Origin of the sequence: Hydrogenophaga palleronii (assembly GCF_031457455.1) — a bacterium.
Taxonomy (GTDB): Bacteria; Pseudomonadota; Gammaproteobacteria; order Burkholderiales; family Burkholderiaceae_C; genus Hydrogenophaga; species Hydrogenophaga palleronii_A.
In genome coordinates, this window is the sequence record NZ_JAVDWU010000007.1 from 227,867 (window position 1) to 282,904 (window position 55,038).

General features: G+C 60.8%; 59 protein-coding genes and 2 pseudogenes (2 of these 61 only partly in view). 25 read left to right on the forward strand and 36 right to left on the reverse strand.

Annotated elements, in window-relative coordinates:
• Positions 1-1,373, forward strand: partial view of a mercuric reductase gene (locus J2W49_RS17180; RefSeq protein WP_310318947.1) — the 3' portion only. The gene continues 28 nt to the left of window position 1, outside the view; 1,373 of the gene's 1,401 nt are visible here — the last part of the coding sequence; its start codon lies beyond the left edge, outside the window; the stop codon is at positions 1,371-1,373.
• 114 nt (positions 1,374-1,487) lie between these two features.
• Here the strand turns inward: J2W49_RS17180 and J2W49_RS17185 are convergent, their stop codons facing one another.
• Positions 1,488-1,679, reverse strand: a complete 192-nt coding sequence (locus J2W49_RS17185) for a hypothetical protein (RefSeq protein WP_310318950.1) — start codon at positions 1,677-1,679, stop codon at positions 1,488-1,490.
• 825 nt (positions 1,680-2,504) lie between these two features.
• Complete coding sequence (locus tag J2W49_RS17190) at positions 2,505-2,981, reverse strand: helix-turn-helix domain-containing protein (RefSeq protein ID WP_310318953.1); 477 nt, start codon at positions 2,979-2,981, stop codon at positions 2,505-2,507.
• 481 nt (positions 2,982-3,462) lie between these two features.
• On the opposite strand from J2W49_RS17190, the gene J2W49_RS17195 reads away from it, so the two are divergent.
• The 15 genes from J2W49_RS17195 to J2W49_RS17265 all read left to right on the forward strand — a co-directional run bounded on the left by J2W49_RS17195 (position 3,463) and on the right by J2W49_RS17265 (position 17,101).
• Positions 3,463-3,657: a Flp family type IVb pilin gene (locus J2W49_RS17195; RefSeq protein WP_310318956.1), complete on the forward strand. Its 195-nt coding sequence runs from the start codon at positions 3,463-3,465 to the stop codon at positions 3,655-3,657.
• Between the two features lie 89 nt (positions 3,658-3,746).
• The gene (locus J2W49_RS17200; RefSeq protein ID WP_310318959.1) at positions 3,747-3,917 is read left to right on the forward strand and encodes a Flp family type IVb pilin; all 171 of its coding nucleotides are present in this window, start codon (positions 3,747-3,749) and stop codon (positions 3,915-3,917) included.
• Positions 3,918-4,039: 122 nt separating this feature from the next.
• On the forward strand, positions 4,040-4,648 hold the full coding sequence (locus tag J2W49_RS17205; RefSeq protein ID WP_310318961.1) for an A24 family peptidase: 609 nt from the start codon (positions 4,040-4,042) through the stop codon (positions 4,646-4,648).
• An 11-nt stretch (positions 4,649-4,659) separates the two neighbouring features.
• The gene (locus J2W49_RS17210) at positions 4,660-6,006 is read left to right on the forward strand and encodes an ATP-binding protein (protein WP_310318964.1); all 1,347 of its coding nucleotides are present in this window, start codon (positions 4,660-4,662) and stop codon (positions 6,004-6,006) included.
• Positions 6,007-6,017: 11 nt separating this feature from the next.
• Positions 6,018-6,872, forward strand: coding sequence for a Flp pilus assembly protein CpaB (gene cpaB, locus J2W49_RS17215; RefSeq protein ID WP_310318966.1), 855 nt, complete (start codon positions 6,018-6,020; stop codon positions 6,870-6,872).
• Positions 6,873-6,885: 13 nt separating this feature from the next.
• Positions 6,886-8,442 carry a type II and III secretion system protein family protein gene (locus J2W49_RS17220; RefSeq protein WP_310318969.1) on the forward strand — a complete coding sequence of 519 codons (1,557 nt, stop codon included), beginning with the start codon at positions 6,886-6,888 and terminating at the stop codon, positions 8,440-8,442.
• 12 nt (positions 8,443-8,454) lie between these two features.
• Positions 8,455-8,757, forward strand: a complete 303-nt coding sequence (locus tag J2W49_RS17225) for a hypothetical protein (RefSeq protein ID WP_310318971.1) — start codon at positions 8,455-8,457, stop codon at positions 8,755-8,757.
• 36 nt (positions 8,758-8,793) lie between these two features.
• Positions 8,794-10,083, forward strand: a complete 1,290-nt coding sequence (locus J2W49_RS17230; RefSeq protein WP_310318974.1) for a TadE/TadG family type IV pilus assembly protein — start codon at positions 8,794-8,796, stop codon at positions 10,081-10,083.
• A 2-nt stretch (positions 10,084-10,085) separates the two neighbouring features.
• Positions 10,086-10,592, forward strand: coding sequence for a TadE/TadG family type IV pilus assembly protein (locus J2W49_RS17235; RefSeq protein ID WP_310318977.1), 507 nt, complete (start codon positions 10,086-10,088; stop codon positions 10,590-10,592).
• Positions 10,593-10,601: 9 nt separating this feature from the next.
• Positions 10,602-11,060 (forward strand): TadE family protein, encoded by a 459-nt coding sequence (locus J2W49_RS17240; protein WP_310318980.1) that lies wholly within the window; start codon positions 10,602-10,604, stop codon positions 11,058-11,060.
• A gap of 34 nt (positions 11,061-11,094) precedes the next feature.
• Positions 11,095-12,267, forward strand: coding sequence for a CpaE/TadZ family protein (locus J2W49_RS17245; RefSeq protein ID WP_310318983.1), 1,173 nt, complete (start codon positions 11,095-11,097; stop codon positions 12,265-12,267).
• Between the two features lie 73 nt (positions 12,268-12,340).
• The gene (locus J2W49_RS17250) at positions 12,341-13,702 is read left to right on the forward strand and encodes a TadA family conjugal transfer-associated ATPase (RefSeq protein WP_310318985.1); all 1,362 of its coding nucleotides are present in this window, start codon (positions 12,341-12,343) and stop codon (positions 13,700-13,702) included.
• Positions 13,703-13,722: 20 nt separating this feature from the next.
• Entirely contained in the window at positions 13,723-14,700 is a 978-nt protein-coding gene (locus J2W49_RS17255) for a type II secretion system F family protein (protein ID WP_310318987.1), read from the forward strand.
• Between the two features lie 3 nt (positions 14,701-14,703).
• The gene (locus J2W49_RS17260; RefSeq protein WP_310318991.1) at positions 14,704-15,666 is read left to right on the forward strand and encodes a type II secretion system F family protein; all 963 of its coding nucleotides are present in this window, start codon (positions 14,704-14,706) and stop codon (positions 15,664-15,666) included.
• Between the two features lie 85 nt (positions 15,667-15,751).
• The gene (locus J2W49_RS17265) at positions 15,752-17,101 is read left to right on the forward strand and encodes a LytR C-terminal domain-containing protein (protein WP_310318994.1); all 1,350 of its coding nucleotides are present in this window, start codon (positions 15,752-15,754) and stop codon (positions 17,099-17,101) included.
• 237 nt (positions 17,102-17,338) lie between these two features.
• Here J2W49_RS17265 and J2W49_RS17270 read toward each other — a convergent pair whose 3' ends face one another.
• The 3 genes from J2W49_RS17270 to J2W49_RS17280 all read right to left on the reverse strand — a co-directional run bounded on the left by J2W49_RS17270 (position 17,339) and on the right by J2W49_RS17280 (position 18,560).
• Positions 17,339-17,689: a thioredoxin family protein gene (locus J2W49_RS17270; protein WP_310318997.1), complete on the reverse strand. Its 351-nt coding sequence runs from the start codon at positions 17,687-17,689 to the stop codon at positions 17,339-17,341.
• On the reverse strand, positions 17,686-17,829 hold the full coding sequence (locus J2W49_RS17275) for a hypothetical protein (protein WP_310319000.1): 144 nt from the start codon (positions 17,827-17,829) through the stop codon (positions 17,686-17,688). The genes J2W49_RS17270 and J2W49_RS17275 overlap by 4 nt, the downstream gene beginning before the upstream one ends.
• A gap of 65 nt (positions 17,830-17,894) precedes the next feature.
• The gene (locus J2W49_RS17280; RefSeq protein WP_310319003.1) at positions 17,895-18,560 is read right to left on the reverse strand and encodes a hypothetical protein; all 666 of its coding nucleotides are present in this window, start codon (positions 18,558-18,560) and stop codon (positions 17,895-17,897) included.
• 141 nt (positions 18,561-18,701) lie between these two features.
• On the opposite strand from J2W49_RS17280, the gene J2W49_RS17285 reads away from it, so the two are divergent.
• Positions 18,702-20,561: a 3'-5' exonuclease gene (locus J2W49_RS17285; RefSeq protein WP_310319006.1), complete on the forward strand. Its 1,860-nt coding sequence runs from the start codon at positions 18,702-18,704 to the stop codon at positions 20,559-20,561.
• Here the strand turns inward: J2W49_RS17285 and J2W49_RS17290 are convergent, their stop codons facing one another.
• Positions 20,562-20,870 (reverse strand): hypothetical protein, encoded by a 309-nt coding sequence (locus J2W49_RS17290; RefSeq protein WP_310319008.1) that lies wholly within the window; start codon positions 20,868-20,870, stop codon positions 20,562-20,564.
• A gap of 269 nt (positions 20,871-21,139) precedes the next feature.
• Here J2W49_RS17290 and J2W49_RS17295 point away from each other — a divergent pair, with 269 nt between their 5' ends.
• Positions 21,140-21,568, forward strand: coding sequence for a hypothetical protein (locus J2W49_RS17295; RefSeq protein WP_310319011.1), 429 nt, complete (start codon positions 21,140-21,142; stop codon positions 21,566-21,568).
• Positions 21,569-21,575: 7 nt separating this feature from the next.
• Here J2W49_RS17295 and J2W49_RS17300 read toward each other — a convergent pair whose 3' ends face one another.
• From J2W49_RS17300 to J2W49_RS17380, 17 genes and pseudogenes are all read right to left on the reverse strand, one after another.
• Positions 21,576-22,307: an oxygen-binding di-iron domain-containing protein gene (locus J2W49_RS17300; RefSeq protein WP_310319014.1), complete on the reverse strand. Its 732-nt coding sequence runs from the start codon at positions 22,305-22,307 to the stop codon at positions 21,576-21,578.
• A 179-nt stretch (positions 22,308-22,486) separates the two neighbouring features.
• On the reverse strand, positions 22,487-23,749 hold the full coding sequence (locus tag J2W49_RS17305) for a 50S ribosomal protein L11 methyltransferase (RefSeq protein ID WP_310319017.1): 1,263 nt from the start codon (positions 23,747-23,749) through the stop codon (positions 22,487-22,489).
• A 113-nt stretch (positions 23,750-23,862) separates the two neighbouring features.
• The gene (locus J2W49_RS17310) at positions 23,863-24,279 is read right to left on the reverse strand and encodes a hypothetical protein (protein ID WP_310319020.1); all 417 of its coding nucleotides are present in this window, start codon (positions 24,277-24,279) and stop codon (positions 23,863-23,865) included.
• A complete protein-coding gene (locus J2W49_RS17315; RefSeq protein ID WP_310319023.1) occupies positions 24,257-24,880 on the reverse strand; it encodes a nucleotidyltransferase domain-containing protein in 624 nt (207 codons plus the stop codon). Before J2W49_RS17315 ends, J2W49_RS17310 begins: the two co-directional genes overlap by 23 nt.
• A 239-nt stretch (positions 24,881-25,119) precedes the next feature.
• Complete coding sequence (locus J2W49_RS17320; RefSeq protein ID WP_310319026.1) at positions 25,120-25,758, reverse strand: plasmid pRiA4b ORF-3 family protein; 639 nt, start codon at positions 25,756-25,758, stop codon at positions 25,120-25,122.
• 154 nt (positions 25,759-25,912) lie between these two features.
• On the reverse strand, positions 25,913-26,776 hold the full coding sequence (locus tag J2W49_RS17325; RefSeq protein ID WP_310319027.1) for a hypothetical protein: 864 nt from the start codon (positions 26,774-26,776) through the stop codon (positions 25,913-25,915).
• A 158-nt stretch (positions 26,777-26,934) separates the two neighbouring features.
• Positions 26,935-27,615, reverse strand: coding sequence for an MAE_28990/MAE_18760 family HEPN-like nuclease (locus J2W49_RS17330; RefSeq protein WP_310319030.1), 681 nt, complete (start codon positions 27,613-27,615; stop codon positions 26,935-26,937).
• Entirely contained in the window at positions 27,612-28,751 is a 1,140-nt protein-coding gene (locus J2W49_RS17335) for a DUF262 domain-containing protein (RefSeq protein ID WP_310319033.1), read from the reverse strand. The genes J2W49_RS17330 and J2W49_RS17335 overlap by 4 nt, the downstream gene beginning before the upstream one ends.
• Positions 28,752-28,771: 20 nt before the next feature.
• Positions 28,772-30,067: a DNA methyltransferase gene (locus J2W49_RS17340; RefSeq protein ID WP_310319036.1), complete on the reverse strand. Its 1,296-nt coding sequence runs from the start codon at positions 30,065-30,067 to the stop codon at positions 28,772-28,774.
• 25 nt (positions 30,068-30,092) lie between these two features.
• Positions 30,093-30,407, reverse strand: a pseudogene (locus J2W49_RS17345) (glutamine--tRNA ligase); the annotation flags it as partial.
• Between the two features lie 191 nt (positions 30,408-30,598).
• Entirely contained in the window at positions 30,599-31,870 is a 1,272-nt protein-coding gene (locus J2W49_RS17350) for a glycosyltransferase (RefSeq protein WP_310319042.1), read from the reverse strand.
• Positions 31,863-33,143 carry a nitric oxide synthase oxygenase gene (locus J2W49_RS17355; protein ID WP_310319183.1) on the reverse strand — a complete coding sequence of 427 codons (1,281 nt, stop codon included), beginning with the start codon at positions 33,141-33,143 and terminating at the stop codon, positions 31,863-31,865. The genes J2W49_RS17350 and J2W49_RS17355 overlap by 8 nt, the downstream gene beginning before the upstream one ends.
• The gene (locus J2W49_RS17360) at positions 33,143-34,696 is read right to left on the reverse strand and encodes a B12-binding domain-containing radical SAM protein (RefSeq protein WP_310319045.1); all 1,554 of its coding nucleotides are present in this window, start codon (positions 34,694-34,696) and stop codon (positions 33,143-33,145) included. Before J2W49_RS17360 ends, J2W49_RS17355 begins: the two co-directional genes overlap by 1 nt.
• A gap of 362 nt (positions 34,697-35,058) precedes the next feature.
• Positions 35,059-35,193 (reverse strand): hypothetical protein, encoded by a 135-nt coding sequence (locus J2W49_RS17365; protein WP_310319048.1) that lies wholly within the window; start codon positions 35,191-35,193, stop codon positions 35,059-35,061.
• 23 nt (positions 35,194-35,216) lie between these two features.
• A complete protein-coding gene (locus J2W49_RS17370; protein ID WP_310319051.1) occupies positions 35,217-35,804 on the reverse strand; it encodes an ATPase in 588 nt (195 codons plus the stop codon).
• Positions 35,805-35,893: 89 nt separating this feature from the next.
• Positions 35,894-36,025 carry a sigma factor-like helix-turn-helix DNA-binding protein gene (locus J2W49_RS17375; protein ID WP_310319054.1) on the reverse strand — a complete coding sequence of 44 codons (132 nt, stop codon included), beginning with the start codon at positions 36,023-36,025 and terminating at the stop codon, positions 35,894-35,896.
• Between the two features lie 239 nt (positions 36,026-36,264).
• Entirely contained in the window at positions 36,265-36,657 is a 393-nt protein-coding gene (locus J2W49_RS17380; protein WP_310319059.1) for a hypothetical protein, read from the reverse strand.
• 206 nt (positions 36,658-36,863) lie between these two features.
• Here J2W49_RS17380 and J2W49_RS17385 point away from each other — a divergent pair.
• From J2W49_RS17385 to J2W49_RS17405, 5 genes and pseudogenes are all read left to right on the forward strand, one after another.
• Positions 36,864-36,959, forward strand: a pseudogene (locus tag J2W49_RS17385) (IS5/IS1182 family transposase); the annotation flags it as partial.
• Positions 36,960-37,163: 204 nt separating this feature from the next.
• Complete coding sequence (locus tag J2W49_RS17390) at positions 37,164-38,993, forward strand: 3'-5' exonuclease (RefSeq protein WP_310319060.1); 1,830 nt, start codon at positions 37,164-37,166, stop codon at positions 38,991-38,993.
• Between the two features lie 39 nt (positions 38,994-39,032).
• Entirely contained in the window at positions 39,033-39,215 is a 183-nt protein-coding gene (locus J2W49_RS17395; RefSeq protein ID WP_310319063.1) for a hypothetical protein, read from the forward strand.
• A complete protein-coding gene (locus J2W49_RS25795) occupies positions 39,212-40,579 on the forward strand; it encodes a phospholipase (protein WP_310319067.1) in 1,368 nt (455 codons plus the stop codon). The genes J2W49_RS17395 and J2W49_RS25795 overlap by 4 nt, the downstream gene beginning before the upstream one ends.
• Before the next feature lie 25 nt (positions 40,580-40,604).
• Entirely contained in the window at positions 40,605-40,889 is a 285-nt protein-coding gene (locus J2W49_RS17405; protein ID WP_310319070.1) for a 3'-5' exonuclease, read from the forward strand.
• Positions 40,890-40,923: 34 nt separating this feature from the next.
• On the opposite strand, the gene J2W49_RS17410 is transcribed toward J2W49_RS17405, so the two are convergent.
• From J2W49_RS17410 to J2W49_RS17435, 6 genes are all read right to left on the reverse strand, one after another.
• Positions 40,924-41,736, reverse strand: a complete 813-nt coding sequence (locus J2W49_RS17410) for a hypothetical protein (RefSeq protein WP_310319072.1) — start codon at positions 41,734-41,736, stop codon at positions 40,924-40,926.
• Positions 41,736-42,383, reverse strand: coding sequence for a hypothetical protein (locus tag J2W49_RS17415; RefSeq protein WP_310319074.1), 648 nt, complete (start codon positions 42,381-42,383; stop codon positions 41,736-41,738). Before J2W49_RS17415 ends, J2W49_RS17410 begins: the two co-directional genes overlap by 1 nt.
• Positions 42,380-43,084 (reverse strand): hypothetical protein, encoded by a 705-nt coding sequence (locus tag J2W49_RS17420; RefSeq protein ID WP_310319078.1) that lies wholly within the window; start codon positions 43,082-43,084, stop codon positions 42,380-42,382. Before J2W49_RS17420 ends, J2W49_RS17415 begins: the two co-directional genes overlap by 4 nt.
• Positions 43,085-43,178: 94 nt before the next feature.
• Positions 43,179-45,047 (reverse strand): glutamine--tRNA ligase/YqeY domain fusion protein, encoded by a 1,869-nt coding sequence (locus J2W49_RS17425; RefSeq protein WP_310319081.1) that lies wholly within the window; start codon positions 45,045-45,047, stop codon positions 43,179-43,181.
• 88 nt (positions 45,048-45,135) lie between these two features.
• Entirely contained in the window at positions 45,136-46,245 is a 1,110-nt protein-coding gene (locus tag J2W49_RS17430) for a glycoside hydrolase family 19 protein (protein ID WP_310319084.1), read from the reverse strand.
• Between the two features lie 18 nt (positions 46,246-46,263).
• Positions 46,264-46,854: a hypothetical protein gene (locus tag J2W49_RS17435; protein ID WP_310319088.1), complete on the reverse strand. Its 591-nt coding sequence runs from the start codon at positions 46,852-46,854 to the stop codon at positions 46,264-46,266.
• A 238-nt stretch (positions 46,855-47,092) separates the two neighbouring features.
• Here J2W49_RS17435 and J2W49_RS17440 point away from each other — a divergent pair, with 238 nt between their 5' ends.
• Positions 47,093-47,482: a hypothetical protein gene (locus J2W49_RS17440; protein ID WP_310319091.1), complete on the forward strand. Its 390-nt coding sequence runs from the start codon at positions 47,093-47,095 to the stop codon at positions 47,480-47,482.
• A 100-nt stretch (positions 47,483-47,582) separates the two neighbouring features.
• Here the strand turns inward: J2W49_RS17440 and J2W49_RS17445 are convergent, their stop codons facing one another.
• The 4 genes from J2W49_RS17445 to J2W49_RS17460 all read right to left on the reverse strand — a co-directional run bounded on the left by J2W49_RS17445 (position 47,583) and on the right by J2W49_RS17460 (position 52,766).
• Positions 47,583-49,397 carry a monovalent cation:proton antiporter-2 (CPA2) family protein gene (locus J2W49_RS17445; protein ID WP_310319094.1) on the reverse strand — a complete coding sequence of 605 codons (1,815 nt, stop codon included), beginning with the start codon at positions 49,395-49,397 and terminating at the stop codon, positions 47,583-47,585.
• A complete protein-coding gene (gene kefF, locus J2W49_RS17450; RefSeq protein ID WP_310319097.1) occupies positions 49,394-49,960 on the reverse strand; it encodes a glutathione-regulated potassium-efflux system oxidoreductase KefF in 567 nt (188 codons plus the stop codon). The genes J2W49_RS17445 and kefF overlap by 4 nt, the downstream gene beginning before the upstream one ends.
• 226 nt (positions 49,961-50,186) lie before the next feature.
• Positions 50,187-52,052: a choice-of-anchor I family protein gene (locus J2W49_RS17455; protein ID WP_310319099.1), complete on the reverse strand. Its 1,866-nt coding sequence runs from the start codon at positions 52,050-52,052 to the stop codon at positions 50,187-50,189.
• Positions 52,053-52,136: 84 nt separating this feature from the next.
• Positions 52,137-52,766, reverse strand: coding sequence for a DUF924 family protein (locus J2W49_RS17460; protein ID WP_310319103.1), 630 nt, complete (start codon positions 52,764-52,766; stop codon positions 52,137-52,139).
• Between the two features lie 143 nt (positions 52,767-52,909).
• Here J2W49_RS17460 and J2W49_RS17465 point away from each other — a divergent pair, with 143 nt between their 5' ends.
• A complete protein-coding gene (locus tag J2W49_RS17465; protein ID WP_310319105.1) occupies positions 52,910-53,338 on the forward strand; it encodes a hypothetical protein in 429 nt (142 codons plus the stop codon).
• A gap of 6 nt (positions 53,339-53,344) precedes the next feature.
• Here J2W49_RS17465 and J2W49_RS17470 read toward each other — a convergent pair whose 3' ends face one another.
• The 3 genes in view from J2W49_RS17470 to J2W49_RS17480 are tightly spaced (each overlapping or abutting the next) and all read right to left on the reverse strand, a layout consistent with a single transcriptional unit that may run on beyond the window.
• Complete coding sequence (locus tag J2W49_RS17470; RefSeq protein WP_310319108.1) at positions 53,345-54,175, reverse strand: LytR/AlgR family response regulator transcription factor; 831 nt, start codon at positions 54,173-54,175, stop codon at positions 53,345-53,347.
• Positions 54,172-54,972 (reverse strand): PIG-L deacetylase family protein, encoded by an 801-nt coding sequence (locus J2W49_RS17475; RefSeq protein WP_310319110.1) that lies wholly within the window; start codon positions 54,970-54,972, stop codon positions 54,172-54,174. The genes J2W49_RS17470 and J2W49_RS17475 overlap by 4 nt, the downstream gene beginning before the upstream one ends.
• Positions 54,962-55,038: the 3' portion of a glycosyltransferase gene (locus J2W49_RS17480; protein ID WP_310319113.1), read on the reverse strand. 1,186 nt of this gene lie beyond the right edge of the window; only the last 77 of its 1,263 coding nucleotides appear in the window; its start codon lies off the right edge, out of view; it ends in the stop codon at positions 54,962-54,964. Before J2W49_RS17480 ends, J2W49_RS17475 begins: the two co-directional genes overlap by 11 nt.

The following is a 55,038-nucleotide window of genomic DNA, read 5'->3' on the forward strand; positions in this document are numbered from 1 at the left end:
TCATCGGCGCCGGCCAGGCCGGCCCCGCTCTGGCCGCCAAGTTGGTCACCAAGGGCAGCAAGGTGGCGCTGGTGGAGGCGCACGAGCTGGGCGGCACCTGTGTCAACCGGGGCTGCACACCCACCAAGACCTTGCGCAAATCGGCCCGGGTGGCTCAGCTTGTGCGCCGCGCGGCCGAGTTTGGCGTGGAGGTGGGGCCGGTTCAGGTCAACTTCGAAGCGGCCATGCAACGCATGCACAAGCGCGTGGACGAATCGCGGGCGGGGCTCGAATCGTGGCTGGGTGGTCTGGATGGTCTCACCATCGTCAAGGCACATGGCAGGCTGGCCGGGCGCGCGGGCAAAGATTTCATCGTGGAAGCCGGCGCGCGCACCCTGCAAGCCCCCAAGCTGGTGCTGAACACCGGCACGCGAGCGTTCATCCCGCCTATTCACGGCTTGAAAGAAACCACCCACCTCGACAACGACAGCCTGCTGAAACTGCGTGAATTGCCGCGCAAGCTGGTGATCATTGGCGGCGGTTACATCAGCCTGGAAATGGGGCAGATCTTTCGGCGCCTGGGCAGCAAGGTGAGCATCATCGAGATCGGGCCGCGGCTCACTTCGCGCGAAGACGAAGATGTGTCTGAGGCCATTGCCGACATGCTGCGGACCGAAGGCATTGAGCTGCACCTGGGCGTGGAGATCAAGCGCGTGCTGCCCGCCTTAGACGGAGCCGGCGCGCGTGTAGAAATGGCCGACGGCCGCACCGTGGAAGGCAGCCATTTGCTGGTGGCCGTGGGGCGCACGCCGAACACCGACGACCTGGGCTTGCAGAGTGTGGGCCTGAAGACCAACAAACGCGGCTACCTGGAGACCAACGACCGGCTGGAGACGGATGTGCCAGGCATCTGGGCGCTGGGCGATATAAACCAGCGCGGTGCCTTCACCCACACCAGCTACCACGACCACGACATCGTGGCCGAGAACCTGGCAGGCGGGCAGCGCAGTGCCGACGCGCGCAACACCATCTACGCCATGTTCACCGACCCACCACTGGCTCATGTGGGGCTGTACGAAGCCGATGCCAAGCGCCTGGTGGCCGAAGGCAGGCGCATCAGCCAGGCCGTGCATGCCATGAAGGATGTGAGCCGCGCCAAGGAAGAAAGCGAAACCACCGGCCTCATCAAGCTGTTGGTCGACGAGGACAGCGGGCATTTCCTCGGTGCCACCATGCTGGGCATGGCGGCCGACGAGGTGATCCAGGCCATTGGCCTGGTCATGGCCAGCCAGGGGAGCTGGCGCCAGGTGCGCGAGGCGCTGCCGGTGCATCCCACCGTGACGGAGTTCCTGCCCACCATCATTGATGGCCGCAAGCCCTTTGCCGCTGCGTGACGCAGGTTGCTCAGGGACTTTGTGAAAGCTGCGGACCAGCATCAGGGCAATTTGTTCAGGTGAACAGCGCTCGCCAAAAAAGGAACGCATCACGCCGAACAAGATGCGGACCGGTCAGATTTTTGGGTTCTTCGGTGTGTCCGTGGAGGGCTTGCCGTCGTCATCCAGATTCGTGTTCGGCTTGATGCTCGGCGAACCAGCGCCTGGAGCGTCATCGACGTTGTCCTCCACCAGATTCAGAAACTCATCAACTTCGTCGGTTGAGTGCCTGGATGGCTCGATGTGGGCCGTTTTCTCTTTAGTCATGGGGTTTCCCTTCGGTTGGTGGACAGGACCTTCGGCTGCAATCAATTTCGCTTCCGTTGACCAGGGTCTTCAAGAGGCGCGACGAGACAGCACATCGCCAATCACAGACTTCTGATTGGGGCAGGCTTGAGGCTGTCTGTCTGTTCGCCATCGAACGATCTGGATGCATGCCACAGCATGAGGGCCCGTCACGGGCACAGCTCCTACGCCTTTTTGAAGCTCCATGCAACTGTCAATATTGAGGGCCCCCGACTGACGATGTTGAGGAAATCTGGTAGGCGATCCTTGGATTTGTTCCTGAATAAATAGGGACGAAACAACTATTGAGAGCGCCTTTGCAATTGAGCGCTGTGACGAGACGGTCATTCGGGTGTGTTGCAAGCGTCTCGCCGTCTTGCCTGCCGATAGATGCCTCTCCTGCTGAATGCCGAGCTGTGCCCGTTTGGTCAGGCAGCCGCATATGACGCGAGTGGAGCGCCTGCGCTGCAAAGGCGCCAGCATTTCAAGACACTCAAAGTCCTGGGAGGCCTTGAGGCAGACCCGTCTCATGCGGGGTCCAACGCGTCGTCTCAGCATTCATATTTGCGTTCAAAAATATAAAAGTATCAGACTGAACCTGTGATTGATCCAGTGCTTTTGTGGTTTGATTCGAGTGCCGCAAGCCGCGAGGACGGTGCAGCTTCGACCGCGTCAAGGTGTGCGGAGACAGGGATGGCGAAGCCCCCTTCGCGCACCGCTTCCAGCGGGGGTCGGTGGGGTTGAGTACCGGGCAGTAGCGCTTAAACCGCTGAGGTGAACCGCTTCGTCCACAGGATCAGTGTTGCTTTACGCGGCTTCTGCCGCTGCCTTGGACTTGGCATGCCTCGGCCGGGGTGCGAGCTTGCGCCAGCCATGGCGATCAAGGAGGCGGTAGATCGTGGAGGGCGCCACCGTCTTGCCGACCTGTTCCTGGTAGGCCTGCTGAATTTCGGCCACCTTGAACATGTCGCCGGCCTGCGCGCGCTCGAAGAATGGTGCAAGCAGCGCTTGTTCCTGCTCTGTGCTGAGGTGCTGATGGTGTCGCCCACCTCGAGCTTGAACGGCAAAAATGGCGTCACCCTCCTTGGCCCATCGGGAATGCAGCACGTGCACGGTGGTCGTCGACCAGCCAAGCAACTGCGCAATCTGCGCGGCCGAACTGCCCAGCGCTGCCCTGATCAGCACACATTGGATGCGCTGGTACTCCGAATGGTTGCTGGCTCGCTTGAGCCGTTCCGCCAAGCGAGTGACGGTCGCCTCATCTCCAACGATCAGCTGTTTCATCCACGACGCCTCGTAGTTCGAAGGTGCCCATCATATCTAAGCGATTGAATGCAAGTGCTATGAGTCTTAAAAGGCAAAGAGGGGCCCCCTGATGCATGAAACGGTGCAGCCCACCGCCACGCCTCGCCGCAACCACGAGCCTGGGCGTGGCATCCGCTGGTACTTTGTCTCAGAAACAAAATTAACAGATAGTTACAAGAAATGTCAGATGAGTGGTCTTTTTGTCGTCTCGGACGGACCGGTTTGTGAAATCCATCACATAAATCCATCCGTTCTGTACAAGCGGTGGCTAAAAAAGTAACAAATTCCTTTTTGGTGTATTGCATTTCGCCAAACGAGGAACAGAATGTAAACGTGAGTTACAGAAAGTGCTCTGAAAAGACTGCTTAAGTAGCAATGGGAGGGGATCACAAATGCGACTCATTAGTCATTAGTCGCTCATGGGGGGTGGCTGATGTTTCAACCTACCTGGAGTTGAGTCATGCAAAAGTTTGTGAATGCAACCCGCCGTTTCCTTCGCGATGAAGAAGGGGTGACCGCCATCGAATATGGCCTGATCGCGGCGCTGATCGCGGTGGTGATCATTGCTTCGGTGCAGATAGTCGGCACCGGTTTGACTAACGTGTTCACCGCGATCTCCGATGCACTTGCCGCCGCTCTCGGCGGTGGCGGCTGATCCATGCGCGGTTGCGATGGATTGAACCTGTGAGCCCGGGTACAGGGCTCCAGGTTCAATCCCCCACCTTTCTGAACAAGGGGCACGTCATGCGATCACGACAGCGACAACAGGGCGTCACCGCCATTGAATACGCCTTGCTGGTGGCCCTGATTGCCTTGGCCGTCCTGGGCGCTCTGTCGGCGACCGGACTGGACAACGGGCGAATCTGGTCCATCTGGACGGGAACGTTTCTCCAGGCCATCGGAGCCGGCGGCTGAGCCGCTCCACACATCAAGGCATGAAGGTCGATCATGCCAAGCGCACACGCAGTCGACCCGCTGAACCGGCGACATGGGTTTGAAGAACGAACACACACCACGCTGAGTCGAGGGAGTTGCTCATGACCTGGATCTTGTCGCCCGCTGGCTGGCAGTCAACCGCCCTGATGATGCTGGGCGTGTTGCTGGTACTGGCGATCTGGTCCGATGCCCTGCAGCGGCGCATTCCCAACACCCTGGTTCTGGTCGCGCTGATCGCTGGTGTGCTTCTGAACCTGGCCGACACGGCTTTTGACACCCGCACCGGTCTGTTCACCACCCAGCCTGGCGCCCTGGGCCTCTGGCTTTCGCTGGCCGGCGCCTTGACCGGTCTGCTGATCTTCCTGCCCATGTGGCTGCTGCGCGCCCTGGGTGCGGGCGACGTCAAGTTGCTGGCCGCCGTGGGGGCCTTCGCCGGCCCGGCCGCCACCGTCAATCTCGCCTTGTGTGTGCTGCTGGCCGGTGGTGTGCTGGCCATGGCCCGGCTGCTGCTGTTTCCGGGCAGGCAACTGGTGCGCCACAACATGGGGCCCATGCTGAGCCAGCTGCGCCCGGGTGCCACCGGCCCCGGTTTTGATGCCCGCTGCCAGACCGCCTGGCGCATGCCCTACGCATTGGCCATTGCCGGCGGTGTGGCCGGCTACGCCGCCTGGACCCTCACGGGCCGGGCACCCTTCATCCAGTTCTGGTGAGCGAGGCTGTCATGTCCGAACTGTCCCAGCCTTCGCCCTTGTCGCTGCTCAAGATCGTGCCAAGCGACCCATTTGGCGACGGGCCCGACCTCGCGGGTCTGCCCGCCGCCTTCCTCACCGACCTGGCGCTGCGCCACCTTTCACGCAAGGGCGAGCTCAAGCTCTTTGCCCTGGCCCAGCAGCTCGGGCTGGGTGCGCAGGTGGTTGACGGCCTGCTCATTCACATGCGCACGCAGGCCCTGGTCGAGGTGCCGCGCCGCGGCACGCTGGAGGGCGACATCAGCTATGTGCTGACCGACGCCGGTCAGCGCCGCGCGCGCATGGCCTTCGACAAATGCCATTACATGGGCCCGGCCCCGGTGCCAGTGGCCGATTACGTGGCCCAGGTGCATGAGCAGAACAGCCAGTTGCAGCCGGTGCGCGCCCAGCGCCTGCGCGAAGTGCTGGCCGACATGGTGCTGCCGGCCCCGTTGTTGCCCAGTCTGGGCAGTGCAATGAACTCGGGCAAGGCCATTTATCTGCACGGCGCCAGTGGCACCGGCAAAACCTTTCTGGCCGAGCACCTGGTCCGCACGATCGAAGGACATGTCTGGGTGCCTCACGCCATCTATGTTGATGGTGAGGTCATTCAGGTGTTCGACCCCATCGTGCACCGGGCTGCCCGGGCCAGCAACACGGGCGTGGGCCGTGGCCTGCTGCGCGACCTCTCGACCGACGGCCGCTGGGTGCGCTGCGAACGCCCGGTGGTGATTGCCGGCGGCGAGCTGACGCTGGACACACTGGACCTGGCCTACGACGCGCACACCCGCATGCACATCGCGCCGCCCCAGCTCAAGGCCAACAACGGCATCTTTGTGGTCGACGATCTGGGGCGCCAGCGCATCAGCCCGACCGAACTCATGAACCGCTGGATCGTGCCGCTGGACCGGCACGTCGACTACCTCACGCTCAACACCGGCACCAAGTTTTCCGTGCCCTTCGATGTGCGGGTGATCTTCTCCAGCAACCTGCCACCCGAGAGCCTGGTTGATCCGGCCTTTGCGCGGCGCCTGGGCTACAAGATCGAGATCGAGCCGCTGGATGCCGCCGCCTACCGCGAAGTGGTGTCTCAGGCCTGCCAGCGCACAGGGGTGCCTGAAGAGTTGCCCGGTGTGCAGCACCTGATCCACACCCTGCATCCGCACCACGGCCAGCCTTACCTGCCGTGCATTCCCTACGACGTGATCAGCAAGATCGCCGACCTCGCCCGTTACCGCCAGAGCGCCCCGCGGCTGACACCTCAGGCGCTTGAATGGGCCTGGGCCAATTATTTCGGTTTGCCCGGATGCGCCGAGCCGGCCACTGACCAGCACCTTTGAGGAGATTGATCATGCAAAGCAAACGGGCCCTTTTCATGTTGCTCTTGTCGCTGCTGGCTGGCGCGGCAGCGGTCGTGTTGGCGGCGCGCTGGCTGGGCCAACAATCCAATGGAGACCGCACCCAGGTGCTGGTGGCCACGCGCGATCTAGATCTGGGCCAGGCCATCACGCCGGTCATGTTGCAGGGCATTGCCTGGCCGGCGGGCAACGTGCCGGCCGGCGCCTTCACCGACGCCAAGCAGCTGGAGGGCCGGGTGGTGCGCAGCGGCATCTTCCAGGGGGAGCCGGTGCTGGAGCCCAAGCTGGCGCCCGAGGGCACCAAGGCCGGGCTGGACTCCATCATCAAGTCTGGCCACCGCGCCATCACCGTCAAGGTCAACGAGGTGATCGGTGTGGCCGGCTTCCTGGCGCCGGGCAGCTTTGTCGACCTGCTGGTCAACATCCGCGACGACCGCGACAACGCCATCTCACGCGTGGTGCTGGAGCGGATCATGGTGCTGGCGGTGGCCCAGGAGGCGCGCCGCCCCGACGAGACGCGTGCGCGTGTGGTCAACGCCGTCACGCTGGAGGTCACGCCCGATCAGGCCGAGAAGATCGACCTGGCGCGCAACGTGGGCACGCTTTCGCTGATGTTGCGCAACCAGGTGGATATTGAAGATGGCGCCAAAACCGCCGGCATCACCCGCGACGACCTGTTCGGCGATGCCCGCCCGGCACCCGCGCCCGTGCCTGTCGCAGCGCCAGCGGCAGCGCCGGTGCGGCGCGTATCAACTCGACCGGCCGCGCCCGCTGCTTCCCCCATGGCGCCACCGGCGACCACCGTCGAGGTGATCCGGGGCACCCAGAAGTCCTCCGCCAGTTTCTAACAAGGAAGCGACCATGAACACCACACTTCTGCGCGCCCTCAGCCTCTCCCTGGCCGCCGCCGGCCTGCTGACCGCTGTCCCGGCACAAACCCAGACTGCGGTCACCCGTGGCGTCACCACCAGTCAGGTGGCCGCCGCACCGCTGCGCTCGGCCGACATCAGCACCGATCTGGCCACCGTCGGCCCGTCCATGGACCTCACGGTCGGCAAGTCCACGCTGCTGCGCATGCCCACCGAGGTCACGCGCATTTCGCTGGGGAATCCCACTGTGGCTGACGTCACCCTCATCAGTCCGACCGAGTTGTACCTGCTGGGCAAGGCCTACGGATCCACCAACCTGATCGTCTGGCGCAAGGGGGGCGGAGCCACGGCCATCGACGTCAATGTGAACATTGACTACAAGCGCATGGAAGCCAAGTTGCGCGAGTTGCTGCCCAACGAGACCGGCATCCAGGTGCGCCCGGCGGCCGACTCGGTCATTCTCACCGGGGTGGTCTCCAGTGCGGTCAAGGCCATGGCGGCCGAAGAGATCGCCAATGCCTTCGTGCGCGACGTCAACAAGAGCCTGGTGCTGCCGGTGGTGGCTGGTGACAACCGCGCCGAATCGGGTGCCACCATGAAGGTGGCCAGCACCAGTGGTGGCAGCGGCGCGGCCGCTGCACGCACCGCTGGCGCCCGCGTGGTCAACCTGCTTTCGGTGGCCGAGGCACAACAGGTGATGCTGGAGGTGGTGGTGGCCGAAGTGTCCAAGACCATGATGGAGAAGATGGGCATCAACCTGCTTTCTACCCGCACAGGCGGCGGCTGGACCTACGGCATCAACCCCAACTTTGGCGGTGACGGGCGCGGCCTCTTCAGTGGCATCAACCCACTAAGCGGCAACCGCTTTCAGTTCGACGCAGAAAAAAGTGATGGGGTCGTCAAGATTCTGGCCGAACCCAATCTGGTGGCCGTGAGTGGTCAGGAGGCCAGCTTCCTGGCCGGCGGCAAGATCTTCATTCCGGTGGCGCGCGACAACAACGCGACCGGCGGCACCACCATCACCCTGGAAGAAAAGGAATTCGGTGTCGGTGTGAAGTTCACCCCCACCGTGCTCGAAGGCGGGCGCATCCACCTCAAGGTGGCGCCCGAGGTCTCTGAGCTGTCACCCACGGGAACACCCTTCACCACGGTGGCCGGTGTGACGTCCATTCTGCCGAGCTTCACCACCCGCCGCGCCGCCACCACGGTGCAGTTGATGGACGGGCAGAGCCTGGCGATTGCCGGGTTGATCAAGAACAACGCCCGCCAGGCGCTGGACGCCGTGCCCGGCCTGGGCGAGGTCCCGGTGCTGGGCGCACTGTTCCGCAGCAACGAGTTCCAGGACGACCGCACCGAGTTGATGTTTGTCATCACCCCGCGGCTGGTGAAACCGCTGGACCCTGGCTACGCCTTGCCCACCGACAGCTACCACCCGCCCAGCCGGGCCGAGTTCTATCTGGGTGGACAACTGGAAGCCTACCGGCCCAACCAGCCAGCGCCGGCTGACACACCGCCAGCAGCACCTGCAGTCAACCCGCAAACGAAGTAAGGAGCCAACGCCATGAAACACGACACCGTGACCCCGCGCTTCGCCAGATGGTTGATGGTTGGCACTGTCGCCCTGGGCGCAACGGCATGCGCCACCAGCACCCCAAGGCTGGATGCCAACATGGGGGTGGCCGTGCGCGAAGCACGAGCTGTGCAAACCCTGAACCCGCAGGCCAGCGAGCAGAACCGCGACCCGGTGCTGGGCATCGATGGCAAGGCCGCGAGCGAGGCGCAGAGGCGCTATGTGGACTCGTTCAAGGCGCCGCCCAAGACATTTGAAATCATCAACATCGGCGGCGCGATCACCGGCGACTGATTCGATGACCGACGCAGACCGACCGGGGAGAGTCTCATGAAGCTCAATCGCAATCGTCGCGCAGCCACTGCCCGGCACCAACGCGGCGCGGTGGCGATCATGCTGGGACTCACGCTGGCGGTGCTGATCGGGTTTGCAGGCCTGGCCCTCGATCTGGGGCGTTTCTTCATCATCAAGACCGAGTTGCAGAACGCCATGGATGCCTGTGCGCTGGCTGCGTCCTCGCAATTGCGACCCGGGCAGAACAATCCAAATGCGTTGAGTCGTGCAATCGCCTACGGGCGGGTGTTCACCACCGGCGGGGTCAGCGAAAACCCGCTGGACGGCAACATCGCGGTGATCCAGAACCGGGTGAATTTCCAGGGGCAGGTGGTCAATGTCCAGTCGGAAAACATCACCTTCGCAGAGAATCTGGCGGGCCCCTATGTCACCCAGGCATCGGCCGACGCGAACACCGCCGCCTTCGTGCAATGCAGCTTGCCGCTGGCCGATATTCCGGTGCTTTTCATGCGCGTGCTCAACCCCTTGTTGAGCACACAGACGGTGTCGGCCCGCGCGGTGGCTACCCTGGCGCCATCGGATTCGGCTTGTGCCATTCCGGTAGGGGCCTGCAAGGTGCCGGGCACCACGGCTGCTTCCAATTTTGGCCTGTTGATCGGCCAGTGGTTGGCGCCCCCTGAGGGCCCGGGGTCGCCTTACGGCACGGGGAACTTCGGCTGGATCGACTTCACACCGCCTGGTGGTGGCGCCAGTGAACTTGCTGATCTGCTGACCGGCCCGGGGCAATGCGACACGGCAATAGGGACCGAGGTCGATGAGCCTGGTGCCATCGCGTCGCTTGAGACTGCATGGAACTCGCGCTTTGGCGTTTATCGGAATGGCGCCGGCAATCCGCAGGTGGGCACAGCGCCGCCAGACATCACTGGATATGGCTACACCTCATCCAACTGGCCGTCGAGCTTCAACGCCTACAGCGGAAGTTCAGCCGGGGCCGTCAACTACCGGACGGCAGCTGCCGCCTACGAGAGATACCAGTTCAATCCACCCAACCCGTATAACCGCATCACATCGGCTCAGCATGAGTCACTGGGCCGAAATCGCCGGGTGGTGGTGGCACCGGTGGTTGACTGCACGGTCTGGAACAGTGGTACGGGTCGTCCAGAGGTGGAAGGCTGGGCCTGTGTGTTGATGCTCAATCCGATGCTGGGCAGTTCGCCGGTTCCGACCATGGAATTCCTGGGGCTGAGCACGGCGGCCGGCAGTGCCTGTGCCACCAACGGCGCACCAGGCACCTTCGGACCCCTGGTGCCGCAACTGGTGCAATGACCATGAGTACGACAAGACTTCACCGGAAAGAGCGCCAGCGTGGTGTTGCCGCAGTGGAGATGGCCATCATCATCCTGCCGATGCTGATCCTGTGTTTTGGCATCACGGAGCTGGGCCGGGCGCTCTACCAGTACAACGGACTGGTCAAGGCCACGCGGGGTGCTGCGCGTTACCTGTCGCAGCAAAACCTGGCGAGCCCGCCTGCAGGGCAGACAGCCGATGGCCTTCGGACCAACGCCCGCTCGCTGGCTCTGTGCGGAGCCTTCGACTGTGGTCAGAGCGAGCCACTGGTGACCAACCTTACCCTGGCCATGATTTCGGTCTGTGACCCGGTGCTGTGCGCGGACACGCATGCCAACGTGTCGACCGGTGAGGGCACCACCAGTCTGGTGTCGGTCACCGTCGGAGGCGGTGGTGTGGGCTATGCGTTCGAGTCGATGGTTGCCTGGGTGGTGCCCAACATCAACTTCTCGCCGGTGAGCATCACCATGGCGGCCAGCACGAATTGAGGAGGCACCATGCAACTGCCTCGCTTCCATTCTTTTACGGGCCGCCACCGCCTGCAGAAGGGCGTGGCTGCGGTCGAATTCGCCCTCATTGCGGTTCTGTTTTTCACCCTGCTGCTGGGCATCATGGAGTTCGGTCGCTGGCTGTTCCTGCTCAACGGAGCGAACGAGGCCACGCGGCTGGGTGCGCGCCTGGGGGTGGTGTGCAGCATCGAGACCACTGGTGACTTTCTGATCCGTGCGCGCATGAGCGAGATGACAGGTGGCGGGATTCCCCCGGCCAATATGGTGCTTCAGTACGACCCGCCGGGCTGCAATGTCGACACCTGCACGATGGTGACCGCTCGCATCGTGGGGGCCCAGTTTGCGCCCGTCAGTCCCTTCTTCGGCCTGCCTTTTCCGATTCCGCAGTTTCCCACCAGCTTGCCGCGCGAATACATGAACAGCGCCGGGAATCCGGTGTGCCCATGACGCCATCTCTTGCATCGCACTCCCCAAACAAACCATGACCTCCAGAATTTCCCTGATCTGCGCCACACCAGAAACCCGAGAGAAGGTGGTGCGCCAGTTTGCCAGCCCGCCGGGCGTGGACATCACCGTGCACGTGGGTGGTGCCCGTACCTTGCTTTCAGTGATGCAGAAAGATCAGCCCGATGTGCTGCTGCTGGACCTGCCCGGGCCGGACGACACCGACTTCGAACTCATCGACGCTGCCACACAGCGCATTCAGGGCGTGCTGGTGCTGATGGTGAGCAACGACGCTTCCATGGCCACCCTCAAACGTGCCATGCGTGCAGGGGTGCGCGACGTGCTGGCGGCGCCGCTGAGCGACGAGACCGTGAAGGTGGCGCTGGACTACTTGCGCGATGCGCGGGCCAACACTTCTCGCTTTGGTGACAGCTCGGGTGAGGTGCATGCCTTCATACCGGCCAAGGGCGGTTGTGGAGCCACCTTTCTTGCGACCAACCTCGCCTATGTGCTGGCCAAGAGCGGCCGACGGGTGCTGCTGATCGACCTGAACCTGTATTTCGGCGACGCGGCCACTTACCTGACCGACCGCAAAGCGCCGGCCAATGTGGTCGACGTGGCACGCCAGGCCCGGCGGCTTGACGGCGCGCTGCTCGGCGCCAGTGTGCTCAAGGTGCGTGAGAACCTGAATGTGCTGGTGGCACCGGACATGCCCTACCAGCTTGAAGAGGTGACGGCCGACAACGTGGCGGCCATCATCGCGCTGGCACGCACCGAGTACGACTTCGTGCTGCTGGACCTGGGCCGGGCCATGGACCCTCCCACGGTGAAGGCGCTCGATGTAGCCGACCGCATTGTGATGGTGGTCGAACAAAGCCTGCCCGCACTCAAGGACGCGCGCCGCATGGCTCAGGTGTTCGAAGGCCTGGGCTATGGCCGCGACAAAGTGCGCATGGTGCTCAACTGCTTTGCGAAGAGCAGTCTGATCCGGGCGGAAGATGTGGAGAAGGCCACCGGTCTTACTGTGACGAGGCAGATTCCTGACAGCGACGAGGCGGTGCGCACCGCCATCAACCAGGGCGACCCGCTGCCGCGCCTCAAGCCCAAGGATCCGGTGGCCAAGGCCTTGCAGCAATGGGCGCTGGACCTCTCGCCCGTGACCGTCAAGCCTGAGAAGAGCTGGTTCGCCACCTTGACCGGTAGCCACTAAGAAGCGAGCCATACGGACCGACCGAAGCACCGACCGAAGCACCGACCGACTCACCGACCCACACGAGACGATCATGAACCTCCGAGAACAGACCCATGAGTTGCGCAGTCCGCTGCGTCCCGGCGACCCGCCGCGTCAGCCGTTTGAGGCCGGCTCCTCCCAGGCGGCCTTCCATGACCTGCGCGATCGCTTGCACACCCAACTGCTGGGGCGCATCGACCTGGAGGTGATGGGCGCGATGAAGTCTGAGCGCCTGCGAGAGGAACTGGGCATTCTGGTCGAGCAGTTGCTGCTGGAATCGGGTGCGGCGCTCAATGCCCAGGAACGCCGGCGCATGGTGCTGGACATCCAGGACGAAGTCATGGGCCTGGGCCCGCTGGAGCCCCTGCTTGCCGACCCCACGGTGGCAGATATCCTGGTCAACGGGCCTTACCAGGTGTTCGTCGAGCGCCGTGGCCGCCTCGAACTCACCGACGTGGTGTTCTCCGACGCCGACCACCTGATGAAGATCATTGACAAGATCGTCTCGCGCATCGGTCGACGAGTCGACGAGTCCAGCCCGATGGTGGATGCACGCCTGCAGGATGGCTCCCGGGTGAACGCCATTATTCCGCCGCTGGCGCTGGATGGCCCTCTGCTGTCGATCCGCCGGTTTGCTGTGGTGCCGCTGACCATGGAGGACCTGATCGGCAAACGCTCGCTCACGCCGACACTGGCCCAACTGCTATCGGCCATGGTCAAGGGGAAGATGAACATCCTGATCTCGGGCGGTACCGGCACTGGCAAGACGACCTTACTCAATGTGCTGTCGGCGTCTATTCCGCTCCACGAACGCATCGTGACCATTGAGGACGCAGCCGAACTGCAGCTGCAGCAGCCCCACGTGGTGCGCCTGGAGACCAGGCCGCCCAACATCGAGGGCAAGGGTGAAGTGAGCCAGCGCGCTCTGGTGATCAACAGCCTGCGCATGCGGCCCGACCGGGTGGTGCTGGGTGAGGTGCGTGGCGCGGAGGTGCTGGACATGCTGCAGGCCATGAACACCGGCCACGAAGGCTCCATGGCCACGGTGCACGCCAACTCGCCGCGCGATGCACTGACCCGGCTGGAGAACATGGCCACCTACGGCGGGGCCACCATTCCGCAGGACGCGATGCGGCAGCAGATCAGCTCGGCGATACATGCGGTCATTCAGATTGCGCGCCTGAACGACGGCCGACGCAAGCTGGTGAGTCTGCAGGAGATCACCGGCATGGAGGGCGATGTCATCACCATGCAGGAAATCTACCGATTCACCCAGACGGGCATGGCCGCCGATGGCACGGTGCAGGGGCACTTCAGGGCCACCGGGGTGCGGCCCAAGTTCATGGACCGGCTCAAGACGTACGGCTTGTCGGTGCCCGACGCGACCTTCGATCCGACCCTGATCTACGAGTAACCGTACCTGCGAGCAAGCATATGAACCTCGGACTGGCACTTTTCGTCTTGCTGGGTTTTCTGGCGGTGGTGCTGCTGCTGGAAGGCCTCTACGTGTACTGGAGCGACACCAAGAGCCCCGAGGTGCGGCGGGTCGAGCAGCGCCTGCGCGCCATCTCGGCCGGTGGCCAGGTGGAGGAGGGCGAGCTCTCGATGATCCGACAGCGCCTGCTGAGCGAGAGCCCATCGTTCCAGCGTCTGCTGCTGGGCATGCCGCGCGCCCGACAGCTCGACCGGTTGATGCAGCAGGCGGGTGATCGCAACACCGTTTCGCACTTTTTGGGTGTGTGTGCCATGCTGGTTCTGGGCGGGCTGTTGGTGGGCCTTGTGCTGCGCTGGCCATGGTTTTTCGTGCTGGGGATGGTGGTGGTGTTGGCGTTGCTGCCCTTCGTGCTGCTGGTTCGTCGGCGCAACAAGCGCCTGCACAAGATCGAGGCTCAACTGCCCGACGCTCTGGACCTGATGTCGCGCGCCATGCGTGCCGGCCATGCCTTTCCGGTGGCGCTGGCCATGGTGGGCAGCGAAGCGCCGCAACCCGTTGCCAATGAGTTCCGCATCACCTCGGACGAAATCGGCTTTGGCGTCTCAGCCGACAACGCGCTGAGCAATCTGGCCGCGCGGGTGCCCAGCCCGGATGTGCGTTATTTTGTGATGGCGGTGGTCATTCAGCGCGAAACCGGCGGCAACCTGGCCGAGCTGCTGGGCAAGCTGGCCGAACTGGTGCGCGAGCGCTTCAAGCTGTTTGCCAAGGTGCGGGTGCTGGCGGCCGAGGGCAAGCTCTCTGCGTGGATCCTGACCATGTTGCCGTTTGGCGTGGCGCTGGCGATCTCCATCGTGAACCCTGGCTACATCAAGGTCTTGTTCACCGACCCTTTCGGATTGAACCTGATCTACGGCGCTCTGGCCATGATGGTTCTGGGCATTTTTGTCATGTGGCGCATCATCGATATCAAGGTCTGAATCATGACCAACCTGCTCAACAATCAATGGCCGATGCTGCTGCTGGTGTTTCTGGCTGTGACCGGCATCACCCTGGGACTGGCCATGTGGCTCAACCGGCGGGCCGGGGTGCAGCAGCGCCTGGATCAGGTGGGCTCGGTGGGTCTGCGCAGCCCGGGTCTGGAAGGCAGAGCCGAATGGCACGCCAAGGTGGTCAAGGCGGTGGGGCCGGTGGCCAGGCTCTCGGCACCCAAAGAGGGGTGGGATGGCTCCAGTCTGCGGGTGCGTTTCATGCAGGCCGGTCTGCGCGAGAAGAGCTGGCCCGCCCTGTACTTTGCGGCCAAGACGGTGCTTGCGCTGGGTCTGCCGGGGCTGTTCCTGATGATCACAGGCCTGGTGGCGGTTCAGCTCAGCACCAATGCCCACCTGATCTTCCTGTTGTTGCTGGCAGGAATCGGCTACTACCTGCCCAACGGGATCCTGGCGCGACTGGTGTCATGGCGCAAGACCGAGATACAGGATGCATTGCCCGATGCACTGGACCTGATGACCGTGTGTGTGGAGGCCGGCCTGGGGCTCGACGCGGCGATGAACCGGGCCGCCAGCGAGATTGGCATGCGTAGCCAGGCCCTGGAGGATGAACTCAATCTGGTTGCGCTGGAGCTGCGCATGGGCGTCAAGCGCGAAGTGGCGCTGCGCAACCTGGCCTTGCGCACCGGCGTCGACGACGTGGCCTCCTTCGTCGCCATGATTGTGCAGGCCGACCGCTTTGGCACCAATGTCGCCGAGGCGCTGCGCATTCAAGGCGAGACCATGCGGGTTCACCGGCGATTGCGCGCCGAAGAGCGTGCGGCAAAGATTCCGCTGAAACTGCTGTTTCCGCTGATCTTTTTCATTTTTCCATCGCTGATGCTGGTGCTCATGGGGCCCGCCATGATCAGCATCTACCGGGTGCTCTTGCCCACCATGGGAGGCGGTGGGGGCTGAGTTTGCTGAGTGTGCTGAACGTCTTTCGCTCATGCCCGCTCATCACGCCAGAAATCGCACACTGCCCCGAACGAGGAGATACGACATGAAGCTCAAGACCACGGCCTCTCTTCTGGTGCTCGCTGGCCTGATGGGGTGTTCCACCCTGGAGCCCGACATGCGGATAGAACCGGTGTTGCGTTTCGGACCGGCCCCAGTGCTCAGACCCCAGATGTCGGTGTCGGAAAGCATGTACGCGATGGCGCGGCTGGCGCACGATCAGGGTCAGCTGGCGACTGCTGCGCAGCGCTACAGGCGCGCGTTGGAAATGAAGCCGGACCACGTGGGCGCGCTCAATGGTCTGGGGGTGATCCTGGCCCAGGATGGGCGTACCCGAGAGGCGCTGGATCTGCTGGTGCGCGCACGCGACCTGGCGCCCCGGGCTGGCCACATCCACAACAACCTCGGCTACACCCTGCTGCGCGCGCAGCGCTTGGACGAGGCACAGCTATCTTTGCGCATGGCCCGTGAGCTGCAGCCCGACAGTCAGCAGACGTTGCGCAATCTGGCCATGCTGGAGAAGGCGCGCGCCGACGAGTCGAGGCAACAAGCTCAAGCGGCAGATACATCCCCTCAGCAGCAGTCCTCTGCCGGTGGCGGGGGAGCTTCACGGTCGGTTCAGATCGTCGCGGTGGCGTCCCAGGTGTTTGAGTTGCGCCTGCCGGATAGCCAGGCCGGTTCGCAGCCTGCGAACGACGTCGCTGCCGCTGCGCCGGTGCCGGCAGCGGTCGGGACTGTGAGTCCGTCCTCTGCACCTTCGGCCACGCTCGTTTCATTGGGCCAGTCCGAACCGGTGGTGCCACCCACGGCTCACATCGTGCAAGGCGCAGAACCCTCAGTGAGGGTGCTGCAGGTGGTGTCGGACGGCTTCATGTTGCCTGCGCCTGTTGCGCAAGCCTCGTCCTCCAATGCACCCGCCGCTCACTCGATGCGGGAAGTGGTGCAGGTCGAACCCATGCCCGCCCCTGATACCGGTTACCGTCTGGTGCTCAGCCGGGAGCTGGCCTTGCAGAATGGCCCTTTTGCCCTCTGGACCGACATCCGTAGCGTCAAACTGGAAGTCGCCAATGGGGTGGGCGTGGTTGGCCTGGCCCGCCGCACTGCCGACAGGTTGGCCGAGGATGGCGTGGCAACGGCCCGCCTGACCAATGCCAAGCCGTACCGGCAGCTTCGCACCCAGATCGAGTATGTGCGGGGCCAGGAAGCGGCGGCGCAGGCATTGGTCTCGCGCTTGCCGGTGCAGGTGGATCTGGTGCCCGTGTCCAGGCTGGATCGCGACATGAGTCTGCGCCTGGTGCTGGGTCAGGATGCCATGGGTAAAACCATTGCTGCCTGGCTTGATGGCAACCATGCGAATCTGGCTCAGAAGCCAACGACATCCGGACGGGCTGGTTGAATCATTTCGCGTGAGAGCGAGCATGCGAAGGCAGCCATTGCCAACATGGTGTGAACCAGAAGCACCAGACTGAGGCAGCGAACAGCACATGGGTGAGGAAGGCGCGATGACTTTTTTTCCTCAGGCGAAGCGAGGCCGGTGACCTATTGCAGATGGAGATGGCTGATGGTCGCTCTGTCGAAATCAGCGCTTTGCTCATGAGCCACTCCAAGCGGGAAGGCGAAACCGCCTGTCTCTTCAGGCCACGGATCTTCGAATTTGCAGAGCCTCCAACAAAGGCTGCCAGGTCGCGGCCTCGGCATCGCCCAGCCGCAGCGAGCCCTGACGCGCCGCGTCGCAAAGGCGCTGCAGCATGCCCGGCTGGGGCGTGACCGGGCCGGCAAAACACAATGTGCCTTCGCCGTTCGCGATCAGAATCATCGGGAAGGTCGTGATGTCTGCCTCGTCCAGCGCGGCCTCGAAGTCTTCCACATCCACCCAGTGCGTGCGCCATCCCGGCTGTGCTTCAGCCAATGCAGTGAATACCGGCAAGTAGTCGCGACAGGTGCCGCACCATGCGGCGCACAGGCACACCACGTGCATCGTCATGCCTGCGCCCCGGGTTCTTGCGGCCCGGCGCTACACAGCGCAGCGCTGAGGAACGCAAGCAGCGCGCGACCCGCTTCAGGGTTCAGCGTGAGGATGTGGCGAACACCGGCGTCGATCGGCAGTGTGGGAAAGAAGCTCATGGATGGGTACGCTCCGCTCAGGGTTGCGTGAAGGTTCTCATTGGACAGCATGAAAGCCCAGCTGCTCAGTCTTTAAGTCCACAAGCGCCCGGCGCATTGCCGGAAGGCAGTTGCCGGTTGATCTGGTGCCAGCGATGCAGGCACTGCGCGTCGTACGCGATCTCGGCCGCTGCCTGGTTGCGCGTCACTGCCTCGAAGGACGCTTTCTGCCAGTAGGCATCCACCTGTTGCTGCAGGGGTGCAACCAGTTCGGGCATCTGCTCTCGCAAGCAAGGCAATACGTCGTTAACCACCCGCTGCACGTAGGCGGTGCAATCGGTGGAGGACAGCGTGACGGTGCCCTTGCCGCTGGCCAGGGACCCGACGGCGTCATCCAACAGCTCACGATCACCCGACCAGGCTTTCCCTCCTCCCATCATCTCGCCGGGCGAATACTCCTCAAACACCATTCGCGCACGCACCCTGCGCGCCGTGGTGCCGCCCTCTGGCACGCAATCGGCCTCATACGCATAGGCCACGCGCCGATAGCCGGGCTTCTTTTCGGGCAGGCGCTCCATGTCTTGCACAGAGACCACCGTGCAGCCGGGCCCGCCTGAACGAGTCACCGCGTCTTTGCCAGGGTACGGAATCTCTGCACCGCACCCCGCCAGCAGCGTCAGGGAAAGAACGGCAAACAAGGCGGTCAGAACAGCGGGCGTTCGAAGATCAAAACGCGGCAGGGCAACAGGCATGGGGGAAGAGGCTCCGGAAGGTGGGTGCCGCATCATAGAGGTAGAGATTCCAGCCACGGTAGAGGTCTGCTGGGCAGCCTGAGTGGTGCTTGGGCCAACGATTGGTGCATCATGCGAGCAGGGAAGCAAAGACGTACATCGATGGCCACACTCATACCCGCACTTGGCAGCTGTGTGTCGCGCATGACATCGGGCGAGCGCCGCACCGCCGAGCGGTTGGAAGACAAGCTCGATGCCGACTACCTGCTCTGGTACGACGTGGCCGTGGGTCCCAAGCACCAGCACCCGGACTTCGTGGTCATGCACCCACGCCGGGGCATCCTGATTCTGGAGGTCAAGGACTTCCGCCTCTCCACCCTCATCCAGGTCAACAAGCAGACCTGGGAGATCCACGGCGACAACGGCCCCAAGACACTGCCCAACCCACTGGAGCAGGCCCGGCAATACGCGCACCAGGTGGTCAACGCGCTGGAGCGCGACCCGCAACTGGTGCAGCCTGAAGGCAGGCACAAGGGCAAGCTGGCGTTTCCGTGGAGCTATGGCGTGGTGCTGCCCAACATCACCCGTGCGCAATTCGACAAAGCGGAGCTTGGTCTGGCCTTGGAGCCGCACCGCGTGGTCTGCCAGGACGAGATGGGCGAGCATGTGGAGCCCGAAGCATTGCAGAGCCGCCTGTGGGACATGTTTCCGTATTTGATGGGGGGCGCCATGTCGCTGCCGCAGATGGACCGCGTGCGCTGGATCATGTTTCCTGAAGTGCGCGTGCCGGAACAGGGCGCGCTGTTTGCCGCCGCTGCGGTGGACGAGGAAGAGGCCGATCTGCCCAGCATCATGCGTGTGATGGACATTCAGCAGGAGCAACTGGCGCGCAGTCTGGGCGAGGGGCACCGCGTGATCCATGGCGTGGCCGGTTCAGGCAAGACCATGCTGCTGGGCTACCGGGCCGAACACCTCGCCAAGGCCTTCAACAAGGAGGCCACCGCACACGGAAAGCCCATCCTCATCCTTTGCTACAACGAACCGCTGGCCAGGCAGCTCGCCCACGTGATGGAGGCCAAAGGCATTGCCGACCGCGTGCACGCGGTGCACTTCCACAAATGGTGCCGCGACCAGCTGGTGGCCTACGGGCAAGACCTGCCACATCAAAGCCAAGCCAAAGACCGCTTCTTTGAAGACATGGTGCAGCGCGTCATCACCGGCGTTGACCGCAAGCAGATCCCCAGCGGCCAGTACCAGGCCGTGCTGATTGACGAAGGCCACGACTTCGCGCCCGAATGGCTCAAGCTCGTCGCCCTGATGGTGGACCCCACCACCAACAGCCTGCTGGTGCTGTATGACGACGCACAGAGCATTTACGAGCGCAGCCGCAAGCGCGAAGGCAGCAAGCCGTTCAGCTTCAAGAGCCTGGGCATTCAGGCCCAAGGGCGCACCACCATCCTCAAAATCAACTACCGCAACACACGGCAGATTTTGCAAGTTGCGAGCCTTGTCGCCGCTGATCTATTGACCGCCGAAGACCAGGATGAAGACGGTATTCCCATGCTGAAACCCGTGAGCTGCGGTCGCGACGGCGAACCGCCGCTCATCATCCGCCTGCCCACCCTGCGGGCTGAAGCCACCCAGGTGGCCGAACTGCTGGGTGCGGCGCACAAAGAAGGCCACGCCTGGGGCGACATGGCCATCATTTGCCGGCACCACAACGAGATGGAGCTGTGTTCAGACGTGCTCAATCACCACGGCCTGCCACACCGGGTGCGCAGAGGCTCTGGCAACAGAGGCTTCGACCTGGCCAGCGACACCATCAAGGTGCTGACCATGCACGCCAGCAAGGGGCTGGAGTTTCCGGTGGTAGCGCTGGTGGGAGCGGGCCACATGCCCGCCCCGGGAGAAGACGAGCGCGAAGAAGCCAAGCTGTTCTACGTGGGCGCCACGCGGGCCACGCAGCGGCTGATCATTGGCATGGGTGGGGAAGGGCGGTTTGGGCAGCGGCTGGCGGCTTGATCAGCGCGCAGCCGCCTTGCTCAGCAAGCCCGGTGAGACCTTCCAGCTCTGCCCTTCGTCGGTGCGCACGCTGGCGGTCTTTTTGTTCAGGCGCAGCACAATGCCGCGCTTGACACTGCCATCGTTGGTGGTGAAGTGAACGCGGTCACCTTCGGCGAACTGTGCCAGTTCCACCGTGCTCTTGGCCTGAGCCAGCAGGTTCAGACGTTCGATCACCATGCGGTTGAGGTAAAGCAGATCTTCCTCTCCCATGTGGCGCAAGGCCTCGGTGAACAACTCGCGGTCAAGAATGGTCTGCTTGGAACTCATCGTTGGTGCAAATACTGGCCGCCCGACAGCAGCGGTTCACCGCGAGTTTATGGCAGCACGCACCGGGTATTGACGAGAGGTTTGCCATTCGTCGACGTGATCAAGGCCAGACCGGGCAGGCAGTCGTTTCATCGATCCGATTTGAAAAAAACGCCCCAATGGTCTATGGTGAAAGCGCCTGACGACATCTTTCCCCCTCGCTTCCGCCGAGCCCCGCGCTCATGAGCAGTTGTCAGGCTCTCTTTCTTTAAACCTGAAAGGAGAACAACATGGGACTACTGGAGAAGTTTTTTGGCAGCAAGGTCAAGTACCCACCGCTGCCGGCTGGCAACGACGCGCTGGTCAAACTCGATGAAGTCAAGGCGCCGCTGGAGGAGCTGGCACACAAGGTGTCTGATCACCTGGAGGTGGTGCCGGCAGAGCATGAGGCCTTTGTGTTCCTGGGCAAGCCACCCGAGAGCTTTGGCATTGCCTGGATTCATGACGGCAAGGTCAGCAGCCTCAAGGACATGGCCAAGGAACACCATCTGTCGGCGGTTCAGGTGGGGGAGTTGATCGTCCAGCTCGGCCAAGCCTACCAGCATGCCAGCGATTCACCGCGCTACTCGGCTGAGTTTGGCGGCAAGCAGATGGTGGTCATTCCGTCCAAGGGTCTGGGGCAGGAGGTGCACCAGATCATGGCGAACACACTGCACTGAGGGCGCTTCATCCGCTGCTCCCCAGAACCGAACGGAGCGACCGCCGCAAGTCCTGTATGGCGGCCGCTCCGTCGCCGGCCAAGCTTGATCCATGCATCACGGCCAGTACCGTGGGGTTGAGTTCGGCCAGGCTGGAAAGCGTGGCGTCCGTCGTGGCGTTGTAGGCCATGAAGTCGCGGAAAGGGCCCTGCTGTTGCTCCAGCAGGTCTTTGTGTGCCTTGTCAGCAATATCGTCTGCGAGCGCGGCTTGTTCGCCAGAGTGGGTGAACAGATCCGAACAAAACAACACGCCCTTCGTCTCCTCGAACAGCAGGCTGGCGTCCCAGCCGTGTGGCACGTGTGGGGTGCTCAGGAAACGAAAGCGATGCTTGCCGGTGGAGAACACTTCGCCATCTTGAAAAATGCGGTTCTCCCGGTCCGTGGCGTCGTTCACATTGACCAAGGCCGACACCATGTTGCAAACCGGTTGCGCCTGGGGCGCGACGGCCAGCCACTGCGTGAGTGAGCCACACTCGTCCTGCTCAAAATGGCTGAAGCCCACCCAGCGCAGATCTGTCGGTGCGATCAACTTAGCCACAGCCTCTTGCACCGCCGGAAAAAGAAAACCCATGCCGGTGTGATAAAGCAGGGGCTGCGCGTCACGCACCAGAAACTGGTTGAACTCCAGGTTGTAGTCCGGCACGTAAGTGGAGATGCGGAAGATGTCTTCAGTGATCTCGTCAATGCGTGTGTTCGACATGGCCACCTCACTTGCTGTGCGTTGCGCTGCACCTGGCTGAGTGGCCGAATGGTAAATCCGATCCCGCGTCAGCGCTACGCAAGCACAGGCGTTTCAAGCTTGTGCCAACTGTTCCGAGCAGATGCTTGCGATTCTGTACCCGCTGCTCCAGGGTCAGTCGCCTGCATCGGCCGCCAGGCTCAAGGCACAGCCAAGCCCAGGCGCCACAGCGAGGTCACCTCGGCCGAACGCGCGCTGTGCAAAGGGTCGTTGGCGTTGCTTGCCTTGCTGTGCCGGGGCTTGGCGTCCAGACGGCCCCGCACCTGCAGGCCCGCTTGCGCGATCCAGCCCATCAGCTCGGCGCGGCTGCGCAGGCCCAGGTGTTCGGCCAGGTCAGACAAGATGAGCCAGCCTTCGCCCCCGGGCAACAGGTGCTCGGCCAGACCATTCAAATAACCCTGCAGCATGCGGCTGCCTTCGTCGTACACCGCCCGTTCCACCGGGGAACTGGCGCGGGCCGGTAGCCAGGGTGGGTTGCACACCACCAGCATCGCCTTGCCGGGTGGAAACAAATCGGTTTTCAGCAAGGTCACACGCTCGCTCACGCCCAGTTGCGCCAGGTTTTCCCGGGCGCAGGCCAGGGCCCGGGGGTCCAGGTCGGTGGCGGTGATGGGCCCTGCGCCACGGCGCGCCAGCACGGCCGACAGTACGCCCGTGCCGGTGCCAATGTCAAACACCGGCAGGGCGGCTGCGCTGGCCTGACCTGGCGGCACCACTGGCAGAGGGGTCTGTGCCACCAGATCGATGTACTCGCCACGCACCGGCGAAAACACGCCGTAGTGAGGAAACACGCGGCTGTGGGGCAGCGCGCCCAGCGCGGGAATTTCGACCCCCACGCGGCGCCACTCCTCGGCGCTGGTGAAGCCCAGCAATTCCCGCAAAGAAGCGACCGAATCCATGTCGCCCGGCACGGCAGCGCCCCAGGCGTGGGTGCAGGCCTGCTGCACATCGGGCGCACGGCGCAGGATCAGCGTGTGGTCGGGTTCAAAGCGCAGCAGCACCATGCCAAGAATGCGGGCCCGCTGCGACTGCGCCTGGCGGTGTTTGTGAAAGGCCTCAGCGCCGGCTGGGCAGGCGTTGTCTGCGCCTGCCGGTGGGGCGGCCTTGCGCTTTTTGCGGGCTGGCGTGGCGTCGCATCGGCGGGCCATGGCCTGCAGCAGCTGGCGGGCGTTGTGAAAGTCGCCCTGCCAGAGCAGGGCGGTGCCGGCGCATGCCAGCCGGTAGGCGGCGTCTGCTGTGGTGGTGTCGTCGGCCAGCACCACCCGCTGCGGCGCCGGGGCGCCACGTTCGGAGCGCCAGCTTGCCGACACGGTCACGCCGTCGGGCGTGGTCCAGTGGATCAACGGGTGGGAGGCGGGCAGGCTGGGCGATTCAGCGCACTCAGTAGCGGGGAGCAGCGGCATGGGGAGGGGCCCGAGTGCAAACGGGGATTGTCCTCCTAATCGCTCATGGCATCTCTTGCTTGAGCCGCTCCTCTTCACGCACCCGACCGCACTGGCCTTGTAGGCTGACGCCTTTACACCGTCGGCAGTGCCGCATCCACGTGCTGCGCCGCTGTGATCAGATCACCAACCAGCCGCTCGTCCACTTCCAGCAAGCCTTCGTACTCGCCCAGGTTCCGCTTGTTGTGGCACAGGTCCAGCACCTTCCAGACCTCGGGTCCGAGCCCCAGCGTGTGCGGCAGTACCTGAAAGACGATGTAGCGGTTGCTGGCTCGGTAGCCCTTGGCGCGCAGGGCTGCAAGGCACAAGGCGTGGGCCGCGTTGTAGGCCAGGTCAAAGCGGCTCTCCAGCGCCAATGTGGTGTTGCCGGCGTCTGCCAGACGGGCGCGGCCGGTGCGCAGCAAACCTGCAATCTCTGCCGCATCTGGCGGCTCAGGTTTGAGCGAGCCGCCGGGGCGACTCAGGTTTTCAAGTGGGTTGGTCGGGCTCATGTGGCTGTGATTCCTCCTGGCCGATCAGCCATATCTTTGGCTGTTGCATCACGCGGTTGATGAACGCATTGTCGCCCTGCAGGCGGGCGCGGAAATCCTTGGCGGTGTAGAGCGCCGGGTTCACGGTGCGCCCCAGTGTCTGGCTGGCGCTTTCCAGCGCTGCGAATACCTCGCCATAGCCCAGCGTATCGCTCACCACCAGCAAGTCCACATCGCTGGCTGCCGTGTCTTGCTGTTTGGCGATGGAGCCAAACACAAAGGCCTGCTCGATCTGCGGCGCCAGCGGTGCCAGGGCGGCGCGCAGCACGTCTGCCAACCCCATCGTCTTGAGCACCAGCCCGCGCAATTCAGTAAACACCGGTGACGCCGCATTGGCCTGAAAGTGCTTCTGGTTGCCCTGCTTGCGCACCGTGAGCAGGCCGGCGCTGGCGAGATCCGCCAATTCGCGTTGCACCGCTCCTGCACCCGACTGCGCCAGGCCGATCACCTCATTCGTGTAGAAGCTGCGGTCAGGCGTGCAGAAGAAGACGGCCAACACGCGCTGACGTGCCTTCGAGAAGAGCGCGTCTGCGATGGAAGAGGGAGAAATTACAGTATTCATACCCATATTAGGTTTGATAATACCCATTTTGGGTTTGCTTGATCAACATTCTGACCGTGCAGTCACTCCGAGAGCCTTATGGACGACTCATGCCAAGTCGCCCTGCAACAGTGCCACGATCCGGCTCACCCGCGACACCGACAAGCAGGTCCAGCAAAGGCTGCCGATTCACGTCATCCGCAAAGATTTGCTCCCGGCGGCCGCCGCGCGAGGTCAGGTGACAGACCGTGCCGGGGAGTTCAATGCGAAGAGGTCTTGCCACTGCATGCTGCCTTACTTGCGCGGGGGGCAGGCTTCCTCAGCTCGGCGACCGCCTTTTGCAGCGCTGCAAAGTCCAGCGAGCCCGGCTCGTGCTCCCCAAACATGTCGCGTGCCGTTTCATGGTCTTCATGTGCGTCGTTGTACCAAGCGTGTGACCAGTACTCTGCACCGGGTGGGCCGCCGCAGTCTTCTGGCGGGCAGCCATTCTGTGCCTTGAGCAAATGGGGCAGTGGAACGTCGGCGTTGCTGAAAGCCATGAGCGTGATGGTGTGCACCCACTCGTCACCAAAGTCGTAGAGGTACAGCAGGCGCATTTTCGGCGCGGTCAGCAATTGAGAGAGCTTGACCTTGGCATCGTTGCCCATCGGCTCGCCCCACGCGTCGGGGCTGGGCTGCTGCCATTTCCGCTGATTCGGAATCTTCCAGAACGGTTCTGTCGAGCGAAGCGGCTGGGCGAAAGCATACAAATGCGCGTTCTCCCAACCCATAGCTGCCTGAATCACCGCATGCAAGACACGCAGGGTGATGTTCGGGTCCACCAAGACTTCCCGGTAAATCGCCGGCTTGAAGTCCTTCAGCTCAACCCGTAGCAGCAGCGCATTGTGCGAAGACAACACCGTGGCCTCCCATCAAAGAACAATCGGTCAAATCACAACCGCCCGGATGGTAGCCCTTGAGGGGCAAAAGGCAAGATCTGACCCCGTTGCCCGTTTGTTTCATGGCTCCTGTGACGCACATCTCGTGCCAGCGGCGAGGTTTTGCAGACCTTCCCTAGTTGTTGAGCTTCTGCAGCGGCCAGGTTGTTCGAATCAATTCTCGTATTGCAGCCGCGGCTGCGGTGCGCTCCCCGACTCGGCGATTGGGGTAGCGTGGATCGGGCTCGTAGCGCTTAACTGATTCCAGTAACAGCGAATCAAGCGGTAGTTCATTTGCGCAGCGACCCAGCCAAGGTCCTTTGCAACGATCCATAACCAGTTGAACCAATTTTTGATCAAGCCCGATACAGCCGGAATGATCTGGAATTGTTTGTAGCGTTTGAACGAGATCGGCAGGATGAATCTGTCGAACCAAAACCGTTGGTACGAAATCGCTACAGAAATTGGCTAGGCGCGCAACGGTAAGCGCCGTTGCGATTTCAGTTTCAGACAAAGGTGATGCGCCGTCTACTTTGTCAATTGCATAATAAAGACTTAATAACATCGATTGCCGGCGATTAATTGCCTGCGGCGATTGCGCTACGATCAAGGCTTTGCTGAATTTTTCCGGGTCATCGCTGACAAGCAGTTGATCAAAAGACTGCTGCGAAAAATTTGCGTCGCGCACAGGCCCGGTGATTTCCATCTCGATAAACCGAAAAGTTTGAACAAACGCAACGAGACCAGTTACAGCGATACAACTTACCGCTATGATCCCAAGGGTACGAGCGGTGCTGCTCTGCCTCGACTTGTACTTTGCGATAGCGATACCAAGTGCCACACCCGAAACAAGGCACAGGAGCCATATTATTGGGCTGATCGAAGCGACAGCAACTAGAAACACGGTAAGCGCAATGCTCAGTGTCAATACCAGAATGATCATGGCGAGGTCGCTTAATTGATAAGTTTGGGTTTGGATGCCTTGGATGGCACGAAACATGTGCCAGGCAGGCAAAAGGCAAAACCTGACTTTGTAGGTGCCCGCCCAGCACATCCGGCAGATTACCGGCTTGGGAGGCAAAAGACAAGATCTGACCCCGTTGCGCTGTCAGTTGTCGCGCATATCAGCGAAAAAGAATGAATTGGTCCGGAATACCCTCAGTTCCGCTTTCTGTACCACTGCAAATTTGATGCAGTAAAAAGCGTCGACTGAAGATCCCGCATCACCTTAATCGACGTATCTCTGAGTTTCTCGTATAGTGTCCATTTGATAGGCTTTGGCGTGGCTCCATGGCCTATCTCATTTCGAGTATTTACCAGCATGCTTAGGTTGCTTTCGAGATGCGCGAAACGTTCATGAGGCAACCCTAGTCGAAATAGGTTCTTCCTTAAAACAATGGGCCATAGATTCGATTCAGTGTTTACGACGCTATCCGGAAGATTGACGGGTTTCGCGAGAATGTCGAATGATCGCAATACAAACTCTCGCTCTCTTGCGAGGCGATGTAATGCACTATCATCAGGTGCATCGCTAAAAAGTGTGGATTTTTTTTCGGGATTTTGCAGTGCAAAAAAAACCTCGCGGAGAGATGCGGCGGCGATAGAGGCCTCCACATCCGCGCAATTTAGGCCGTTGGCGTTGATGCAACGTACGTAGCCAAGCAAGGCAAATTTAGTAAAACCTTCAACATGTGCATAGGCCATCAGAACCAATGCACGTAAATATTTTTCTTTATCCTCTTCAGATAAATCTTTGCACCGATTCTGGAGAAATCTAAGTTCCCCTTCTCGCCAAGAACGATCATTCTCTAGCTCTGCATGAAGCTCATCGGAGGTCATTGTTGCAAGGCCTGTGTGAGCTTGGCGGTGACATAAGCTATGCGTTTTTTGAGTAATCCGACGGAATTTTTCCCCCCGCCTTTGGTCATTCCAATGAATTCAGGCTCCTTCTTGATGGCTAACAATGCCTCGCCTAGTTTTGACATCTGTTCAAGGTTGTCAGGGTCCAGATCGGTCAAAAGAGGTTGAATTCCGAGAGTTAGAGACTCAAAGTGATAGATGCCAAATGCATCGGCGAGATCAGTCATTTTTGCATTGAGGCGGGAAAATGAACGATCTCCCATTGATCTCTGAAAAATCAAGAACGTTTTTTCGAAATTTCGCTCTTCGATCTCGTATTCAAAATTCAGATGGTTCTCCGAATTTGAATCTGATACACGTTCCATGAATTCCGTTAAGAAATCGCCTATCTCATGAACGTATGAGTCGAGATCGTTTTTGAATGCGAAGAATCGTAGCACTAGTTCTTGGTCGTACCAGCCCTTGCGTTGTTCTGTTGTTAGGTAGGATGTGGTGATTTTGAAGTCATCATTACCTGCTAAGTATGTAATGAAGTCGTTGAATTTTGGATCAAGCAGTCGAATCGTGCAATTTCGAATTTGTTGTTCTGTCAAAAGCACGCCGCCGGTGTTTAGGCGTTTAAACATGTAGTATTGATACTGCGGGTCACTCCCGTGGCGAACAACTTCCACGCGAACGAAGTATCTTTTTAGGCGGATTTGCAATGAGGTGGGCAGATCGTCAAAGGTAAGGCCATTGAAGGCTGGAACGATGTCGCAATCACTAAGGGTTAGTAACTGCCCCTTTTCTACACCGTTTTCAGGGGCGTCTAATTTGCCTCGAAAGTGCAAATAAGATGAGATCCGCTGTAGGCCATCAATGAGTAAATATTTATTCTCCTCGCTTTCGATCACGTAAATTGGAGGAATTGGCATCTCAAGCAGAAGTGACTCAATAAACCGGGATTGTGTTCCTGTTGTCCACTGGAAAAGTCGTTGGAAATCGGGTTGAATATTTAGCTCATTGGATTCAATCATGTCAACAAGTTCGTTGAATGAGAGGTCCAGACTGGTTGTTGTGAGTCGCTTTTTTTGCTCTTCTATTGCTTGCAGAAGTGCGCTAGGGTTGGCTGCCATTTCTTCCTCTCTTCTATTTGCTACTGTTTGTAAAATGAGATTACCGATTCGGTAGGGCGAAAGCCTTCTGGCTTATATGGCCGGCTGCGGCTATTGATGCTTGATAGCGAGCTACCTAAGGAAAAGTCGTCCCTCTGAAACTGGATTAAACCAAGAATATCGCACATCTCAGAAACTATTTCGGGAAGATCATTGTGAAGATCTTTGTAGGCAGAGTCTTGGACTACAAAAGAGGCTATGCCTTGTGGCTTTAGCACGCGAGCTACTTCAGAGAGGCTTGCTTGTAAAGATGAAAAATACCTAAGATGATTCTTAAGGTAATACGTACTGGAGGCAACTGACTTGTGGGTTTCGATTTTTTCAAGAAAATCGATACATGTCCCTCCCCAAGTTGGCTTTGCAGGAGGGGCGGAACTTGGCACTGTCGTAGTTCCCATCAGATCATGGCGAAGTGTGGTAAACCCGTCATCCTTGAAGTATCCCAGTACAGCCAATTCGGCTGAGGTTGCAACTGCATAGTCGATTCGTGTGCAGTAGGGTGGGGAGGTTAGAATTACATCTATGGAGCAGTCAGGTAGTATTAGCTGTTCGCTATTGCAAATCAATATATCACTTGCAGCGGCGTCGGGCACTATAGGTTCGAGGGAGGCACGGAATTGTCTTTCTACCTCTCTTATGTCGTCTTCAATCAGTTGAAGCACTTTTCCTGGCGTGATTTTTATCTTTTCTGATTCATTCTTTGCGCGCCTAAGCCATGTTGGGTTTGACGTTTTGAATGGTGTTAGCACTTTGCGTAACACCCGAAATAGTGATACGTAAAAAAATGCTGCCAAGTCTGACATTTTATTGACGCGCTGTGGGTCAAGAAAAGTATCTGTGGTTTCGTGAATCAGATGATTTCTGATTGAAAATTCAATTCTTCGAAAGGAGGCTACGCCAGTAGGAGTCAGCCAATCGCGGAGGGGGTCGCCACTGGTATCGGTTTTCCACGATAACTCGCTGGCTTCTACTTTGATTTTGGACCAAATTGGAAGAATGCTGGGTGAAGTCGAATGTCTTAGCATTCTTGCTTTAGCAACTATCACCATAACCGGATTCAGGTCGTATCCAATACTGCGCACGCCAGATCGAGAAGCGGCAAGAGTTGTTGTGCCCGAGCCATTCCATGGATCCAGAACAATGGAGCTACTGTCTAGTGGAATATTTCTGATCAGCTGCTCAGCGAAGCTTAACGAGTAGCCTGCATAGTAGGAGTACGTTTCTCTTCCAGGCAGAGAGCTGTCTGAATATCGTTTGGGACATTCAACGATTAGCAAGGCAATTTTCCTCTTGTCACTGTGCTCAACAATCTTTCAGGCCTGTCGCGCGGTTGGGCACCACATTCCTGTCCACACCGTGGTCCAAGCGGTCGGCCACGAAATAGCCGTGGCGCTCGAATTGAAACTTTTCATCTGCCAGCGCAGCAGCCAGTGAGGGCTCCACAAAGACCGTCTCCACCTTCAGACTGTCGGGGTTCATCGCTTCGATGAAGTCTGTGGCACCCGCATCCAGGTTCGGGTCGGTGAACAGGCGGTCGTAAAGGCGCACTTCGGCCTGCACACCGCTGGCCACACTCATCCATGTGATGGCGGCTTTGGTTTTCATGCGGTCGGCACCAACTGGGCGGACAGGCGCGCTACATCGCGTTCGCGCAGTTGTTTGTAGGCCATGTGTATCGTGACTCCCTTGTATGAGGTGCATGAGCATACTGGTGGTCCAGTTGTCTCGGGCATTTTCGCTGCAGATCAGGCACAAGCAGACTGCGCATCTCCCAAGCCAAGTGAGGAAAAGCACACGCTGTCTGAAACCTACTGAATGTCAGGCGCCCAATTGAGCGAGTCGTCACCGCTCCGCTCATGCGGCGCAATGAACACCAGCAATTCAACCGTATTGCGGTGAGCGTCGTGCTCTGTAGCCACCAGTTGCCGCCCGGCCTCTCCCAAGCGTTGGCGCAGGCTTGGGTCCACTAGCAGCTGTTCAATCCCATCAGCAAGCGCCTGCGGATCTGCAGGCGGCACCAGCCGCCCGGTCTCACCCTCCCGCACCAGTTCCGGAATACCGTCCACAGCAGAAGCGACCACCGGCACACCACTGGCCAGTGCCTCCATGATCACCACGGGCAGCCCTTCAGACAGGCTGGGCACGACCAGCAGATCGGCCTGCCGCAGTGCCTCGGCCACGCCGGCTTCGTCTTTGGTGCCGGCGAAGGTCACTACGGCTTGCAGCGAGAGTGCTGCTGTCTGGCGTTGAAGGGCTTCTCTCTGCGGGCCGTTGCCCACAATCTTCAGGCGCACGTCTGAGCCGCGGGCTTTCAATAGCGCCATGGCGTCCAGCAGGAAGTTGACGCCCTTGCGTTCTTCAAGCCGGCCCACAAAGAGCAGATCGCGGCCCGTGCGCTCAGCGGCGGGTTTCGCTGTGTAGAGGCCAGGGTTCACGCCGCAGCGCACCACCTTGAGCTTGTGCCAATGCGCCTCATCAGAAAACCGCATGGCCTGCTGGCGGCCGAATTCGCTGATGCAGGCCACGAAGTGAGCGCGCGCAATCTTGGCGTCCAGCCGCCAGCGTGGCGCGCTCTGGAAGATCTCCGGGCCGTGCAGGGTCATGCTGAAGGGGATGCTCGTGAGTTCCGCAGCCAGCATGGTCACGGTGCCGCTGGAATCGCCCAGGTGGTTGTGCAGGTGTTTGACATTCTTGGCCCGCAGGTGGGGCGCCAGCAGCATGGCCTCTGCGAAGTAGGCCAGTTGCAGGGCCATGGCGCGTGCGCCGGCCGGGCAGGTGTGGATGGCCAGGCGGGCGGTGGCCGCCAGCCTGCGGGGGTGTCGAAGCGCCTGGGTCAGCGCCTTGATCACATGCGCCGGGCGCTTGGCGGAGGCGAGCAGGCGGAACACGCGCCCGGCCTCTTCATGTTGAAACGGGCCAGAGAGCGCTTGTGGGTCGGGCGAGCGCACGGTCACGGTGATCAGGTCAACGCCCATTTCGCGCAGGGCGCGCACTTCGCGGTCGATGAAGGTTTGCGACAGCCCCGGGTAGCGCCCGGTGACCATGGCAACAGTGCCTTCAAACCGCTGCGGTTCAGGCATAGGGCTGTCTCAGCCTTGCCCAGCGCCGCACGTCGTCGATGTATTTGCTCAGGCGGGAACGGTCCTTGTTGCCGTTGTGGGGCATCAGGCGCGCGCCGTCGCTGGCCCGGCTGCGGTAGAAATTGGGCACGGTGTGCAGGTCTTCCATGTCCAGGTGGAACACTTCGCAGGCGCTCGATGCCTGGGGTGGCACCAGCCAGGTCCAGTCGGCAGAGAGCCGGCGCCCCGCCGCCGATTCGCGCGCGTGAAACTGCATGAATTGGTCGCTGGCGCCGTGGTGGTCAATCATGGAAACACCGGCTGCCTTGAACGAGTGCAGCACGGCGCGGTTGAGTTCGGTGAGGGTGGTGTCTTGCCACAGCGTGTCAGATGCGCCGGCATACAGGCCAAAGCGGCGCGCGATCTCGGGCAACAGGTCGTAGCGGCCGCGGTCAGCCAGGTTGCGCGAGCCGATTTCTGTGCCCATGTAGAAGCCGTTGAAGGGCGCACAAGGGTACTCAATGCCGCCAATGCTCAGGATCATGTCGCTCACCAGCGGCACGGCATACCAGCGCAGGCCCAGCTCGGCCAGGGCGGGATGATCCGGGTGGGTGATGGGCACTTCGCGCACCGCGCCTGCGGGCAGCTCGAACAGGTGCCGCCGTTCGTCACCGTCGCGCAGCATCATCGGCAGATGGTCGAACGGGCCTGGCTGCTCCGGCTGCGCCCAGCCCAGCGAGCGGGCAATGCGGGTGGCTTCAATGGCCTTGCGGTCGCCGATCACATGGCCGTCTTTGGCCAGGTAGCCGGCGTAGCGCACCATCTGCGGGCTTTCAATGTAGCTGGGGCGCACGCCTGGGCGTACGGGTGGGTAGACGGAAATGATCGAGCGGATGCGCCCGTCGCCGGTGGCTTGCTGAAGGTGCTCACACAGGTCGCCAAAGATGGCTGCAGGGTCTGACACATGCCGCCGGTCGCGCACGATGAGGCTGTCCCAGTACAGGCGGCCGATGCAGCGCGCATGGTTGCGCCACGCCACCTTGGCGCCGTAGGTCAGTTCTTCGGGTGTGTGGTCGTAGTGGCCGTCTTTGATCAGCGCACGCCGCACTTCGGCCCAGCGTTTCTGAAAACTGCTGCGCGTGGCCCCCTGGGCCTGTGCGAAAAAGAGTTCCAGAAAAGCTTGGGCCTCGTCCAGGCGGTCCAGCAGCGAGAGGCGGCGCAGGCGGTGGGCGAGCGGCCCCGCGCCCTGCACATGGTCGCGTCTGGCTGCGTGCCTTCGCCAAAAACCGAACATCACATCAGCCCGTCAAACTGACGTGCGGTTTCGCGCAGCGGCTTGCGGTTGATCTCGAACACAGTGGCCAGCGCCCTGGCTTTGGCCCGCCGGTAGGCGCGGTCCACCTCGCGGGTGTCGTACAGGGCCTTGGCGCGACGTGGGTCCAGGCTGGTGAGGTTCAGGGAGGTGGCACCGCCGGCCTTTTCCATCAGGGTCTGGTAGATGGGGGTGTCCAGCGGCACGGTGAAGTCGTTGAAGCGGATGCGCTCGATGTAGGGCGCGTTGGCTTCCAGGAAGTCGGCGGTGGCCTCCATGTCGGCGGCGGTTTCGCCGGGGTAGCCTTTGAACATGGTGCAGCGCACAGACAGGCCGGCTTCATGCGCGTTGCGCACAAACTCGGCGTTCGTTTCCACCGTGCAGCCCTTGCGCATTTCGTCCAGCAGGCGCTGGCTGCCGCTTTCGAGGCCAAAGCTGATGCGCCGCATGCCGCCGGCCGCAGCGGCAAACAGGTCGCGGCGCGACACGCCGTTGTCTTTTCGCTGGTCCACATGCACGGTGCCGATCCACTGGGCGCCGCGCACGTATTTGCGTAGTTCGCGCGAGATGCCGCGAAACATCTCAGGGTTGGAATTGAGCTTCAGGTCCAGGAACATGAAGTCGGTGGTGTTGTAGCGTTCTGCCTGCACCTGGAGTTCAACCAGCACGTTCTCCAGGCTGCGCGTGCGAAAGGTGCGGCCGCTGGCAGAGATCACGTCGCTGCAGAAGGTGCATTTGTCCCACTGGCAGCCGCGCCCGGTCAGCACGGGCACGATGCGGTTGGGGTAACGGTCCCAGGGGAAGTCGTCAAAGTCTGGAAACAGGCAGTCGTCAAGCCGGCGCAGCGGCGGCGCTGCCGGGGTTTTGCGGCCATCAGGGAAGGTGATGCCCACGAAGCGTTCAAGAGGCTTGCCTGAACAGATCGATTCCACCAGTTCCGGCAGGTGGCGCTCCACCTCACCGCCCACCACGGCCGACAAACCGGGCAGGTTTCTCCATTCGTCTGCCACACCGCTGAGGTTGAACATGGGGCCGCCCAGCAGCACCGGCACGCCATGCCTGGCCGCGAGCCGCCCAATGCCTTCCACCGTGTGAAAGTGCTCCAGGTAGGCGGACAGCAAAATGGCGTCAACGCCTTCGGCGAAGGCTTTTTCCATTTCCCGCAAGACCACATCGCGGGGACGCTGGGCGAACCACTCTCTTGGCCAGCGCACCGCGTCGCGCAGCATGCGCACGGCATGGTAGTCAGACAGGCGGACCCGCCGGTGAACATGGTCCCACAGGGTTTCCTGCCGTTCCCGCGCCGCGCTGGGCACGTCGAGCGCAAGCGGGCAGATCACCTTCACGGAAAAGCCCCCCGCCCGCAGCGAAGCCGCCAGAATACCCACCGCCAGGGTGGGGAAGCTGGTGAAGCGATTGAGGTCCACCAGCAGCACGCGCCGGTGCGGGGTGGGCGGCCGGACCGCCGCCTGCAATGGGCGCGGTTCGGCAGACGGAGTGCCGAGCCCGGTTTCGATGGAGCGATGAATCTTCATGCTTTTTTGAATACTCCCTGTGGGCGGTGCGCAGAAGCGGCACGTGCCTTCCGCTGAAAACGCTTGTGGCATTGCGAGAATCTCGCCCACCTGTCTGCCGGATCATGCGCTTGCGCCCCCTCTGATCCAGGCTGGATTGTTTCATGCCATCAGTGCCCCGCAACGCGCCACCCACCCAGGCTGGGGAAGTGTCAGGTGGATGGCATCGCAGCCAAGGGGAAACTGCGGGCACCATCGCGCAATCTACCGCACTGGCACCTTGATACGCAGGGCGAGCGGGAACAGCAAGTTCGCCGCGCACTTCTTGGCAAATGGCAAGACCCCGCTGTCTGAACCCGGCCGGATGGGTGTGGACGGTGGGTTCAAACCACCGGGTTGCTGATCTTTCCGGTTTTCCAGCTCTGGGTGGGCAGCTTCAGGCCTTGTGCAGCCAGTTGCTTGCGGGCGTGCGCGGCGGCCTGTTTGAGCGCGAGATCAATGCGGGCTTGTTCGCTCATGGCCCGGGTCGGCTTGTTGGTATTCACTGTGCGACGGACTGAAGCAGAAGCCATTTCTCAGGATCTTTCACAGATGTGCGTCGGGGAGTCCCGGCCGCGATGGTTTCCATGCGACCGCCCGCATTATCCAGCACCGACCAGCGATCAGAAAGCGGCAAATACAACTCAAACAGATTGCTCAAGCTGCGCTGGAAGCGGCGATGAATATCGTCTGTCGGAATGCTGTGCCCGCCTTGCTTCACCCTGAGTGCCACTCGTTGAACCGCCAGATCGGAGGTGGGCAGCGTCGCGTAAAACAAGACCACCTGATAACCGCTGGCCTTGCAGTCGCGCAGGAACTTCGCGAAGGTGCGGCTCGACAGCGTGCTCTCGAACGCGAAGCTGCTGCCCGATTGCGCCAACTCGTGCAAGCGCCGCAGCATGATGCGGCCCGCCTCGAACGACACCGTCTCGGGCGCATACGCCGACAGCCCTACAGCGATCTGGTCGGCGTTCACGAATTCCAGCACGCCCAGAGCGCCTTTGAGCAAAAACGGTGCAGCAGTCGACTTGCCGGCACCGTTCGGGCCGGCAATGACCACCACAGTCGGCTTTTTGGGTGGGGCGCTCAAGTTCATTCTGAGAGAGTCTACCGATCAGCGTCGTCCAGGCGGGCAGACGCTTGTGACCGCTCTGCCACGATCCGGCTCACCCGCGACACCTACAAATCCAGCGCCCGCGCAATCTCAGACAGGCTCATGTGCGAATACCGGTGTGCCGCCACGATGGCCTCGTCGCGGCTTGGCAGTTCGGCCAACCAGTCCTGCAGCGTTTTGGGGCTCGCGCGCTGCAATACCAGATAGGGTTCCTGCCGAAATCAATTCCGCCATCGTGCATGAACCATAATGCGATGCCTGCCAAAGGCAATAGCAGGCAGGCCAATCTTTTGATAATTCTGGTGGTAATCACAATGCCCCTGTTTTTTTTTTTTTGGCGGTATTGGGGGTGCGGGTTCTTCAGGGGCGACTAATTCTCATCTCTTCAGGGCGGAAGAAGGCAGGGCCTGAACCAATACCGACATTACCACTTCACTCAAAAAAGACTCGGCGCCAATGGATATCCCGGAGGCTGTGAAGCTATATCTTGAATTGGGAAGCCCTCATCTCTTCGCAGAATATAAATGTATCCATTTCCATCTACCTGCGCCCTAATCACATCATCTCTATCAACATAGACCGGATCAAGGATGCTGCGCCCAGCATCCGACATCACCTGGGGTCCGTGCAACGAGCGAAAATATTTCCAAACAACAAATCCTTGGTGAATTTCAAAACTAGGATGCCCTAATAATATTCTCTTTAATTGTTGTGGTGCAATATTGAATTTCTGAGCGCCGATGCTAACAACCAATGGCGATTCAGAGTTGTTAAATAAATCAACACTCAACCCTTTGCTGCAGGCAGAGCACGAAATCAAAACAACCAAAAATAAAAGTTTTAGCATCCTGACCACGATTAACGCCCCTCTACTTTCCAAGGACCCAAACCTCGCTCAGGACCCCATGCTAAAGGGTTGCCGTCATAAGTGAGTTCGGCTTTTATAAACGATATCCCCATTGCCGTAGCATGAGCTGGGAGGTACAGCGGGCTTTGTTGCACAAACTCCGCCCAACGACCTGAGAGGCTCAGTACATGACTGAACCCAAGGGCCGCTACAAGAGCACCAATTGGGCCGAGTACAACGCCGCGCTCAAGGCCAGAGGGTCGCTGACGATCTGGCTGGACAAAGGCACGTACGAGGGCGAATCATATCGAGCGGGTGGATATGGCTTGCATCGATGGTGCCCTGGGGCTTGCGAGCGTGCAGTAGTTCTCACTCACCATCCATTTCATCCCCCAAATGTTCCGGCAAGTAACAGCGAAAGCCGCCTTTCATCCCACATCCTTGGCATGATGCGCCCACAACACCAACCACACAGGGGATGACAGACGATGGCGGTGCTGATACCAGCCTTGGGCAGTTGTGTGGCCCGCATGACCCCTGGCGAACGGCGGGTGGCCGAGCGGCTGGAACAGAAGCTGGATGCCGACTACCTGCTCTGGTACGACGTGGCCGTGGGCCCCAAGCACCAGCACCCGGATTTTGTGGTCATGCACCCGCGCCGGGGCATCCTGATTCTGGAGGTCAAAGACTTCCGGATCACCGCGAACCATTCCACCATCATCAGCGCCAACAAACAGACCTGGGACATCCACGGCGAGCTTGGCCCCAAGACCATTGCCAACCCGCTGGAGCAGGCCCGGCAGTACGCGCACCAGGTGGTGAACGCGCTGGAGCGCGACCCGCAGCTGGTGCAGCCTGAAGGCAGGCACAAAGGCAAGCTGGCCTTCCCCTGGAGCTACGGCGTGGTGCTGCCCAACATCACCCGCGCGCAGTTTGACAAGGCTGAACTTGGCCACGCCATTGAACCGCACCGCGTGGTCTGCCAGGACGAGATGCTGGAGGCGGTGGAGCCCGAGGCGCTGCAAAGCCGGCTGTGGGACATGTTCCCCTTCATGATGGGCGGCGTCATGTCGCTGCCGCAGATGGACCGGGTGCGCTGGATCATGTTCCCCGAGGTGCGGGTGCCCGTGACCGGGGAGCTGTTTGACGATGCTGACGAAGCTGCCGAACTGCCCAGCATCATGCGCGTGATGGACCTGCAGCAAGAGCAGCTGGCACGCAGCCTGGGCGAGGGGCACCGCGTGATCCACGGCGTGGCCGGTTCGGGCAAGACCATGCTGCTGGGCTACCGCGCCGAACACCTTGCGAAGGCGCAGACGGCCGCTAGCAAACCCATCCTCATCCTCTGCTACAACGAACCGCTGGCCCGGCAGCTCGCCCGCGTGATGGCTACCAAAGGCATTGCTGACCGCGTGCACGCCGTGCACTTCCACAAATGGTGCCGCGACCAACTGGTGGCCTACGGGCAAAGCCTGCCGCCGCAGAACCTGCCTAAAGACATGTTCTTTGAAGACATGGTCCAGCGCGTCATCACTGGCGTGGACCGCCGCCAGATCCCCAGTGGGCAATACCAGGCCGTGCTGATTGACGAAGGCCACGACTTCGCGCCCGAATGGCTGCGCCTGGTGGTGCAGATGGTGGACCCCGCCACCAACAGCCTGCTCGTGCTGTACGACGACGCGCAGAGCATCTACGAACGCACGCAGAAAAAGAACTTCAGCTTCAAGAGCGTGGGCATTCAGGCGCAGGGGCGCACCAGAATCTTGCAGATCAACTACCGCAACACGCGGCAGATATTGCAGACCGCCAGCCTGGTGGCGGCCGACCTGCTGACCGCCGAAGACAAGGACGACGACGGCGTGCCCCTGCTCAAGCCCGTGAGCTGCGGGCGCGACGGCGAGGCGCCGCTCATCATCCGCCTGCCCACCCTGCGCGAAGAGGTGGCCCAGGTGGCCGAGCTGCTGGGCACCGCCCACCGCGAAGGCCACGCCTGGGCCGACATGGCCATCCTCTGCCGCCACCACAGCGAAATGGACATGTGTGCCGAATTCCTGCGCAAACGCAAGCTGCCGCACCAGCTGCGTCGGAACTCATCCAGCGTGTTCGACCCCGCGCACGACAGCATCAAGGTGATGACGCTGCACGTCAGCAAAGGGCTGGAGTTTCCGGTGGTGGCGCTGGTCGGCGCCGGGCGCATGCCCGCCGAGGGCGAAGACGAGCGCGAGGAGGCGCGACTGTTCTATGTGGGGGCTACGCGGGCGACGCAGCGGTTGGTGATTGGGGCAAGTGGGAACGGGAAGTTTGCAGCGTGCCTTTAGGCAAAAGGCAAGACCTGACCCCACTGCCACGCCGGCCACATGCTCGCCCTGGGCGAAGACGAGCGCGAAGAAGCCAAGCTGTTCTACGTGGGCGCCACGCGGGCAACCCACAGGCTGATCATTGGGTTGGGTGGCGAAGGGCAGTTTGCGGCGAGATTCGCCGCATATGTATTGAAAAGTGGCGGCGTCTTCCTAATTACTAATGTGCTGGAGAAGAAATGAATTTTGTTTCGGGGTTGCTTAATGGAATTTTGCTTGACAATATTTTGGCAAATAATATGGAGAATTGCAGTCGTGTCAGGGTTTCCATTGCATATGCTGATGGGAAGAATATGCGGTTGCTTGAAGCGTGTAAAAAGCAATCGAGGCCCCTGGAATTTTATGGGCGCTACGATCACTCTGTCGCAATATCACCTACTGTGCTGAAGTGGTTTTTGGACCAAGCTTCGCCGAACTATCAGTGTAAATTAATACCAGACATATTTCATTCAAAAGTTATTTGGTGGGTAGAGTCTGGTGCATATTTTGGTTCTGCAAATCTATCAGATCGTGCTTGGATGACCAATATAGAGGCTGGTACTTACCTAACCCATGAAGAACTCGTGCATAACGGAATTGATTTACAGTTGGAGCAGTATTTTGACCAGATCGATAATCGATCATCTCCCTTGAGCAAAGAAATATATACTGAGCAATTGATGCTTGCTAAGAGGCGGATCGAAGTAGAGTCGATAGATGAAAGGCTAAGGCGAGAATTTGAGGAAAAGAGAATAATTCCAGCGGCGCAGAATTTGGCAGCGATTGACCAGCGCAAAGCATCTGACCAAAGATTTAATTCCTTTAAATCTGAATGGAATGCCACTTTGCAGATCATGCGTGATATTGGATCAAGAGTGTCGAAGGAAGGTATACGTCCAAATTGGGTTGTATCCGATGTGCCATCATCCGTGCAGGCTGATCAATTTTTGCACGCCTACTACTACCTTCAAGTTCGGGATGGAAATAGCCATCCTTTTGAGGAGTTCTATTCCAAAAACTCACCTAACCCTGAAATGGCGTTAAACGAAGTAACCAAGTGGTGGACTCAATCAGACTTCGAGCACGAGGCAGAGCGGCAACATATGCATGAATGGGCACCCAGAGTCCGCGATCTTTGTGCACGGGATCGTATTTTGAACCTTAGTTTGGACGAATTTTCTGAGTTGCTATCGTTGATTCATGCTGTGCGGGATCATGCAAGCAAGCTTGGTGCTGAAATGATCGGACTTGGTGTAGGGAAAACCAACATCGATGATCGAATTCGCGCATTTGCAGAGTGGATTTGGAAGCAGCGATCGAAATCTGGAAAGACTGTCCTGGAAATGTTTTTCTACGTAATTTGGGGTAAAGGTGGGTTCGAAACGGAGGACATCACGCAACGACTTTGGAATGGGCATGGAAGCGAAGAGTGGGCCATACCACATATTGGGCTAAGCACGCTTGGTGAATTGGTGGGATGGGCTAGGCCGGACGATTTCCCACCGAGAAATGGTAGAACGAGCAAAGCACTAAAGGCTTTGGGGTATCGAGTCCGAACGGCTCTCTAAATACATGATATTGAGCTCGGACAAGATGGACGTTTGCGATAGGGCGTCGAAGCAGCGCGGTCTTCCGCGCCAGCTGCGCAAAGCCTCAGGCACTTTCGGCCAGGCCGCCGACACCATCAAGATGATGACCCTGTATACCCGCAACGGGCTGGAGTTCCTGGTGGTGGCGTTGGTCGGCGCCGGGCGCATGCCCACCGAGGGCAAAGAGGAACACGAGGAAGCGAGGCTGTTCTATGTGGGGGCTACGCGGGCGACGCAGCGGTTGGTGACTGAGGCGAGTGGGGGCGGGAAGTTCGCTGCGCGGCTATAGGCAGTAGGAAATACTGGTCCCCGACGTGTTGCGGTTATGGAGTTTTTGCAACCTTGCCTACGGAGTTGCAGAGAGGTTCGTGATCGCTAAGGTTTGTGGTTAACACGTGAGAGCCGGGCGGGCATCGCACAGCAAAGTACGCATCGCCCAAGCCCCTGCAACGTTTCCTCGGAAATTCTATGGCTCCCAGTTTGAGTAGCTCCTTTAGAGCTTTTCTTCGACTGCTTGTTTCAACTTTTTCGTTTGCACTTCCATCTGGTCGAAGAAAGTCAACCATTTTCTGAAGCTCAATTTTCTTCTCGATCATATACTTCGCAGCAGCGCACCTAACTCCAGGCGTGCATCCAAATCTACCCGTCGACGGTTTGATTGCTCCTGTGGTTTGATCAATTTCCAAGTCTTGAATGTTAAAGCACGATAGAGGGTCGACTGGAATAAACTCTTTTGCTCTAGTGGCTCGACTCCAGAGTCGTTGTGCCTTTAAGGCAAGCTCTGAACACATCTCATCTTTCACAGTTTCATAAATCGGTCCAGAGGTGGAGATGGTGACGTTCAATGCCTTGAATAGAGATTTTTGAAACTCTTGTAAGGGGGCTTCTCTATTTCGTCCGCTCTGAGGAGGGAGGGATAGTATTGCTGCTAGTGCTTCCGCAGGATTCTCGCTGGTAGCAATTCTTTGTTGCAATGAACACAATCGATGTAGTACACCAGCAGACATTTCTCTATACGCATAGTGAGGGACTTCTGCCGGACGGTTGTCAATCGCATGCGTGAGCGCCTTCTTTGCAACTAGTGGATCCTTTTCGGCAACCTTTACTAGTATGGTTGTGTCAATGTAGCAGCTCATTAATTGTCACCGCCAGCAAAGGCATTGCTCTCGGGCTGGGTTGTAATGGATCTCTTGTCTTGGGTGGACAATGCATTTACGATTTCATCCACAAGGGGATTGTTGCCGTCCCATCCATGATCTTCAAGGGTATCTGCTAGGTCTGCGGCTGTTGCTAAGCTAATTGTTGGGTTGTCGGCCAAGCGCCGAATCACAACAATCATCGCTTGGACCGATTGCTGGCTGAGTTGGGTTGCATCTGCTTTGTGAATTGCCTTTCTGCAGTATATGCAGATGCCTCTTAGCGCGGAATTAAAGGAAGAGAACTGTTCTGCGCGCTTGATTTTTGCGCCAGCTGAGCCGAGTGCAGCCCAAGCAGTGTGGAAGTCGGGTTCGAGAATCAGGTCTGAAACCTCTTCCATATCGATGATGGCTTCCCTCAGTGATGAGGTTGCTTGCGCGGCGCTAACTCCACTCGATTCGTCAAAAAAATGGGGATACAAGTCCCTATCTGTAAGTGGTGCAACTGCTTCTTGAGGGTTTGGTGTGCTGTTGGTGGGTTCAATGCCGCTGGTTGAGCTGGTTTCAATAAAACTGTTTGAATCCCCGATAACAGCGGTGGCCGTTCCTGGTTCATTGTCGGACTTGATAATAATGGTGTGAGTCATTGTGCCAGCCCAATCAGTTGAGGGAGATCCCTTCTAATGAGGTGGGCTGTGCCTTTAAGCCATTCAGTCACCTTGAATGCCTCGGCTGGAATGGCCTGTTTGGTGTATCTGTCAATGTCAATCGATAAGGTGTGTTTTGTGTGCTTTCGATCTAAATCCGGCATTGCTCCGCGAGTGTCGATATCCACTGTAGTTGAGTTTTGGTAGACGCGGACTGTAGTCCCAGATCGTTTGTCTCCTAGAATGTATCTAACATCAAATGAATTTTGATTGTCGGTTGTTTCGATGTTGAATACTTTTTTTGTGGGAAGGTTGACTAGGCCGAGGTCGAGAATGGCTTCATTTGCGAGTTCTGGTGTTTCGTACTTTTTTTCGTAAATGACTCTACAGCCTAAGCGAGTGTATTCATCAATTTCAAGAATGCGATTCCACTGTTGAAAGGTTTGTGATATCGCCTCTGCGTGTTGTTCAAAACTCTTGGGTTGCCGAAAGACAATGTGCGAGGTGCCCAGACCGGTGAGAACTCTAAGACCGCTAGATTCGAGTGCCACTTCGCCAGGTTCAGCCTTCTTAAGTATGGTGCCCGGCCAAATTTTGGATATTGTTTTTGTGCAACTGCCGGCTGCATCCCACATTGCATAGGCATTCTCGTAACGCGCTTCTATTGTTATTGACGCAATTTTGAAGTCATCTAATGTCATCGCATTGCCTCAGAGATTGGTGGTTTAGGGTTAAAGGAGCGAGGGCCGGAAATTGCTTCTGTGGAGAGCGGATTTTGCTGCAGTGGTCAAAGAGTCATTTTCCCCAACTATCCTTCAACCCCGTCACTCGGTTGAACACGACTTTGCCGCCCACGCCGTGATCGACCCGGTCTGCCACAAAGTAGCCAAACCGCTCGAACTGGAACTTCTCGTCCGGCTTAGCAGCGGCCAGTGAAGGTTCCACATAGGCTGTCACCACCTTCAGGCTGTTGGGGTTCAGGGCTTCAATGAAATCCTTGCCCCCTGCGTCCGGCTGCGGGTCGCTGAACAGGCGGTCGTACAGCCGCACTTCGGCCTGCACGCCACTGGCCACGCTCACCCAGGTGATGGCGGCTTTGGCTTTCACGCTGTCGGCGCCGGGGGTGCCGCTCTTGGTGCCGGGGATCACTTTGGCATGCACTTCGGTCACGGTGCCGCTCACGTCTTTGGCGCAGCCGGTGCATTCGATGACGTAGCCGCCCTTGAGGCGCACCACGTTCCCAGGAAACAGGCGCTTGTAGCCCTTGGGTGGCACTTCTTCAAAGTCTTCGCGTTCGATCCACACCTGCTTGCCGATCTTGAACACGCGGTCGGGGGGTGGGGTCTGGCCTTCGGCAATCGCGCTGTGGGGCAGGGCGGGCTGGGTGCAGTCTTCGGTGTAGTCGTCAGCGCCAAAGGCCTCGGCCCAGTTGGTGAGCACCAGCTTGACCGGGTCCAGCACGGCCATGCCGCGGTGGGCCTTGTTTTCCAGGTCTTCGCGCAGGCAGCCTTCCAGGGTGCTGTAGTCGATCCAGGAATCGCTTTTGGTCACGCCAATGCGTTCGGCAAAGAGCTGAATGCTCTCTGGTGTGTAGCCACGCCGGCGCAGGCCCACGATGGTGGGCATGCGGGGGTCATCCCAGCCGCTCACCTTGTGGTCGTACACCAGTTGCGCCAGCTTGCGCTTGCTGGTGATCACGTAGGTGAGGTTCAGGCGGGCGAATTCGTACTGCCGCGGGGGCGGGGCTTTGAGCAGGCCACCTTCGGTCAAGCGCTCCAGAAGCCAGTCGTAAAACGGGCGCTGGTCTTCGAATTCCAGCGTGCAGAAGCTGTGGGTGATCTGCTCCAGCGCGTCTTCAATGGGGTGCGCGTAGGTGTACATGGGGTAGATGCACCACTTGTCGCCGGTGTTGTGGTGCGTGGCGCGGCGGATGCGGTAGATGGCCGGGTCGCGCATGTTGATGTTGGGGCTGGCCATGTCGATCTTGGCGCGCAGCACCATGGAGCCGTCTTCGTGCTGGCCGTCGCGCATTTCGCGGAAGCGGGCCAGGTTCTCTTCTGGCGTGCGGCTGCGAAAAGGGCTGTCCACACCGGGCTTGCCAAAGTCGCCGCGGTTGATGCGCATTTGCTCGGCGGTCTGTTCGTCCACATAGGCATGGCCGGCTTCAATCAGGTGTTCCGCTGCGCGGTACATGAAGTCGAAGTAGTCGCTGGCCTGGTAGAGGTGGGTTTCGGCTTTGCCGCTCACCGACGATTCCCAGTTGAAGCCCAGCCACTTCACCGCGTCGATGATGCTGTTGACGTATTCGGTGTCTTCTTTTTCCGGGTTGGTGTCGTCAAAGCGCAGGTGGCACACGCCGCCGTAGTCGCGCGCCAGGCCAAAGTTCAGGCAGATGCTCTTGGCGTGGCCCACGTGCAGGTAGCCGTTGGGTTCGGGCGGGAAGCGGGTGCGGATGCGCGCCGGGTCGGGCTGGCCGGCTTCGTGGTGGGCGGCGTCGCCTGGGCTGCCACCCCAGCGGCGCTGGCTGTAGGTGCCTTGTTCCAGGTCTTTTTCGATCACCTGGCGCAGGAAGTTGCTGACTTTGTGCTCAGCGGCGTCACCGGCGCTGGCGGGCGCGGCCGAATCGTTGTTTTTGGGGGAGGAGGCAGGGGGTTTGGAGCTCATCCGCTCATTCTAGGGCGGTGCTGGTGTGTGGCCTCTGTTCTGCGGCCTTGCAGGTCGGTGGTACGGTGGCGTATCGCCCTTGGCGCCCTCAGATCACCAGGGCACGCTCTTCCAGCTGGCGGTGTTCGGCGGCGGTGTCGCGGTGCAGGGCCTGCTGGTCTACCTGCGCCATCTGGCGGAGGGATTCCTTTGCTGGCGTGTTGGCCGCGACGTGGGCGTTCAGTTCGCCTTCCTTGATGCAAATGCCGTCGTACTGCGCAAAACGCATCTGCCCCTGCTCCACATGGAAATGCGTGATGCCGCTCAGGCCCTGCTGGCGCGCGGCACAGGCCAAGGCGTGCACGGTGTTGTCCATGCCTGAGTCCCACGGCAGTTGGTGGCGCTGGGCGGTTTCGCGGACGTGGTGTTCGCTGTCCTGGATGAGGCGCTGGCTTTGGGGGGAGAGATGGGGTGGGTGATCGGCGCCCGGTGGTTTCTCTGGCTTTGTGGCCTGCGGGAGGTCTGGTGTGGCTTCAGGGTCGGGGTGGCGTTGAAGGGCTTCCTGCAGGTAGCCTTTGTCGATTGCGGTTTGCCAGGCGGCGGCGAGGGCTTGGCGTTCGGCGAGGCCGATAGGCGTTTTGCCCGGCCTGCCAGTATTGATGATGGAGCCGGCGATTTGAACGTCGGTGCTGGCATCTTTTTGGGGTTGAACTCTGTCTTTCCAGTAACGGATCGCGATGTCTTCAGCGTGCGTCTCCACCGAAGCAAGATGCGGCTCGCTGATCAAATCCAGGCCGAGCTTCTTTCCATAGGCCGAGTAGTTTGAGCGCCCCGTGAGCTGGATATAGCCGCGTCCCCGAAACTGATAGCCATCGCCCGGTTCTGTGTTGCCGAGCGCCTTGCGCCCCATTGCGCCGCCATACAACTGCTCTCCTATGGCCTTTTGTCTCTCATGTGGATCAGCGATGCTGGCTATTGCTTGAGCTTTTTCGGGGGTTAGCCCATTGCGGTCGCCAAATGCGGCGGAGAGACGCTCGGCGCTGTAGTTCAGGTTTTCTTCAAGTCGTTTGAAGTTCGCGCTTTCGTGCTGCACCTGTCCCATGAAGTTGGAGAGTTCCTTTGGGTCGGTGATACCTGAGCGAAAGGCGCTGACGAGCATGGACTCAGCACGCTGCTGTTGTTGCGCGCTGTTGAGATGTGGAATGGTGAGGGCAGTCATGGCCGGATTCAGCTGGCATTACCGTGTTGGTGTATTGCCGAGCAGGGCGTCTCGCTCTTCTTCGTCCACGATCTGAAGAAGGGTGGTGCTGAGGTGGTCTCGATGCTTCACTTGTTTGCAGAGTGAATCACCATGGTCCGGCGGAAGGGACCACCCTGGCGGGAGGTTGTCCCGGGTCGCACTGACGGGCATTTCCACGTTTTCATTGACATAGAAGAAATCGCCCTTGGCCGTCGCCACGACCAAGTATGGCCAAGCGGCCATCGTCACACCAGTGAACATGTGCTTCTTGTACTCGCGAGCGTCTGCTGGGTAAGTCTTGCGCTCCAGCCCTTGTGCGTTGATGAGTGCGAGGTAGGCGTAGCCAGGGTTTTCAATCGGCTTGCCCTTGAAGTCGTTGAACCCGGGTGAAGCGCACAGCGACAGCACCTGTCCGCCCTGCAGCTCGCAACTGAAACCCACGGTTTCAGTGGGTTGACAAGCATGGGTGAGTTGTGCTGCGTTGGGGGATGCAATTGGTTGGGTGGACTGCTGCGCGCAGGCCTGCAAGGCCAGTGTGCCGAGCAGCAGGAGGGCAGGGCGAAAGAGGGATTGGCGGGATACAGGCATGAGGTACGGGTGTCTGGCTACTGCGGAAGTGCGGCGGATTCTAGGAGCGGGTCGAGGGCATTGCCCATCGAGCCTGTCAGGTTTGACAGGCAGCCGCGCCGGTCATTCTTCACGCAAAAGCAGCAAACATGGCCCCTGCACGTACCAGACGTCGAAGCGCGGTTACCGCAGCGCCGGATTTCCGGTATCTTCACTGGCCAACGGCCTGTTGAATCAGGTTCTCCAACTTCCCCAGACCATGAGCCCGGACAACCCCGAAACCTTGTCAATGGAAGACAGCCACTGGGACGAGACCCAGCTGGAAGACGTGTTCATTCCGTCGGTGCGGGTACAGCTGGGTTGGAGCGACGTGGAGGCGGCGGTGGAGCGTGGGGCGATCGTGCCGGCGGCGGCGCATGCGCTGTGGGCGACCTGGGCCGCGCCTGGCGCCGCCACCCGCCTGCGGGCCGAAGCTTCGTTTGCGGCGGCCGCGCTGGACTCCCGCCCAGCCGAGCTCATGCGGTTTCGCGCAACGGGCAAAGCCCCCCGTTCCTGGCTGCTGCAGAAGCTGTACTCGCCCTATGGGCTGGTGGCCGCTGCGCTGGTGGGCGGTGTGATCACCATTCTGGGTTTGCTCATCTTTTCCTGAGGCGCGTTGCCTTCGGGTCGCCAGCTCGCCATGTGTTCATGGGTGATGGCACGAGAGCCAAGAGCCCTGGCCAGAGACCTTCCGGTTCCAGCCGCTTGGATCACGGCCGCTCCTGGTGCCAGTCGGTGTCGCCTGTGCGGTGGCTCTGGCGTTCCAGATCTTTCTGCATCTGCTTTTCAAACTGCTCACGCGACTCGCGCACACGCTGGATCAGGTCGTCTTCGTTGTGTCTGGACTCGCGTGCGGCCTTGACGAAGCTCTCTGAGTAGCGGCGGAAGTCGTCTGCCATCTGCCGCGCATGGAAGGCATCAAAACCCAGGGCCTGCAAGGTGGCGCGCCCACTGCGCAGTGAACTCTCGAACATTTCGCGTTGCACGTGATGCACGTCGGCTTCCTGCAGTTCCATGGCGTGCACGGCATCGCGTGCGCGGGCCACAATCTTCAGGTGCGGCCATTGCCCCTGCAGCGTTTCCACCAGCCGATTGACCTGGGCCGCATCGTCAATGGCCACCACCACCACCTTGGCGTTGGCCACACCAGCGGCGGCCAGCAGGTCTGGCTGAGTGGCGTCGCCAAAATACACCTGAAAACCAAAACGGCGTGCGCTGTCCACGGTGTCGGCGTCGTGGTCGATCACGGTGGGTTTGAGGCCAGCGCCCAGCAGCAGGCGCGCCACGATCTGGCCGTAGCGACCAAAGCCGGCCAGCAGCACGGCGGGCTTGTCGTCTTCAATGGTGTCTGCTGCGCGGTCGCTGCCTTCAGGGCGGGCGTAGCGATCAAAGGCCATGAGCAGCAGCGGCGTGATGGGCATGGACAGCGCTGCGATCAGGGTGAGCAGGGCAGCGTCTTCGGCCGGCAGCACGCGCGCGGCCTGTGCGGTGGCCAGGATCACGAAGGCAAACTCGCCCACCTGGCCCAGCAGAATGGCCAGCTGCGAACGCGACGGGCCGTGCAGGTCCACCAGGGGCAGCACCAGCCACACGCCCACCAGCTTCAGCACGGTGATGATGACCAGGCCCGCCACCACCTGGACGGGAGATGACAGGAACAGATCCAGCTGCATGCCCATGCCCACGGCAATGAAGAACAGGCCCAGCAGCAGGCCCTTGAAGGGCAGGATGTCGTTCTCCAGCGCGTGGCGGTAGGGCGAGCTGGCCAGCAGCACGCCGGCAATGAAGGCGCCCAGGCCCATGGACAGGCCCACCGCCTGCATGAGCGCGGCCACGCCCAGCACCAGCAACAGTGCAAAGCCGGTGAACAGCTCGCGCACCGGCAACCCGGCAATGAAGCGCATCACCGGGTAGGCTACAAAGCGTCCGAACACCACCACGCCGGCGATGGCACCCAGCTGCATCAGCGGGCCCAGCCAGCCGCTGGCGTGGGCAGAAGGGCTCACCGGAGTCGGCGTGCCCAGCGTGCTGCCCAGCAGCGCCGCCAGGGCCAGCAGCGGAATGGCGGCGATGTCTTCGAACAGCAGCATGGCAAAGCCTTTTTGCCCGATGGGCCGCGCCATGAGGTTGCGTTCCTGCAGCAGCGGCACAGCAATGGCGGTGCTGGACAGCGCCATTGCCAGGCTACCAATGAGCGCGGCCTGCCAGGTCCAGCCCATGGCAAAACCCAGCGGCATCAGCAGCAGCGTGCAGGCCCCCAGCTGCAGCGCCCCACCGCCGAACACCGCGCTGCGCATGGCCCACAGCCGCTGGGGTTCCAGCGCCAGGCCGATGACGAACAGCATCAGCACCACGCCCAGTTCAGACACCTGCAGGATGGTGGCCGGGTCGGACACCAGCCCGAACCCCACCGGACCCAGCAGCACACCGGCCAGCAGGTAACCCAGCACCGAACCCAGGTTCAGGCGGACCGCCAGCGGCACCAGAATGAGCGCGGCCAGCAGAAAGAGAATGGCCTGATTCATGGCTGTGCCTCAGGTGAGGGCCGTGCGGGCATTTGGGCCAGGTGATGATTCAAGCGCTGCACGACTTCCGCACGCGCGTCGTCGATCTGCTGTGTGCTGCAGCTGTGCCCGCCGTGCACCACAAAGGGCGGCAACCAATGCATGCCGCAGAAGCGCGCCGTGTGTTCAATGGGCGCCACGTAGTCGGCGAACGGGCGCATGTGTGCACCACCCGGGGCATAGGTGGCTTCGGCGCCGCCTGCACTGGCCACCCACCAGACGGTTTTGCCACGCAGCGCCTGTGCGCCATGACCATAGGCCCAGCCGTGGGTGAGGACCTGGTCAAACCAGTGCTTCATCAGTGCAGGCACGCTGTACCAGTGCACCGGCGCCAGCCAGATGATCAGGTCAGCGCGGCTGAGCGCTTCCTGTTCGGCCGCCACGTCGATGTCGAAATCCGGATAAAGCGTGTAGAGCGAGCGCAGGGCGGTGTGGTCCAGCGGGGCCAGTGCGTCGAAGAGCGCCTGGGTGACGACGGAATGGCCCGGGCGGGGGTGGGCGTGGATGACCAGGGTGGTGGGCATGGGGGCGGTGAAGAGGTTGAGCGGGAACGCCCGCACGATAGCACCTGCCTTGCCCACCGGCCTGGCGTGCACATGGTGTTTTCCGATGCCCCAAATGGAGAGCCGGGCGACGGGGAACGACCCCCGAGCCCGGCTCGATGCCGGCCAGCGCCTTTGTATGGGCCTGACCTGTGCGCGGTGGCGGCCGCGCCGCATGGCGCGCTCGCCTTGAAACTTTATCGGCAGGTCAGTACGTCAACTTTAACTGCAACACGGCGGTGGTACCGCTCACTTCGTTGCCCACCAGCAGCAGGGGGTTCCCGTTGGGTGAATCGTGGGCGGGGATGAAGGCCAGGCCTTCAGGGCCGAGGTCGCCCGCTGTGTCCAGTACGGTGGACGGATCTTCGGTGGTCCAGTCTTCACGGGTGTTCAGGTAGTCCATGCGCACCGGCGCTTGGGGGTCGGTGATGTCGTACACCAGCACCCCGCCCATGCGCTCCAGGCCCACGAAGGCGAAGGTTTTCTTGCCGATGGTGCCGACGGTGACGCCCTCGGGTTCGGGGCCTTTGTTGTCGCTGCGGTTGTCCAGCGTGCTGCCTTCTTCGTGGTTGGCGTTGAAGAAGGTCTTGCAGGGAATGTTGCGCTGGGTGCCGGCCATGCATTCGTCGCTGGCCAGGAATTTTTCGATGTCGGCGCCAGAGTCCCAAACCTGCTCGCCTTTTTCATTCCAGATCGAAACCGAACGGCCACCGTAGGCGTAGAGGTGGTCGTACATCAGGCGGTTGCCGGCAGGGTCTTGCAGGCCGCTGGCGTTGAACAGAATGGGGTTGCCCATGGTGTCGCGGCGGTAACCTTCGGTCCAGGTGATATTCAAGCGGCCCAGGTGGTTGTCTGCGCGGCAGTCGCCAGGGTTGCCGGCCACGGCGCCGCAGTAGGCGAAGGTGGACGGATTGAGCAGGCCGCCAGCGGCCAGTGCGTTCAATTGCGGCGGCAGGTCGTCGCCCGCGCGGCCGCCCCAGCCGTTGCGGTTGATGAGGTGCTTGACGCGGAATTCCTCAACAAAGCCCTGGCTGGCGTCGCCTGCCCAATAGGCATCGTTGCCTTCACCCCAGGCGCGCGCGTCGCCTTCGTTGGCGCTGACGATGTAGGTCTGCTTGCCCACGCTGTAGGTGGCGATGGCGTCGGGCATGTACAGGCCGCGCACGCCCGGCCAGGTGCGGATGTCGGCCCGCAGGTCGGTGTCGGACGCATCGAGCTCGTTGCCCTTGAGGCCATGGTCTTTTTGGCCCAGTGCCACGATGCGCTGCACTTGGGCCTTCTTGATGTCGAGAATGGCAAAGGCGTTGTTCTCCTGCAGAGCCACCCAGGCGGTCTTACCGTCAGGCGACACGGCGATGTACTCGGGTTCGAAGTCCTGTGCGGCGCTGGCGCCCGGACCAAAGATGCGCACGCCCTGGGCCCGCAGGGTGGTTTCCTGGCCGTTGAAGGCCGCGAAGCTGGCGGTTCGCACGGTGGGCTTGGCGGGTTTCTTGACATCAATGATGCTGATCGAGCCTTCCGGGTCGATCTGGTAGTCGTCACTGGGCTCGCCTTCGTTGGCCACCAGCACGGTCTTGCCGTCGGGCGTGAAGACGAGCATGTCGGGCAGGGCGCCCACTTCCACATGGCTGATCAGCTTCAGGTCGTGGGCGCGGTACAGGGCCACGCGGCCGTTGTCGGTTTTGGGGCTGGCTTCGATGGCCACGGCCACCAGGCCGTCATGCACCGCCACGCTGTTGACCACCGAACCGGCCAGAATGCCGTTGGTGTCGATCTCACCGATCTTCACCGGGTCGGACGGCACGCTCAGGTCAAGCACGTCCACTCTGCCGGCGGCGGCGTTGACCACGAAGGCGCGCTGCGATGCGGCGTCAAACGCCGGAATTTCTGCCGCGCTCACGCCGAACAAGCCCGTGCTGTAGCCGCCGATCTTCTCCAGCTTCACGCCCACCGGTGTGGCCTTGCCGTCTTGCGGCGGAGGCGTTTCCCCGCCACCGCAGGCCACCAGAGCGGCCGCGGCGATGAGCGAGGCGGTGAAAAGGCGTGTGCGGGAAGGCTTCAGCGGTCGGTTCATGGATCGGTCTTGCGGGTTGGGGATACCCGTGTTGTAGTGACCGATCGTGACGCTGGTGTGGCAGAGCCGTGATGCTTCCCTGGCTCATTGCCCGAAACGTGGGCCGTTTTTCAGAAACTCCGCTTCCTCGGCAGTGGTTTCGCGCCCCATGGCCGCGTTGCGATAGGGAAACCGGCCATAGGCGGCCACGATGTCGCGGTGCGCCTGCGCGAACTTCAGGTTGCCGTTCAGGGTTTCGCGCAGGTCGCGCGGGGCGTTTTCTGCCAGTTCGGTGAAATGCGCCACACACGCTTCTTGCAGGGCCAGGTGTTCGGCGTGCATCAAGGGCATGTAGAGGAACACGCGTGCCACACGGGGCAAGGTCTTGTCTTCGTCTTGCGCGAGCGTGCGCAGGACCAGTTGCTGGGCGCGGGCGTCGCCGTCAAACGCCTGGGCCTTGCCGCGGTGCACGTTGCGGGTGAACTGGTCGAGCACGATGATGAGCGCCAGCCGGGTATCGAGGGCCGTTTCCCATTCGGTGAGCCCGCCGGCCAAGGCTTCTTCAACCAGGTGCCCGAATTGCTGGGTGATGAGCTGGTCCTGGGCGGCGCCGCCGCCAAACCAGAGGTCGTTGCGGCTCTGCGCTGGCCAGTCGCTTTTTAATGCATCACCCAGCCAGAAGCTGAGCACGGCGTCAGATGGGTTTTCAGAGGCGGGAGCAGGGTTTGAGGTCATATGGATGGCGGGCTGAAGGTGTAACAATGGCGGTCTGTTTACGTTTTGCAACGTCTTTGACGAAGCATGCGGTACAGGTTACCGGGGAATTGTCTGTAATACGTTCACGGGTCTCACGAAAGCCCCGCAACCAGGAGCCCACCATGAACAGCCTGACTTTGAACAAACCCTGGAGCCGCACGTCGGCCTGGGCCCGAGCCCTGACACTGGCCGCTCTGGCAGCAGGGGCCTGGGCTTTGTCGACCACCCAGGCGTATGCGCGCGATGTGCATTTTTCCGTAGGCGTGCATGCCCCCGGCATCAGTATTGGGGCTTCCAATCACCCGCCGGTGTATTACTCGCCGCCGCCGGTGTATTACTCACCTCCCCCAGTCTATTACGCGCCGCCTCCCGTGTACTACGCACCACCCCCGGTGTACCGTGGCGTGCGTCCTGTCGTGGTAACGCCTCCACCGATCTACTACGAACGCCCGAGCAACCGCCGGCACTGGGACGAGCGCCGCCATCGCCACGACCGTGACGACCGGCGCCGCCACGGCCACGACCATGGCTACGGCTACGGCTACCGCTAAACCACTTCACATGGCGCGAAAGCGCTGGGCGTAAAGGCGGCTCACTGGCACGGACTCCGGGCGTCCTTGCAGCCGCAGATGCAACTTGCCGGCGTCGTCCTTGTGGACGGTGTCAATCACTGAAGCCCGCACCACGGTGCCCCTGTGGACCTGCCAGAAATCGGCTGGGTCCAGTTGGGGCATCAGCTCTTTCAGGGGTGTCCGGATTAGGTATTCGTGTGAAGCCGTGAGCACGCGCACGTACTTGTCGGCGGCCTCGAACATCACCACTTCTTCCACGGGCACCATGCGAATGACGTTGCCCGTGCTCGCCTGGATCACTTTCAGTTTCGGCACGGAGTTTGTGTGGCCCGGGGCAGATTCGGCCGCCAACAAACCGCGAAGTTGCGCCAGGCTTTGTTCAAGCGCAGTGCCGAGCGGGGCACGTGCGGCTTCGCGACCTGCCAGCAGCTGCTGCAACCGCGCCACGGTGTGTGCCAGACGATCCGGAATCACCGGTTTGAGCAGGTAATCCACCGCCTGGGCTTCGAAAGCCTGCAAGGCGTATTGGTCGTAGGCGGTGACAAAAACCAGGGCCGGAAAGGGGGCGTCTGCAGGCCATTCATCGGCCAGTTCGATGGCGGCTTCAAGCCCGCTCTGGCCAGGCATGCGGATGTCGAGAAACAACACGTCTGGCCGGTGGCGCAAGGCCTCTGAAGTGGCGGACACGCCGTCGCCCACGAGCGAGACGATCTGCAGTTCAGGCCAGGCCCGCTGCAGCTCGGCTTGCAGGCTGGCAGTGAGCAGGGGTTCATCTTCCGCAATCAAGGCGGTGGGACGCTTACCGGATTGGTTCATGGTGTGCCGGTCGTTGGTGGGGTCTTGACCAGAAAGATGCATTCCGGCCGGCTCAGCACGCGTTGCTGGTAGGCGGGCGATTGGCCGAGGATCAACCGCATCTGGGAAGGATAGTGTCCGGTTGCTGCGAGCTTGTCCTTCAGGTCGCCCCGGATGTGGATGGCCTCCAGGGGTTGAGCGGTACGGGCTTCGAGTTCGGCCTGGATTTTTGCGTCGCTTTGGCGCCAGGCGTAGGGCAGGTCGGCATAGAAGCCCACGCGCGCCAAACGACTGGAAAGAGCTTTCCACATCTGGTCCCGCACCTGTTGGTGTTCAGGGTGGGCCGGTGCGCCGAAGGGGATGCGCAACAGGCGGTTGCGCAGATTCTGGAACCAGGTGTAAGGCCGGGTACCGCCAGAAGCCGCCGGCAACAGAAAAAGCGCGTCGGATGGCTCCGGGGCTTGGTTGTCGAGCAGGCCCCGGAGCAATCCTTGGGCGGCTTCGTCGGTCAACTCACCACTGCGCAGGCCGGCATGCACATGCCCGCAGCCCAGGTATTGCATGGCACGCAGGTCTTCGAGCCGCCGCGCTGCGTGTTCCTCGCGGGCATCTGCGAACCCGGCGGCCTGTGCCCATGCCATGCCGTGCTGCGGGTCGGCTTCGGTGAAAACCGTCAGGACCTTGGCACGCGCGGAGGCTGCACGCAGCAGGCCGGCGACAGAGAGCACGGCGTCGTCCAGGTGTGGTGAGATGACGACCAGGCGCTCGACGCCGATGGCGTTCAGCCATTCGCGCACGCTGTCGTTGTCATGGAGCATGTGTATCTCCGGCATCACCCTGCGACGCGACCTGTTTCAGATGGGCGATGCGGCGATTGAACTCGA

Excerpts from the sequence above, each read along its gene's own strand:
- J2W49_RS17185 (WP_310318950.1), bottom strand. The coding sequence starts at position 1,679 with ATGACTAAAGAGAAAACGGCCCACATCGAGCCATCCAGGCACTCAACC.
- J2W49_RS17190 (WP_310318953.1), bottom strand. The coding sequence starts at position 2,981 with ATGAAACAGCTGATCGTTGGAGATGAGGCGACCGTCACTCGCTTGGCG.
- J2W49_RS17195 (WP_310318956.1), top strand. The coding sequence starts at position 3,463 with ATGCAAAAGTTTGTGAATGCAACCCGCCGTTTCCTTCGCGATGAAGAA.
- J2W49_RS17200 (WP_310318959.1), top strand. The coding sequence starts at position 3,747 with ATGCGATCACGACAGCGACAACAGGGCGTCACCGCCATTGAATACGCC.
- J2W49_RS17205 (WP_310318961.1), top strand. The coding sequence starts at position 4,040 with ATGACCTGGATCTTGTCGCCCGCTGGCTGGCAGTCAACCGCCCTGATG.
- J2W49_RS17210 (WP_310318964.1), top strand. The coding sequence starts at position 4,660 with ATGTCCGAACTGTCCCAGCCTTCGCCCTTGTCGCTGCTCAAGATCGTG.
- cpaB (WP_310318966.1), top strand. The coding sequence starts at position 6,018 with ATGCAAAGCAAACGGGCCCTTTTCATGTTGCTCTTGTCGCTGCTGGCT.
- J2W49_RS17220 (WP_310318969.1), top strand. The coding sequence starts at position 6,886 with ATGAACACCACACTTCTGCGCGCCCTCAGCCTCTCCCTGGCCGCCGCC.
- J2W49_RS17225 (WP_310318971.1), top strand. The coding sequence starts at position 8,455 with ATGAAACACGACACCGTGACCCCGCGCTTCGCCAGATGGTTGATGGTT.
- J2W49_RS17230 (WP_310318974.1), top strand. The coding sequence starts at position 8,794 with ATGAAGCTCAATCGCAATCGTCGCGCAGCCACTGCCCGGCACCAACGC.
- J2W49_RS17235 (WP_310318977.1), top strand. The coding sequence starts at position 10,086 with ATGAGTACGACAAGACTTCACCGGAAAGAGCGCCAGCGTGGTGTTGCC.
- J2W49_RS17240 (WP_310318980.1), top strand. The coding sequence starts at position 10,602 with ATGCAACTGCCTCGCTTCCATTCTTTTACGGGCCGCCACCGCCTGCAG.
- J2W49_RS17245 (WP_310318983.1), top strand. The coding sequence starts at position 11,095 with ATGACCTCCAGAATTTCCCTGATCTGCGCCACACCAGAAACCCGAGAG.
- J2W49_RS17250 (WP_310318985.1), top strand. The coding sequence starts at position 12,341 with ATGAACCTCCGAGAACAGACCCATGAGTTGCGCAGTCCGCTGCGTCCC.
- J2W49_RS17255 (WP_310318987.1), top strand. The coding sequence starts at position 13,723 with ATGAACCTCGGACTGGCACTTTTCGTCTTGCTGGGTTTTCTGGCGGTG.
- J2W49_RS17260 (WP_310318991.1), top strand. The coding sequence starts at position 14,704 with ATGACCAACCTGCTCAACAATCAATGGCCGATGCTGCTGCTGGTGTTT.
- J2W49_RS17265 (WP_310318994.1), top strand. The coding sequence starts at position 15,752 with ATGAAGCTCAAGACCACGGCCTCTCTTCTGGTGCTCGCTGGCCTGATG.
- J2W49_RS17270 (WP_310318997.1), bottom strand. The coding sequence starts at position 17,689 with ATGACGATGCACGTGGTGTGCCTGTGCGCCGCATGGTGCGGCACCTGT.
- J2W49_RS17275 (WP_310319000.1), bottom strand. The coding sequence starts at position 17,829 with ATGAGCTTCTTTCCCACACTGCCGATCGACGCCGGTGTTCGCCACATC.
- J2W49_RS17280 (WP_310319003.1), bottom strand. The coding sequence starts at position 18,560 with ATGCCTGTTGCCCTGCCGCGTTTTGATCTTCGAACGCCCGCTGTTCTG.
- J2W49_RS17285 (WP_310319006.1), top strand. The coding sequence starts at position 18,702 with ATGGCCACACTCATACCCGCACTTGGCAGCTGTGTGTCGCGCATGACA.
- J2W49_RS17290 (WP_310319008.1), bottom strand. The coding sequence starts at position 20,870 with ATGAGTTCCAAGCAGACCATTCTTGACCGCGAGTTGTTCACCGAGGCC.
- J2W49_RS17295 (WP_310319011.1), top strand. The coding sequence starts at position 21,140 with ATGGGACTACTGGAGAAGTTTTTTGGCAGCAAGGTCAAGTACCCACCG.
- J2W49_RS17300 (WP_310319014.1), bottom strand. The coding sequence starts at position 22,307 with ATGTCGAACACACGCATTGACGAGATCACTGAAGACATCTTCCGCATC.
- J2W49_RS17305 (WP_310319017.1), bottom strand. The coding sequence starts at position 23,749 with ATGCCGCTGCTCCCCGCTACTGAGTGCGCTGAATCGCCCAGCCTGCCC.
- J2W49_RS17310 (WP_310319020.1), bottom strand. The coding sequence starts at position 24,279 with ATGAGCCCGACCAACCCACTTGAAAACCTGAGTCGCCCCGGCGGCTCG.
- J2W49_RS17315 (WP_310319023.1), bottom strand. The coding sequence starts at position 24,880 with ATGAATACTGTAATTTCTCCCTCTTCCATCGCAGACGCGCTCTTCTCG.
- J2W49_RS17325 (WP_310319027.1), bottom strand. The coding sequence starts at position 26,776 with ATGTTTCGTGCCATCCAAGGCATCCAAACCCAAACTTATCAATTAAGC.
- J2W49_RS17330 (WP_310319030.1), bottom strand. The coding sequence starts at position 27,615 with ATGACCTCCGATGAGCTTCATGCAGAGCTAGAGAATGATCGTTCTTGG.
- J2W49_RS17335 (WP_310319033.1), bottom strand. The coding sequence starts at position 28,751 with ATGGCAGCCAACCCTAGCGCACTTCTGCAAGCAATAGAAGAGCAAAAA.
- J2W49_RS17350 (WP_310319042.1), bottom strand. The coding sequence starts at position 31,870 with ATGCCTGAACCGCAGCGGTTTGAAGGCACTGTTGCCATGGTCACCGGG.
- J2W49_RS17355 (WP_310319183.1), bottom strand. The coding sequence starts at position 33,143 with ATGTTCGGTTTTTGGCGAAGGCACGCAGCCAGACGCGACCATGTGCAG.
- J2W49_RS17360 (WP_310319045.1), bottom strand. The coding sequence starts at position 34,696 with ATGAAGATTCATCGCTCCATCGAAACCGGGCTCGGCACTCCGTCTGCC.
- J2W49_RS17365 (WP_310319048.1), bottom strand. The coding sequence starts at position 35,193 with ATGAGCGAACAAGCCCGCATTGATCTCGCGCTCAAACAGGCCGCCGCG.
- J2W49_RS17390 (WP_310319060.1), top strand. The coding sequence starts at position 37,164 with ATGGCGGTGCTGATACCAGCCTTGGGCAGTTGTGTGGCCCGCATGACC.
- J2W49_RS17395 (WP_310319063.1), top strand. The coding sequence starts at position 39,033 with ATGCTCGCCCTGGGCGAAGACGAGCGCGAAGAAGCCAAGCTGTTCTAC.
- J2W49_RS25795 (WP_310319067.1), top strand. The coding sequence starts at position 39,212 with ATGAATTTTGTTTCGGGGTTGCTTAATGGAATTTTGCTTGACAATATT.
- J2W49_RS17405 (WP_310319070.1), top strand. The coding sequence starts at position 40,605 with ATGGACGTTTGCGATAGGGCGTCGAAGCAGCGCGGTCTTCCGCGCCAG.
- J2W49_RS17410 (WP_310319072.1), bottom strand. The coding sequence starts at position 41,736 with ATGAGCTGCTACATTGACACAACCATACTAGTAAAGGTTGCCGAAAAG.
- J2W49_RS17415 (WP_310319074.1), bottom strand. The coding sequence starts at position 42,383 with ATGACTCACACCATTATTATCAAGTCCGACAATGAACCAGGAACGGCC.
- J2W49_RS17420 (WP_310319078.1), bottom strand. The coding sequence starts at position 43,084 with ATGACATTAGATGACTTCAAAATTGCGTCAATAACAATAGAAGCGCGT.
- J2W49_RS17425 (WP_310319081.1), bottom strand. The coding sequence starts at position 45,047 with ATGAGCTCCAAACCCCCTGCCTCCTCCCCCAAAAACAACGATTCGGCC.
- J2W49_RS17430 (WP_310319084.1), bottom strand. The coding sequence starts at position 46,245 with ATGACTGCCCTCACCATTCCACATCTCAACAGCGCGCAACAACAGCAG.
- J2W49_RS17435 (WP_310319088.1), bottom strand. The coding sequence starts at position 46,854 with ATGCCTGTATCCCGCCAATCCCTCTTTCGCCCTGCCCTCCTGCTGCTC.
- J2W49_RS17440 (WP_310319091.1), top strand. The coding sequence starts at position 47,093 with ATGAGCCCGGACAACCCCGAAACCTTGTCAATGGAAGACAGCCACTGG.
- J2W49_RS17445 (WP_310319094.1), bottom strand. The coding sequence starts at position 49,397 with ATGAATCAGGCCATTCTCTTTCTGCTGGCCGCGCTCATTCTGGTGCCG.
- kefF (WP_310319097.1), bottom strand. The coding sequence starts at position 49,960 with ATGCCCACCACCCTGGTCATCCACGCCCACCCCCGCCCGGGCCATTCC.
- J2W49_RS17455 (WP_310319099.1), bottom strand. The coding sequence starts at position 52,052 with ATGAACCGACCGCTGAAGCCTTCCCGCACACGCCTTTTCACCGCCTCG.
- J2W49_RS17460 (WP_310319103.1), bottom strand. The coding sequence starts at position 52,766 with ATGACCTCAAACCCTGCTCCCGCCTCTGAAAACCCATCTGACGCCGTG.
- J2W49_RS17465 (WP_310319105.1), top strand. The coding sequence starts at position 52,910 with ATGAACAGCCTGACTTTGAACAAACCCTGGAGCCGCACGTCGGCCTGG.
- J2W49_RS17470 (WP_310319108.1), bottom strand. The coding sequence starts at position 54,175 with ATGAACCAATCCGGTAAGCGTCCCACCGCCTTGATTGCGGAAGATGAA.
- J2W49_RS17475 (WP_310319110.1), bottom strand. The coding sequence starts at position 54,972 with ATGCTCCATGACAACGACAGCGTGCGCGAATGGCTGAACGCCATCGGC.